Source organism: Vibrio gangliei, from assembly GCF_026001925.1.
GTDB lineage: Bacteria > Pseudomonadota > Gammaproteobacteria > Enterobacterales > Vibrionaceae > Vibrio > Vibrio gangliei.
The window spans coordinates 460990-517601 of the sequence record NZ_AP021870.1 but is presented as its reverse complement, the minus strand read 5'-3'; the positions used below and the strand labels follow the sequence as shown (position 1 = coordinate 517601).

Annotated in this window: 60 protein-coding genes, 2 tRNA genes, 2 pseudogenes and 1 riboswitch (1 of these 65 running past the window's edge); of the genes and pseudogenes, 38 read left to right on the top strand and 26 right to left on the bottom strand. The window is 40.6% G+C overall.

All coding sequences use genetic code 11. The annotated features are described in order from the left end of the window. Positions 1–189 precede the first annotated feature (189 nt). Positions 190–519, top strand: a complete 330-nt coding sequence (locus Vgang_RS14390) for a hypothetical protein (protein ID WP_105901535.1) — start codon at positions 190–192, stop codon at positions 517–519. A gap of 234 nt (positions 520–753) precedes the next feature. Here Vgang_RS14390 and Vgang_RS14385 read toward each other — a convergent pair whose 3' ends face one another. Next, entirely contained in the window at positions 754–1167 is a 414-nt protein-coding gene (locus tag Vgang_RS14385; RefSeq protein WP_105901534.1) for a hypothetical protein, read from the bottom strand. A gap of 233 nt (positions 1168–1400) precedes the next feature. Between Vgang_RS14385 and ccoN the strand changes: the two genes are divergently transcribed. From ccoN to uspE, 10 genes are all read left to right on the top strand, one after another. Continuing rightward, the gene (gene ccoN, locus Vgang_RS14380) at positions 1401–2831 is read left to right on the top strand and encodes a cytochrome-c oxidase, cbb3-type subunit I (RefSeq protein ID WP_105901533.1); all 1431 of its coding nucleotides are present in this window, start codon (positions 1401–1403) and stop codon (positions 2829–2831) included. Positions 2832–2842: 11 nt separating this feature from the next. Further along, positions 2843–3460: a cytochrome-c oxidase, cbb3-type subunit II gene (gene ccoO / locus Vgang_RS14375; RefSeq protein WP_105901532.1), complete on the top strand. Its 618-nt coding sequence runs from the start codon at positions 2843–2845 to the stop codon at positions 3458–3460. Positions 3461–3470: 10 nt separating this feature from the next. After that, on the top strand, positions 3471–3647 hold the full coding sequence (locus Vgang_RS14370) for a cbb3-type cytochrome oxidase subunit 3 (RefSeq protein ID WP_105901531.1): 177 nt from the start codon (positions 3471–3473) through the stop codon (positions 3645–3647). Continuing rightward, positions 3647–4645: a cytochrome-c oxidase, cbb3-type subunit III gene (gene ccoP, locus Vgang_RS14365; RefSeq protein WP_105901530.1), complete on the top strand. Its 999-nt coding sequence runs from the start codon at positions 3647–3649 to the stop codon at positions 4643–4645. Before Vgang_RS14370 ends, ccoP begins: the two co-directional genes overlap by 1 nt. Before the next feature lie 76 nt (positions 4646–4721). After that, positions 4722–5201 carry a FixH family protein gene (locus Vgang_RS14360; protein ID WP_105901529.1) on the top strand — a complete coding sequence of 160 codons (480 nt, stop codon included), beginning with the start codon at positions 4722–4724 and terminating at the stop codon, positions 5199–5201. A gap of 9 nt (positions 5202–5210) precedes the next feature. Next, positions 5211–7595, top strand: coding sequence for a heavy metal translocating P-type ATPase (locus Vgang_RS14355; RefSeq protein WP_105901528.1), 2385 nt, complete (start codon positions 5211–5213; stop codon positions 7593–7595). A gap of 13 nt (positions 7596–7608) precedes the next feature. Then, positions 7609–7824 carry a cbb3-type cytochrome oxidase assembly protein CcoS gene (ccoS, locus tag Vgang_RS14350; RefSeq protein WP_105901527.1) on the top strand — a complete coding sequence of 72 codons (216 nt, stop codon included), beginning with the start codon at positions 7609–7611 and terminating at the stop codon, positions 7822–7824. Then, positions 7814–8485 carry a sulfite exporter TauE/SafE family protein gene (locus tag Vgang_RS14345; protein WP_105901526.1) on the top strand — a complete coding sequence of 224 codons (672 nt, stop codon included), beginning with the start codon at positions 7814–7816 and terminating at the stop codon, positions 8483–8485. Before ccoS ends, Vgang_RS14345 begins: the two co-directional genes overlap by 11 nt. Positions 8486–8578: 93 nt before the next feature. Then, positions 8579–9325 carry an FNR family transcription factor gene (locus Vgang_RS14340; protein WP_105901525.1) on the top strand — a complete coding sequence of 249 codons (747 nt, stop codon included), beginning with the start codon at positions 8579–8581 and terminating at the stop codon, positions 9323–9325. Positions 9326–9548: 223 nt separating this feature from the next. After that, complete coding sequence (gene uspE / locus Vgang_RS14335) at positions 9549–10487, top strand: universal stress protein UspE (protein WP_105901524.1); 939 nt, start codon at positions 9549–9551, stop codon at positions 10485–10487. Positions 10488–10588: 101 nt separating this feature from the next. On the opposite strand, the gene ttcA is transcribed toward uspE, so the two are convergent. The 4 genes from ttcA to Vgang_RS14315 form a co-directional block, all read right to left on the bottom strand. After that, positions 10589–11482, bottom strand: a complete 894-nt coding sequence (gene ttcA / locus Vgang_RS14330) for a tRNA 2-thiocytidine(32) synthetase TtcA (protein ID WP_105901523.1) — start codon at positions 11480–11482, stop codon at positions 10589–10591. 98 nt (positions 11483–11580) lie between these two features. Next, positions 11581–12249, bottom strand: coding sequence for a DUF2987 domain-containing protein (locus tag Vgang_RS14325; protein WP_105901522.1), 669 nt, complete (start codon positions 12247–12249; stop codon positions 11581–11583). After that, a complete protein-coding gene (locus Vgang_RS14320; RefSeq protein ID WP_105901521.1) occupies positions 12249–13040 on the bottom strand; it encodes a glucosaminidase domain-containing protein in 792 nt (263 codons plus the stop codon). The genes Vgang_RS14325 and Vgang_RS14320 overlap by 1 nt, the downstream gene beginning before the upstream one ends. Beyond that, the gene (locus tag Vgang_RS14315) at positions 13037–13867 is read right to left on the bottom strand and encodes a hypothetical protein (protein ID WP_105901804.1); all 831 of its coding nucleotides are present in this window, start codon (positions 13865–13867) and stop codon (positions 13037–13039) included. The genes Vgang_RS14320 and Vgang_RS14315 overlap by 4 nt, the downstream gene beginning before the upstream one ends. Positions 13868–14124: 257 nt before the next feature. Between Vgang_RS14315 and potA the strand changes: the two genes are divergently transcribed. From potA to Vgang_RS14295, 4 genes are all read left to right on the top strand, one after another. Further along, a complete protein-coding gene (gene potA, locus Vgang_RS14310) occupies positions 14125–15282 on the top strand; it encodes a spermidine/putrescine ABC transporter ATP-binding protein PotA (RefSeq protein ID WP_406708313.1) in 1158 nt (385 codons plus the stop codon). A 6-nt stretch (positions 15283–15288) separates the two neighbouring features. After that, the gene (potB, locus tag Vgang_RS14305; protein WP_105901519.1) at positions 15289–16143 is read left to right on the top strand and encodes a spermidine/putrescine ABC transporter permease PotB; all 855 of its coding nucleotides are present in this window, start codon (positions 15289–15291) and stop codon (positions 16141–16143) included. Next, on the top strand, positions 16143–16928 hold the full coding sequence (potC, locus tag Vgang_RS14300) for a spermidine/putrescine ABC transporter permease PotC (protein WP_105901518.1): 786 nt from the start codon (positions 16143–16145) through the stop codon (positions 16926–16928). Before potB ends, potC begins: the two co-directional genes overlap by 1 nt. Positions 16929–17298: 370 nt before the next feature. Then, a complete protein-coding gene (locus Vgang_RS14295; protein WP_105901517.1) occupies positions 17299–18345 on the top strand; it encodes an extracellular solute-binding protein in 1047 nt (348 codons plus the stop codon). 84 nt (positions 18346–18429) lie between these two features. Here Vgang_RS14295 and cobB read toward each other — a convergent pair whose 3' ends face one another. Continuing rightward, positions 18430–19140: a Sir2 family NAD+-dependent deacetylase gene (gene cobB / locus Vgang_RS14290; protein ID WP_105901516.1), complete on the bottom strand. Its 711-nt coding sequence runs from the start codon at positions 19138–19140 to the stop codon at positions 18430–18432. A gap of 306 nt (positions 19141–19446) precedes the next feature. Between cobB and Vgang_RS14285 the strand changes: the two genes are divergently transcribed. Genes Vgang_RS14285 through Vgang_RS14275 form a run of 3 tightly spaced genes read left to right on the top strand, consistent with a single transcriptional unit; the run spans position 19447 to position 22971 of the window. Then, positions 19447–21795 (top strand): ATP-binding protein, encoded by a 2349-nt coding sequence (locus Vgang_RS14285; protein WP_105901515.1) that lies wholly within the window; start codon positions 19447–19449, stop codon positions 21793–21795. A gap of 1 nt (position 21796) precedes the next feature. Next, the gene (locus Vgang_RS14280) at positions 21797–22684 is read left to right on the top strand and encodes a mechanosensitive ion channel family protein (RefSeq protein ID WP_105901514.1); all 888 of its coding nucleotides are present in this window, start codon (positions 21797–21799) and stop codon (positions 22682–22684) included. A 14-nt stretch (positions 22685–22698) separates the two neighbouring features. After that, the gene (locus Vgang_RS14275) at positions 22699–22971 is read left to right on the top strand and encodes a DUF2960 family protein (RefSeq protein WP_105901513.1); all 273 of its coding nucleotides are present in this window, start codon (positions 22699–22701) and stop codon (positions 22969–22971) included. 179 nt (positions 22972–23150) lie between these two features. Here the strand turns inward: Vgang_RS14275 and nagK are convergent, their stop codons facing one another. Further along, the gene (nagK, locus tag Vgang_RS14270) at positions 23151–24074 is read right to left on the bottom strand and encodes an N-acetylglucosamine kinase (protein ID WP_105901512.1); all 924 of its coding nucleotides are present in this window, start codon (positions 24072–24074) and stop codon (positions 23151–23153) included. Between the two features lie 239 nt (positions 24075–24313). Here nagK and Vgang_RS14265 point away from each other — a divergent pair, with 239 nt between their 5' ends. The 4 genes from Vgang_RS14265 (at position 24314) to Vgang_RS14250 (ending at position 27827) form a co-directional block, all read left to right on the top strand. Continuing rightward, positions 24314–24781 (top strand): NlpC/P60 family protein, encoded by a 468-nt coding sequence (locus Vgang_RS14265; RefSeq protein ID WP_105901511.1) that lies wholly within the window; start codon positions 24314–24316, stop codon positions 24779–24781. A 122-nt stretch (positions 24782–24903) separates the two neighbouring features. Beyond that, the gene (locus tag Vgang_RS14260) at positions 24904–25779 is read left to right on the top strand and encodes a fructosamine kinase family protein (protein WP_105901510.1); all 876 of its coding nucleotides are present in this window, start codon (positions 24904–24906) and stop codon (positions 25777–25779) included. Positions 25780–26099: 320 nt separating this feature from the next. Then, positions 26100–26297 (top strand): CPXCG motif-containing cysteine-rich protein, encoded by a 198-nt coding sequence (locus Vgang_RS14255; RefSeq protein ID WP_105901509.1) that lies wholly within the window; start codon positions 26100–26102, stop codon positions 26295–26297. A 156-nt stretch (positions 26298–26453) separates the two neighbouring features. Then, on the top strand, positions 26454–27827 hold the full coding sequence (locus Vgang_RS14250; RefSeq protein ID WP_157946002.1) for an MATE family efflux transporter: 1374 nt from the start codon (positions 26454–26456) through the stop codon (positions 27825–27827). A gap of 88 nt (positions 27828–27915) precedes the next feature. Here the strand turns inward: Vgang_RS14250 and Vgang_RS14245 are convergent, their stop codons facing one another. Next, positions 27916–28773: a DNA ligase gene (locus Vgang_RS14245; RefSeq protein ID WP_105901507.1), complete on the bottom strand. Its 858-nt coding sequence runs from the start codon at positions 28771–28773 to the stop codon at positions 27916–27918. 188 nt (positions 28774–28961) lie between these two features. Between Vgang_RS14245 and hxpB the strand changes: the two genes are divergently transcribed. Further along, positions 28962–29615, top strand: coding sequence for a hexitol phosphatase HxpB (hxpB, locus tag Vgang_RS14240; protein ID WP_105901506.1), 654 nt, complete (start codon positions 28962–28964; stop codon positions 29613–29615). Between the two features lie 64 nt (positions 29616–29679). On the opposite strand, the gene Vgang_RS14235 is transcribed toward hxpB, so the two are convergent. Further along, the gene (locus Vgang_RS14235) at positions 29680–29820 is read right to left on the bottom strand and encodes an MAPEG family protein (RefSeq protein WP_264923640.1); all 141 of its coding nucleotides are present in this window, start codon (positions 29818–29820) and stop codon (positions 29680–29682) included. A gap of 188 nt (positions 29821–30008) precedes the next feature. Between Vgang_RS14235 and mobA the strand changes: the two genes are divergently transcribed. The 4 genes and pseudogenes from mobA to Vgang_RS14215 all read left to right on the top strand — a co-directional run bounded on the left by mobA (position 30009) and on the right by Vgang_RS14215 (position 31669). Next, entirely contained in the window at positions 30009–30602 is a 594-nt protein-coding gene (gene mobA, locus Vgang_RS14230; RefSeq protein WP_105901505.1) for a molybdenum cofactor guanylyltransferase MobA, read from the top strand. 6 nt (positions 30603–30608) lie between these two features. Next, positions 30609–31142 (top strand): annotated as a pseudogene (mobB, locus tag Vgang_RS14225) (molybdopterin-guanine dinucleotide biosynthesis protein B); the annotation flags it as partial. A gap of 132 nt (positions 31143–31274) precedes the next feature. After that, a tRNA-Val gene (locus tag Vgang_RS14220) sits at positions 31275–31351 on the top strand. Positions 31352–31592: 241 nt separating this feature from the next. Beyond that, positions 31593–31669, top strand: a tRNA-Val gene (locus Vgang_RS14215). 145 nt (positions 31670–31814) lie between these two features. On the opposite strand, the gene Vgang_RS14210 is transcribed toward Vgang_RS14215, so the two are convergent. Further along, complete coding sequence (locus Vgang_RS14210; protein ID WP_105901503.1) at positions 31815–33464, bottom strand: BCCT family transporter; 1650 nt, start codon at positions 33462–33464, stop codon at positions 31815–31817. Positions 33465–33956: 492 nt separating this feature from the next. On the opposite strand from Vgang_RS14210, the gene Vgang_RS14205 reads away from it, so the two are divergent. Further along, positions 33957–35261 carry a dicarboxylate/amino acid:cation symporter gene (locus Vgang_RS14205; RefSeq protein WP_105901502.1) on the top strand — a complete coding sequence of 435 codons (1305 nt, stop codon included), beginning with the start codon at positions 33957–33959 and terminating at the stop codon, positions 35259–35261. A gap of 182 nt (positions 35262–35443) precedes the next feature. Further along, positions 35444–36331, top strand: a complete 888-nt coding sequence (locus Vgang_RS14200) for a DMT family transporter (RefSeq protein WP_105901501.1) — start codon at positions 35444–35446, stop codon at positions 36329–36331. Positions 36332–36349: 18 nt separating this feature from the next. On the opposite strand, the gene thiE is transcribed toward Vgang_RS14200, so the two are convergent. From thiE to thiD, 6 genes are all read right to left on the bottom strand, one after another. Continuing rightward, positions 36350–37021, bottom strand: a complete 672-nt coding sequence (gene thiE, locus Vgang_RS14195; protein WP_105901500.1) for a thiamine phosphate synthase — start codon at positions 37019–37021, stop codon at positions 36350–36352. Next, positions 37008–37811, bottom strand: a complete 804-nt coding sequence (gene thiM / locus Vgang_RS14190) for a hydroxyethylthiazole kinase (protein WP_105901499.1) — start codon at positions 37809–37811, stop codon at positions 37008–37010. Before thiM ends, thiE begins: the two co-directional genes overlap by 14 nt. Positions 37812–38161: 350 nt before the next feature. Continuing rightward, a complete protein-coding gene (locus tag Vgang_RS14185) occupies positions 38162–39073 on the bottom strand; it encodes an ABC transporter substrate-binding protein (protein ID WP_105901802.1) in 912 nt (303 codons plus the stop codon). A gap of 87 nt (positions 39074–39160) precedes the next feature. Then, a complete protein-coding gene (locus tag Vgang_RS14180; protein ID WP_245879895.1) occupies positions 39161–39940 on the bottom strand; it encodes an ABC transporter permease in 780 nt (259 codons plus the stop codon). 14 nt (positions 39941–39954) lie between these two features. Then, on the bottom strand, positions 39955–40791 hold the full coding sequence (locus Vgang_RS14175) for an ABC transporter ATP-binding protein (RefSeq protein ID WP_245879876.1): 837 nt from the start codon (positions 40789–40791) through the stop codon (positions 39955–39957). Between the two features lies 1 nt (position 40792). After that, positions 40793–41692: a bifunctional hydroxymethylpyrimidine kinase/phosphomethylpyrimidine kinase gene (thiD, locus tag Vgang_RS14170; RefSeq protein WP_105901496.1), complete on the bottom strand. Its 900-nt coding sequence runs from the start codon at positions 41690–41692 to the stop codon at positions 40793–40795. Between the two features lie 56 nt (positions 41693–41748). Next, positions 41749–41846, bottom strand: a riboswitch (TPP riboswitch). 142 nt (positions 41847–41988) lie between these two features. Here thiD and Vgang_RS14165 point away from each other — a divergent pair. Beyond that, entirely contained in the window at positions 41989–42777 is a 789-nt protein-coding gene (locus Vgang_RS14165) for a sterol desaturase family protein (RefSeq protein ID WP_105901495.1), read from the top strand. 36 nt (positions 42778–42813) lie between these two features. Here the strand turns inward: Vgang_RS14165 and Vgang_RS14160 are convergent, their stop codons facing one another. Beyond that, positions 42814–43755, bottom strand: coding sequence for a zinc transporter ZntB (locus Vgang_RS14160; protein WP_105901494.1), 942 nt, complete (start codon positions 43753–43755; stop codon positions 42814–42816). 141 nt (positions 43756–43896) lie between these two features. Here Vgang_RS14160 and Vgang_RS14155 point away from each other — a divergent pair, with 141 nt between their 5' ends. Continuing rightward, on the top strand, positions 43897–44682 hold the full coding sequence (locus Vgang_RS14155; protein WP_105901493.1) for a DUF502 domain-containing protein: 786 nt from the start codon (positions 43897–43899) through the stop codon (positions 44680–44682). A gap of 116 nt (positions 44683–44798) precedes the next feature. Here Vgang_RS14155 and Vgang_RS14150 read toward each other — a convergent pair whose 3' ends face one another. Then, positions 44799–45410 (bottom strand): glutathione S-transferase family protein, encoded by a 612-nt coding sequence (locus Vgang_RS14150; RefSeq protein WP_105901492.1) that lies wholly within the window; start codon positions 45408–45410, stop codon positions 44799–44801. A gap of 150 nt (positions 45411–45560) precedes the next feature. Here Vgang_RS14150 and Vgang_RS14145 point away from each other — a divergent pair, with 150 nt between their 5' ends. Further along, on the top strand, positions 45561–46163 hold the full coding sequence (locus tag Vgang_RS14145) for a TetR/AcrR family transcriptional regulator (protein WP_105901491.1): 603 nt from the start codon (positions 45561–45563) through the stop codon (positions 46161–46163). Between the two features lie 79 nt (positions 46164–46242). Here Vgang_RS14145 and Vgang_RS14140 read toward each other — a convergent pair whose 3' ends face one another. After that, a complete protein-coding gene (locus tag Vgang_RS14140; protein WP_105901490.1) occupies positions 46243–46764 on the bottom strand; it encodes a DUF2058 domain-containing protein in 522 nt (173 codons plus the stop codon). A 109-nt stretch (positions 46765–46873) separates the two neighbouring features. Between Vgang_RS14140 and Vgang_RS14135 the strand changes: the two genes are divergently transcribed. From Vgang_RS14135 to dbpA, 3 genes are read left to right on the top strand one after another with little or no spacing between them, the layout of a single operon-like run. Further along, a complete protein-coding gene (locus tag Vgang_RS14135; RefSeq protein WP_105901489.1) occupies positions 46874–47443 on the top strand; it encodes a DUF1415 domain-containing protein in 570 nt (189 codons plus the stop codon). Positions 47444–47486: 43 nt separating this feature from the next. Then, positions 47487–47714 (top strand): glutaredoxin family protein, encoded by a 228-nt coding sequence (locus Vgang_RS14130; protein WP_105901488.1) that lies wholly within the window; start codon positions 47487–47489, stop codon positions 47712–47714. A gap of 18 nt (positions 47715–47732) precedes the next feature. Further along, positions 47733–49133 carry an ATP-dependent RNA helicase DbpA gene (gene dbpA, locus Vgang_RS14125; protein ID WP_105901487.1) on the top strand — a complete coding sequence of 467 codons (1401 nt, stop codon included), beginning with the start codon at positions 47733–47735 and terminating at the stop codon, positions 49131–49133. 115 nt (positions 49134–49248) lie between these two features. Here the strand turns inward: dbpA and Vgang_RS14120 are convergent, their stop codons facing one another. Continuing rightward, on the bottom strand, positions 49249–49518 hold the full coding sequence (locus tag Vgang_RS14120; protein ID WP_105901486.1) for a Txe/YoeB family addiction module toxin: 270 nt from the start codon (positions 49516–49518) through the stop codon (positions 49249–49251). Next, positions 49511–49765, bottom strand: a complete 255-nt coding sequence (locus Vgang_RS14115) for a type II toxin-antitoxin system Phd/YefM family antitoxin (protein ID WP_105901485.1) — start codon at positions 49763–49765, stop codon at positions 49511–49513. Before Vgang_RS14115 ends, Vgang_RS14120 begins: the two co-directional genes overlap by 8 nt. 136 nt (positions 49766–49901) lie before the next feature. On the opposite strand from Vgang_RS14115, the pseudogene Vgang_RS14110 reads away from it, so the two are divergent. Beyond that, positions 49902–50012, top strand: a pseudogene (locus tag Vgang_RS14110) (GNAT family N-acetyltransferase); the annotation flags it as partial. A gap of 28 nt (positions 50013–50040) precedes the next feature. On the opposite strand, the gene Vgang_RS14105 reads toward Vgang_RS14110, so the two are convergent. The 4 genes from Vgang_RS14105 to Vgang_RS14090 form a co-directional block, all read right to left on the bottom strand. After that, a complete protein-coding gene (locus Vgang_RS14105) occupies positions 50041–50817 on the bottom strand; it encodes an aminoglycoside phosphotransferase family protein (protein WP_105901484.1) in 777 nt (258 codons plus the stop codon). A gap of 123 nt (positions 50818–50940) precedes the next feature. Then, positions 50941–51315 carry a MazG nucleotide pyrophosphohydrolase domain-containing protein gene (locus Vgang_RS14100; RefSeq protein WP_105901483.1) on the bottom strand — a complete coding sequence of 125 codons (375 nt, stop codon included), beginning with the start codon at positions 51313–51315 and terminating at the stop codon, positions 50941–50943. Positions 51316–51522: 207 nt separating this feature from the next. Further along, positions 51523–52068, bottom strand: coding sequence for a lipocalin family protein (locus tag Vgang_RS14095; RefSeq protein ID WP_105901801.1), 546 nt, complete (start codon positions 52066–52068; stop codon positions 51523–51525). A gap of 150 nt (positions 52069–52218) precedes the next feature. Then, complete coding sequence (locus Vgang_RS14090) at positions 52219–54324, bottom strand: phytase (RefSeq protein WP_105901482.1); 2106 nt, start codon at positions 54322–54324, stop codon at positions 52219–52221. A 273-nt stretch (positions 54325–54597) separates the two neighbouring features. Between Vgang_RS14090 and Vgang_RS14085 the strand changes: the two genes are divergently transcribed. Both Vgang_RS14085 and Vgang_RS14080 read left to right on the top strand, forming a co-directional pair. Beyond that, positions 54598–55530, top strand: coding sequence for a hypothetical protein (locus tag Vgang_RS14085; RefSeq protein ID WP_105901481.1), 933 nt, complete (start codon positions 54598–54600; stop codon positions 55528–55530). 10 nt (positions 55531–55540) lie between these two features. Next, on the top strand, positions 55541–56554 hold the full coding sequence (locus Vgang_RS14080; RefSeq protein WP_157946001.1) for an AraC family transcriptional regulator ligand-binding domain-containing protein: 1014 nt from the start codon (positions 55541–55543) through the stop codon (positions 56552–56554). Between the two features lie 44 nt (positions 56555–56598). Here Vgang_RS14080 and Vgang_RS14075 read toward each other — a convergent pair whose 3' ends face one another. Beyond that, positions 56599–56612: the end of a DMT family transporter gene (locus tag Vgang_RS14075; RefSeq protein ID WP_105901479.1), read on the bottom strand. It continues 319 nt past the right edge of the window; only the last 14 of its 333 coding nucleotides appear in the window; its start codon lies off the right edge, out of view; its stop codon occupies positions 56599–56601.

The following is a 56612-nucleotide window of genomic DNA, read 5'->3' as shown; positions in this document are numbered from 1 at the left end:
AAATAGAAGTTCCATCAAATTATCTCTGTAACAGATCCGTAGAACCGAGTGATTTTCGTCGAAACCCCAAAGCAAGGATGAAATACGGTTCTTAATTCAGAGGTTAACACTGCTTTTGAATTGATGTTGCTCGCCCAATCATAAAAAGCCCTTAATAGTGCACATTTACTGATTAGGAGGTTCTATTTAATGAATAAGCGGCTGGTTTTATTTGTCTTGGTTTTTGTCGTGAGTTTCACAAGTGCGGCTGATGATAGCCAAAGGTATGCTGTAGCTAAGTATTATAAAAAGAAAATTTATAAAGAACTTAGCCGCGTAGATATCAAGACTGGTGAATGCCGTGTGATGTTAACAATGATTCATCTTAATGCCACGGATGCAAAGTTAAAGCGTTACCGTACAACGGGTGATAACAAAATTTGTCGTCTTACTCGTAGTGCACTGAGTCAATATAAAAATAAGATTATTAAGTATGATGTCCCAGAAAAGATGCTGAGACTGACCGTAACAGTTCGATAGTAAAGATCATCAAACTCAATCTGATTATCATAGACAAATACTGATTTAAGGTTGTAGTTTAAAGTTTTTTAAATCAGACTTTCATACATTGGGCTTACAATAATAATGCGCATTATGTGTGTTATGTTAAATTATGTGGTTCGTTTTATCAATTCCACATACCTACCTCATCCATTAAATAGTCATAATGGTATTCAGTTTTTACATTTAGCAACAAATAAACTTATTGCTCATCTAGTCTAAATGATTAAGTTCAAATTTGTAGATCTCTTTACCGTTTGAGATAACTGACCAGTTAGATTTCGGTTGATTTGGACTTAGAGTTACCTGCCACTTATTAGTATCAACTGGGAGAATTTTATTCTCGTCAGATAAGGATTTTAAGCTCAAGGTTGATTCTGATGATTTCTCTTCAAGATCAATCGGTTGTAATTGAATAGTGAGGTTATCTTTACTCACTTTTTCTACCACCAACTTTGCATACAAAGGTGCAATATTTAGTTCACAATGCTGATTAATCTGACATGAATTATCACTATTACTTGGCTGTTTATGCTCGATTGTTCGCCATGTAAATGCTGTTACTAACACGCTGAAAATGATGATAATTTGTACAAGCCTTGCTTTGGTGAGTTTCTCTGCCGCCATTGTGCTTTTGTCCTATGCAACTTACTTCAAAGTTTTACGATCTGACCTGTATAACCGTTTGGCTTGTCAGGTATAGTAAGCAACGAAAATGTTACTTTTACTTAAAACCATTGTTACTACGAAAACCATTGTACTACTGAGTCTTTGGAAGATAACGTGTGTTTGGGTGACATTACAACACTAATCCAGTGTTGATGCTATGTAGTTAATTATAAAGATTGGAAGCATTCAAGATGAGCCAAGAACATCAGCTTGAGCATAATTATAACTACACGGTAGTCCGTCAATTTGCCTTGGTGACAATTTTATGGGGCATTGTTGGGATGAGCGTGGGAGTTTTAATCGCAGCTCAATTAGTTTGGCCACAGCTAAACTTTGATACGCCGTGGTTGACGTATAGTCGTTTACGTCCTTTGCATACTAATGCCGTTATTTTTGCGTTTGGTACAAGTGCCCTATTTGCATCTTCGTACTACGTGGTCCAAAGAACGTGTAAGACGCGTTTATTTGGTGGTTTATTAGTACCGTTCACTTTTTGGGGTTGGCAGGCGATCATTTTGTCCGCAGTAATCTCACTACCTTTGGGCTATACCACCAGTAAAGAATACGCCGAACTAGAGTGGCCTATTGATGTGGCTATCGCTATCGTTTGGGTTGCGTATGCGATCGTTTTCTTTGGCACTTTAATTAAACGAAAAACCTCACATATTTATGTGGCAAACTGGTTCTTCGGTGGATTTATTTTAACCGTTGCAGTGCTACACATCGTGAATAGTATGGCAATCCCTGTGTCATTTGGTAAGTCATACTCGATTTATTCAGGTGCGGTCGATGCCATGATTCAGTGGTGGTATGGACATAATGCGGTTGGTTTCTTACTTACAGCTGGCTTCTTAGGGATGATGTACTATTTCGTACCAAAGCAAGCTGAGCGTCCAGTTTATTCTTACCGTCTTTCAATTGTGCATTTCTGGGGTTTAATTTCACTGTATATTTGGGCAGGTCCTCACCACTTGCACTATACCGCACTACCAGACTGGACCCAGTCATTAGGTATGGTGATGTCAGTGATCTTATTCGTACCTTCTTGGGGCGGTATGATTAACGGTATCATGACCCTATCTGGTGCTTGGCATAAACTTCGTTATGACCCTATCCTACGTTTCTTAATTGTTTCTTTGTCTTTCTACGGTATGTCTACATTTGAAGGCCCGATGATGGCAATTAAAACGGTAAATGCCCTTTCTCACTATACCGATTGGACCATTGGTCACGTACATTCAGGCGCATTAGGTTGGGTTGCAATGGTAACTATCGGCTCGATGTACCATTTGATCCCTAAACTATTTGGTCAAGAGCGCATGTACTCAGTTAAGTTGATCAATGTGCATTTCTGGTTAGCCACAATTGGTACGGTTTTATACATCGTTGCGATGTGGATTTCAGGTGTAATGCAAGGTTTGATGTGGCGTGCAGTTAATGCAGACGGCACCTTAACTTATAGCTTCGTTGAAAGTGTTGAGGCGTCTCATCCATTCTATTTAGTTCGCTTTATTGGTGGCGTAATCATTGTGTCAGGCATGTTACTAATGGCCTACAACGTTTATAAAACCGTTACTTCACCAAAGGATAGCTTAAAAGCGATTCCTCAACCGGCAATTTAGGAGGCTATGAAATGAGTTCAGGAAAGAATCGCCATTCAATAGTCGAGAAAAACGTCGGTCTATTGGCAATTTTAATGGTGTTCGGTATTAGCTTAGGTGCATTAGTGGAAATCACCCCACTTATCTTCCAAAAGCAGACAACGGAACCTGTTGAAGATTTAAAACCCTACACTGCTTTAGAGATGGAAGGTCGTGATATATACATTCGCGAAGGTTGTAGTGTTTGTCACAGTCAGATGATTCGTCCATTCCGTTCTGAAACTGAGCGTTATGGTCACTATTCTGTTGCGGGTGAATCTGTTTGGGAGCACCCGTTCTTATGGGGTTCTAAGCGTACGGGTCCCGATCTTGCCCGTGTAGGCGGTCGTTATTCAGATGAATGGCACCGTGTTCACCTTATCGACCCTCGTGAAGTTGTGCCGGAATCAATTATGCCAGGTTATCCGTGGTTAGCTGAAAATAAACTTACAGGCGAATACACAGAGCAGAAATTACGTTTGTTCCGCGATGATTTTGGCGTTCCTTATACCGATGACGACATTGCAAATGCTAAGAAAAGTGTCGAAGGAAAAACAGAGCTTGATGCGATTGTTGCCTACCTTCAATCTCTTGGCCAATCGATGAAGTAAGGAGAAAGATATGGATATCGTCACTATTCACAGTATCTGGACACTTGGCTTATTCATCAGTTTTTGTGGTGTGGTTTGGTGGGCTTACGGTAGTAAAAAGCGTAAAGCTCGTTTTGATGAAGCTGCGAACCTTATCTTTGATGATGAGCCAGTAGAATCAAATAAAGATAAGGGAGGAATGCAGTAATGACTACATTCTGGAGTATTTGGATTACCGTTATCACGCTCGGTACTATTTTTGGTATTGCCGCGATTTTGATTTGGTGTCTAAAAGATAAAATGGGCGTTGAAGAAGGCGCGGATATGGGCCATGAATACGATGGTATTCGTGAACTCAATAACCCACTGCCAAAATGGTGGACTTACCTTTTCTTCTCAACGTTTGTCTTTGCAGCTATATACTTAGCGTTATTTCCAGGCTTAGGTAATTACCCAGGCTTACTTGGCTGGACGAGTTCTGATCAGCAAGTTAAATCTGTTGCACAAATGGAAGCCTCGATTAAAGACGCTCAAGCAAACAAGCAACTTGATCAATATGCAAAAGAGCTTGATGATGCTGAGCAATTTTACGGTCAATCTTTCAAGCGTTTAGCGAATAATGCTGATGGTTCTGGCTACAAATCAATTCCTGATATTGCTTCAGATCCCGATGCACTACGTGTTGGACAGAACTTGTTTTTACAAAACTGTTCACAATGCCATGGTTCTGATGCTCGTGGTCAAAAAGGCTTTCCAAACTTAACTGATCAAGCATGGCTTTACGGTGGTGAACCAGAAGCTATTTTGACCACAATTCGCCATGGCCGAATTGGCGCGATGCCAGCTTGGGGAGAAACCTTTGGCGAAGATGGTGTTGAAGAAGTGGTTAGCTATGTTTTGAGCTTATCAGGTCGTAAAGTCAACACCCGTGATGCTGCGGCCGGTAAAGTTCGATTTGCCGCTTGCGCAGCCTGCCATGGTACAGATGGTAAGGGTAACCCTGCATTTGGTGCGCCTGATCTTACTGATAACGACTGGTTATTTGGCGATTCACGTGCTGATGTAACAGAAACGGTTAAATACGGCCGCCAAGGTGTTATGCCTGCTTGGGATAACATTTTGGGTGAAGATAAAATTCATCTTGTTGGCGCTTATGTTTGGAGCTTGAGTAATCAACCCTCTAAGCAAGCAGCGCAATCCAACTAACCGCTAAGTGGTTAACAGCCCCACACTCTGGGGCTGTTTTTTCTTGTAACTACTACGTTTTATTTGTGAGAAGACTATGCAAACTCCATGGTATAAGCAGTTTTGGCCTTGGTTCTTAATTTTTCTACCAATGTGCGCCGTTGTTGGCAGCTTCGTTACGTTAGGTATTTTCACTAAAAACAGTGTTGATTTAGTTTCAGAGGATTATTACAAAGAAGGCAAAGGCATCAATGTAGATTTAACCAAAATCCACGTGGCAAAAGGCTTTCAACTAAAAGCCAGTGTTATTTCTACAACGCAAGGCATCAGTTTTAGTTTTGATAAAGGTAAGTTACCAATCTACCCAGCTTTGAAAGCAACATTTACACATAGAACTTTGCCAGATAGGGATTTTGAACGTACCATCACCTCTGATGCAAATGGCCAATACCGGTTAAATCTGGATACGCCACTGCAAGGCCCTTGGTTTATTAAGTTAGAACCTCACAACAAAGAATGGTTAATCCAAGGGAAAGTGACATTTCCAACACAAACTGCAACTGTTTTACTCGATTAAGGCGTAATTATGTCGGGATCTTCAACGCAACAAATGTGTTATCACTGCGGTGATGCTGTACCAGTAAACGCAATTTTCAGCGTTGAAATTCTTGGCAAGCCTCGCCCTATGTGCTGCCCAGGCTGTGAATCTGTTGCCCAGACAATTGTTGATAGCGGCCTCGTCTCTTATTATCAATATCGTACTGCTCCGGCAGACAAGGTTGACCTCGTTCCTGAACAACTACAGAAACTGATTCATTACGATAATGTTGATGTGCAACAAGAATTTGTTCGACATAATAACGAACTCAGTGAGGTGACACTGTCACTTGAGGGGGTTTCTTGTGCTGCATGTGCTTGGTTAATTGAAAAACAATTATCTGCATGCACTGGTGTAAAACAAATTCGCGTTAATATTACCACGCAAAGAGCTAACCTTGTTTGGGACAACAAGCAAACTCGTCTGAGTGAGCTTATTAAGCAAATTCATATTATTGGTTATAAAGCCGCCCCTTTTGAACCCAACCAACAAGAAGAAAGCTACCATCAAATGATGAAGCAGTACTTGTATCGCCTAGGTGTGGCTGGCTTGGCGACAATGCAAGTCATGATGCTCGCTGTCGCTCTCTATTTTGAAGTTTTTTCTGATCTCGACCCTGAATTTAAACAATTTTTACGCGTCGTGAGTTTAATCTTCGCAACTCCGGTTTTACTCTATTCTGCTCAGCCTTTTTATATTAATGCCTGGCGCAGCTTAAAAGCTCGCACTTTGGTTATGGACGTCCCTGTCTCTATCGCGCTTATCTTTGCTTATGTGTCCAGTTTGTGGGCAACGATTGCGGGGACAGGAGAAGTTTTCTTTGAATCCATTTCTATGTTTACGTTCTTCCTGTTAATTGGACGATTTCTTGAAATGCGAGCGCGACGAAAAGCTGCTGCAGCCAGTGCCAACCTACTAAAATTGGTTCCGGCAATGGCGACGAAGTTAAGTGGCAAGCAAGTTCCTGTTCGTAGCCTAGAAATCGGAGATAAAGTCCGCGTTCTTCCAGGGGAGCATATCCCTGCTGATGGTAAAGTTCTTTCCGAGTTAACCCTGGTTGATGAATCTATGTTGACCGGTGAATCACTACCAGTCGAAAAACATACTCATGATTTTGTGTATGCAGGCACAACGAATGTTGGTGATCATTTTGAATTGGAAGTCACTAGCCATAAAGCGGATTCTGTTATTGCAAACATTGTCCGCCTACAAGATGAAGCTCAATTTTCAAAGCCTAAAATCGCAGAGGTTGCTGATTACATCTCAAAATATTTCGTCGCGATTATTCTTGTTATTGCGGCAGCAACTTGGATCTTTTGGCATCAACATGAACCAGATTCGGCCTTTTGGATTATGCTTTCGGTGTTGGTTGCCACTTGTCCATGCGCCCTTTCACTTGCCACTCCTACTGCGGTGACGTGCTCGACGTCAAAGCTAGGCAGTCTTGGTATCTTACTTCGTAAAGGTCATGCTTTTGAGACACTGTGTAAAGTAAACCACATTGTTTTGGATAAAACTGGGACGCTAACAGAAGGCAACATCATGATCAGCGAGGTTGACTCCTTTTCAAATGAATATTCCCAAGAAGATGTTTTATCTATTGCTGCTAGTCTTGAAAAGCACGCAAATCATCCGATTGCGGCCGCATTTGAAATCTATCAGAATAACGATGTTACTGTGACTGACGTTCGTAATCTGGTTGGCTCTGGCATTGAAGGTTATTATCAGAATAAACATTGGCGCATTGGCACATGGCGATTTGTGACCCAATCTGACAATGATCAGCAAGCACAATTCTCTTCCATTTATTTATCCTGTGAACAACAGATTGTGGCGAGATTTGGTTACTCTGATCCGATACGAAAAGAGTCGGCTAGATTTATTGAAGCTCTCAAATCACAACATATTGATATTACAGTTTTAACTGGGGACTCGGAACAAAATACACGTAACGTATTGAATCAACTTAATATTGACCATTTTCAAGCGAGTATGAAACCACAGGATAAGTTGGATTACTTGCAACAGTTAAACCGTGACAATGTCACGCTTATGATTGGTGATGGCATCAACGATGCCCCTACACTTGCCGGCGCTCACCTCTCTGTTGCTATGGGTGGTGGCTCAGATGTAGCAAAATCATCTGCGGATATGGTGTTATTGGGGGATAAATTAGATAAAGTACTTGAAGCACGTTGTTTGGCACTACAAACCCGAAAAATCATTCATCAAAACTTAGCTTGGTCACTCGGCTATAATGCTTTGATTTTGCCTTTGGCAGTCATGGGCTTTGTTGCTCCTTACTTTGCTGTAATTGGCATGTCCGCGAGCTCGATTATCGTAGTAACCAATTCTCTGCGATTACTCAAATAAGGTTAATTTATCTATGGCTAGCTTATATTTGCTCATACCCATTGCCATCATGTTTGTCTGTATTGCCGTCGCTGTTTTTGTGTGGGCGGTAAAAACGGATCAATTTGATGATCTAGACCGACAAGGTAGTAGCATTCTATTTGATGATAGCGATGAAATAAGCCAATCAAAAACCCTCAATACTAACGATACCCCTTTAAATAATAATAGGGACAATGATGAATCCTGATTGGCTTGCTGCCTTTTTGGTTGGCTTTTTAGGTGCAGGCCATTGCATGGGCATGTGCGGTGGTATTGCTTCTTTGATGAATATAGGCCAAGTTAAACCTAGCCATACTTGGTTAAATCCGCTTTGTTATAACATTGGCCGGATGCTTAGCTACAGTTTAACTGGCGCGATTATAGGTGCCTCGGTATCTTCAATAACAAGTTTTTCAGGTTTGAATGCTTCTCTGTTGTGGCTACGAATCTTGTCCGCTTTATTTATGTTAGCTTTGGCTCTTTACATAGGACAATGGTGGCAGGGATTACTGGTTATTGAAAAAGTGGGACAAAAAATCTGGCAATATATCTCACCAATTGGTCAAAAACTTTTACCAATAACACACCCTATTCAAGCCATCCCATTTGGTTTTATTTGGGGCTGGCTACCTTGTGGTATGGTTTATTCTATGCTGACTTGGTCAGCCGCCGCAGGTGATAGTTTAAATGGTGCTATGTTGATGTTTGCTTTCGGCCTAGGTACATTGCCGGCTATGCTCTTTATTGCAATCGGTGCATCATCTTTTAATCAGTGGGTTAAAAGCCTTATGTTTCGTCGTATCGGAGCGAGTTTGTTAGCCGCTTACGGCATATTCCAGTTATATCAGGCAGTTCTCCGCTTGCTGTAATATAACGGTGATATACGGCAATTTTGTGCTGTCCTTTAGTGGTATGAGATGCTAAAATTTTGATGTATATCAATTTAAACTGCTCGGTATTTTATGATTTCTGATAACGCAAAAACAAAACGTGTTCAATCTGGTGGCTGTGCAATTCATTGTCAAGACTGCAGTATTAGCCAATTATGTATCCCGTTTACTCTGAATGATTCAGAGCTGGATCAGCTAGATGAAATCATTGAACGTAAAAAGCCAGTTCAGAAAGGACAAGAAATTTTCAAAGCTGGCGATGAGCTAAAATCTCTATATGCGATTCGTTCTGGTACGATTAAAAGTTACACCATTACGGAGCAAGGTGATGAGCAGATCACAGCTTTCCACCTTGCGGGCGATCTCATTGGTTTTGATGCCATTAATAACAACGCTCACCCTAGTTTCGCTCAGGCATTAGAAACGTCAATGGTGTGTGAGATTCCTTATGAAACATTAGATGACCTGTCTGGCAAAATGCCTAAATTACGTCAGCAAATCATGCGATTAATGAGTAATGAGATCAAAGGTGACCAAGATATGATTCTTTTGCTTTCCAAAAAGAACGCAGAAGAACGTTTAGCAGCATTTTTGTATAGTTTATCGACTCGCTTCTCTCAACGCGGTTTTTCTCCACGTGAGTTCCGATTAACAATGACGCGTGGTGATATTGGTAATTATCTTGGTCTTACAGTTGAAACCATTAGTCGTTTGTTGGGTCGGTTCCAAAAAAGTGAAATTCTCAGCGTGAAAGGCAAATACATTACAATTACGGATCATGATGCGCTGCAAAAACTAGCCGGATTCGTAGAAGACTAAAAACATCATAAACTTACCGTTATGAGAAGCCGCTACCCTATAGCGGCTTTTTTATTTTTAAAATCCAGCTCATGTCACTAATAATTCTGATAAATTTCAGCTAAAGTTAACCTATACCGATGGGATTTTATGTGTTGTAGGCCCTAGCATAAGTTAAGCATGTTGACCCCTTTGGTATGTAAGCCATTGAAATGGTGAATTTGTTAGGAAGGGAGAGCATATTATGGATTTATACAAAAGTATTTTAGTCATTGCTGATGTTAATAACGTAGAACAGTCGGCGTTAGCTCGTGCCTTTCAAATCGTACGTGATTTGCCGAACCCTGCCCCAATAACGTTCTTCTTATCTATTTATGATTTTTCATACGATATGACATCTATGTTGTCATCCGAAGAAAGAGATGCGATGCGCCGCGGCGTTATACAGCAGCGTGAAGGATGGATGCGTGAAGTTGCTGCGCCATACCTAAAAGACGGCGTTCAATTTGAAGTGAAAGTGGTTTGGCATCATCGCCCTTACGAAGCCATCATTGCAGAAATCTTTGAAACCGGCCACGACCTTCTATTAAAGGGTACTCGCAAGCATGATGTACTAGAGTCTGTATTCTTTACGCCAACTGATTGGCATTTATTACGTAAATGTCCTTGCCCTGTTCTGTTAGTCAAAAATCATGATTGGCCTATTAATGGCAATATTATTGCTTCCGTCCATGTGGGTTCTGAAAATACCACGCATACAGCACTCAATGATTCTATGGTTGAGCAAGGTTTAAAATTCGCGAAACAACTGAATGCTGAATTGTACCTAGTGAACTCTTACCCTGTGACACCTGCGAATGTCACGGTTGAACTTCCAGAATTTGACCCTACTTCTTATACCGATGCAGTACGCGGCTTTCATCTCACCGCAATGAAGGCTTTACGCCAGAAATATGGTATTGATGAAGAACATACTTATGTTAAAGAAGGTCTTCCAGAAGATGTTGTGCCCAAAGCGGCTCAAGAGCTTGATGCGGGGCTTGTGATACTCGGTACAACAGGACGAACTGGCTTGTCAGCTGTCTTTATCGGCAATACTGCTGAAAACGTGATCGATAAAATCAATTGTGACGTATTGGCACTGAAACCAGAAGGCTATATCAGTCCTTTGGCCCCAGAGTAAACATCTTACTATTTGAAGCTAGCTCAATATAAATAATAAGCCCTCATGATAGTCGTTCATGAGGGCTTTGATATTTAGAATACTTGGTTTTTAGTGACAGGTTAGATATTGGTCACATCGATGAAGAGTGACTCGTCAATATTGGTCGACGAAATGGTCGCTTCACTGAATTCATACTCATCACGTTCACCTGCTCGTTCAAGTGGCAAGTTCACGAAATCAAAGAGTTCTCTATCCGCAAGTTGGCTCGGACTGACGTTTTGAATAGATTTAAATGCTTTTTCTACACGTCCAGGCGTTTTTTTATCCCACTCAACCAGCATCGCTTTAATAGCCTGTCGTTCTAATTTTTCTTGTGAACCACACAAGTTACAAGGAATGATCGGAAACGCCTTATGTTCTGCGTACTTAATCAGATCTTTTTCACGACAATACGTCAGTGGACGAATAACCACATTACGACCATCATCTGAGCGCAATTTTGGTGGCATGGCTTTTAAGCGCGCACCGTGGAACATATTCAAGAATAAAGTTTCAACGATATCATCCATGTGGTGACCAAGTGCGATCTTAGTTGCGCCGATTTTCTCCGCAAACGAATATAAAGTCCCACGACGTAAACGAGAACAAAGGCCACAAGTCGTTTTACCTTCAGGTACTTTTTCTTTTACAACGGAGTAAGTATCTTTATCCACGATGTAATAAGGAATATCTAAAGTTTCAAAATACTCTGGCAAGATATGCTCAGGAAAGCCTGGTTGTTTTTGATCCAAGTTTACGGCAACCACTTTAAAGTCAATTGGGGCTGACTTTTGCAACTGAAGTAGAATATCAAGCATAGCAAAAGAGTCTTTTCCCCCGCTGATGCAAGCCATAACCACATCACCTTCTTCAACCATGTTGTAATCGATAATCGCGTTACCAACATTACGTCTTAAGCGTTTTTGAAGTTTGTTAAATTCCAGTGTTTCTTTTCTTGGATCGACTTGACTCATTACTTACTCACAAATAGTTTATCGAAACTATGCAAACAGGTTACATCGTTGGGGCGCCGATTATACGGATTTTTCTGGTTAGGTAAAAGCACTACCAATTAGCTCTTGGATGACTTATTGAGTAATGGCAGTACACGGAAAGTTTCTTTAGGTAATATCAGAGAATCTTGCGACGATAGATCTTCTAGCTTTATCTGCGCTTTACCTTGCTTAATGGGGAAAACTGAGCCTGCCGCAGACAGAATTTCACCGTCCTGAAGGTCAGAGAATTCTAGAGTTAATCCAATCACTTCTGGTGAAAACCAACTCGAAAACATGCCGCCTAAATCATCAAGCATTTTATCCATTTGAGGTAATAATGCGGCGATTTTTTGGTAGCTCACATGACCCGATAATGGGTGTTTAGTCATCACGACCATTGAGAAATCACAGGTTTTACCTTTTTCGGTATCGACATACACGATGGGTCCGACTTGACGTAAATTATTATCAAGCGGAACGATCAATTCTTGAGAAGATGGAATAACAAACTCTTCATAATGCTTGTCTTTTTCCATCCATGCTTTGTCAATTTTACAGATTGAACCATTGCTTTGATCTTGAAAGAAGAATGCCACTTTGACTTCTGGGTGCCCTTCTTTCACATTGTTTTTCATCTGGCTATACAGTTTCGAATAATTAAATTGATACTGCTGAGCCATGGTTGGTAATGAAAATAAAGCAACACCGCTCAATAAGGCGGGTAAAGTGAACTGACTAAACCGCATTATTTAACCGTCCAATAATCAGAGTTATGTTTGATCATTGATTGCAAATCATCGACATAGTCTTGTCCACGCTCAGAATAACTCAATAAGCCATCCGTCAATGCAAGTGCCGCTTCTTGTGATTTTAAATCCTCACCTTTCTTAGCAAGTTGAGCACGAATATCACGCAGCGCTTTATAGGCATCATTACGGTTCACGTTCATAAAATAAGCATGAATCGATTGCTGTGGTGAATCAAATTTAGCCACTTCATGGGTTGCACCTTCGACTCGTTTTAGAGGTACCAAACCGCACCCTTCGACATAGCACCACTGTCCAAAAAAGTTATTACCTTGCTTAGCAAAGCGTGATGAACCCCAAGCTGATTCATTGGCAGCTTGAGTAAGTACTAAAGCTTGAGGTAATACATTGACTCTATTTAGCATGGTGTCGAGCCAAGCCTGATCTATACCTGTTTCAGGAATTGCGACATCGTAATCTTGAGCAAGCTGTTGTATTTCAGAAGACGGTTTTGGTATGGACTCACCGCCTTTCATTTCCTTTTGTAATTCAAGCAAGATCTTGCGCTCTGCCAAGACACGAGCATTCTCTTTTTGCATTCCAGGTCGTAGCGTATCAAAAAAGTGCTGTTTTTTTTCATTGATATCGACTGGCGCAGATTGCTTAACCACTTTAGTGGCTTGCTCTTTTGGCGATTTATCTGCTTCTGGCGTTTTGTCATAATGATTTTGAAAATAATATACCGCCCAGAAAGCAAGAATGATTAAAGGGATTCTGACTTTTTTACTCATGCATCAAATACCTGTGATTTTTTATCGTTATTACCAGAAGAATTGTTATTGTTCGGCGGTGTGTTACTGCCACCGGATTGAATAACGCGCATTCGAATACCGAACATATCTCGGTAGATGATTCCTTTTACATGGAAAAAGAAAGGTAGAACAAATATGAATCCGATGCCATAAAATAAAGCGGCAGCAAAAAACATCAATAAGATCAAAATATAAACTGGGGTTACGGCCAGTATTTTTTTATTAATCGCACGTAGCGATAGGAATAAAGAACGCATTGGTGTGACACGTTTCTCACACACTAGAAAAACTGCATTGCTGAATGCCATCGATAAATATAGTGATAAGAATGGTAGAAGTAAGCCAGATAGCCCCTGTAGCACTAAGCTCATTATCGTGACAAGCATGACAGGGATAGTAAATTGTAACCCTTTAAAAATATGGTTGGTTTGTGTTTTAAAGCCGGTTGCGTGACTCATGGCCATTAAACAAACACCAGCATACAGTGGCGCGCTGATAATTTCGTAGCTAAAGTTGGCCACCATAACAGATTGAATAATACTTTGAATTTGGACTTCATCAGCACTCCCATCGAGCAAACTAAAGAGAACACTGGGATCACCTAACTGCATTTTTAGAGCAATAATAAAAATGGCTAACTGAAGAATGATTAAAACGATGATCGTAGGTGAAAATGACCAAAAATTCTTGAGTGTGAGCTGCCAAGCCTCTTTGATGATATTGTTGGCTTTCAATTCATACTGTCCAGACAAAGCGGTATCTACTCTGCCACCAACATTGAATTCTTTTTCTTCATTATTACTCATAAAACGGTTATCCAGCATGATTACTCTACAAATTTCCGCTCATTATACTCATGCAAATTGATTATGCGAGTTTGTGACTTTTAATAACCATTTCATTATGTAAATCAATCTCTGTTACGCTGTGAGCAATCTTTTTTGAATTGCGCTTCTTATTAGATGATAATTGAAGCGTTTTAGGGCAAAAAAAGCTAGGAATTCTAGTTAATGGCGACTATGATCCGCCGTCAAATTTTTGTGTCTTACATTGCGGTTCTTACTTGGGAGAAATACAGAAATTGAAAGTTGAACCTAATCACAACGCCACGGTTATTCAGCTGACAGGCATCAGCAAAAGTTTTGATGGTAAATCAATCATTGAAAACTTAGATTTAACTGTGAATCACGGCGAATTCCTCACTATTCTTGGACCTTCTGGCTGTGGCAAAACAACAGTATTAAGAATGATCGCTGGTTTTGAATCGGTAGATTCAGGCACGATTCTTCTTGCTGATGAAAATGTGACCTCCCAACCGCCTGAAAAAAGGCATGTCAACACGGTATTCCAAAGCTACGCCCTTTTTCCACACATGACCGTGTTTGAAAATGTTGCTTTCGGATTAAGAATGCAAAAAGTCTCAGAAGCAGACATTACTTCTCGAGTTGAAGAAGCGTTAAAAATGGTTCGTCTTGAATCTATGGCGCAACGTAAACCTAATCAACTTTCTGGTGGCCAACAACAGCGTATTGCCATTGCTCGTGCCGTTGTGAATAAACCTAAAGTTCTTCTTCTTGATGAATCTTTATCTGCTCTTGATTATAAATTGCGAAAACAAATGCAATTAGAATTAAAGCAGCTTCAACGTCAGCTAGGTATTACCTTCATCTTCGTAACTCACGATCAAGAAGAAGCGCTATCAATGTCAGACCGTATTATCGTCATGCGTGATGGTGTGATTGAACAAGACGGCTCACCGCGAGAAATTTACGAAGAGCCGAAGAATCTGTTTGTCGCCAGCTTCATCGGTGAAATCAATACATTTGAAGCAACCGTAGTTAAACGTAATGATGAAAAGACCATTACCGCATTAATTGATGACGTGGAGTGCTCTGTTCACTACAAACGTCCTGTTGAGCCTGGCCAACATCTTAATGTTCTTCTTCGCCCGGAAGATATCCGAATTGAAGAAATTAAAGAATCTGAAGATATTGGCATTATGGGCCACGTGACGGAGCGTACTTACAAAGGTATGACGCTCGATTCGGTTGTTGAACTAGAATCGGGTATGCGTGTGATGGTGAGTGAGTTCTTCAACGAAGATGATCCCGATGTGGATCACTCTATTGGACAAAAAGTCTCTATTACCTGGGTTGAAAGTTGGGAAGTTGTGTTACCTGTCGATGCACATACGAGCCAATTTCAAAAAGAAGCCGAGTAAACGCAAATGAAGAAATTGAATCTTCAAAATAGCATTGTGCTGCTTATTGTTTCTTGGCTCATGCTGTTTGTATTTATCCCCAACTTGATGATCATCATTACGAGCTTTTTAACTCGTGATGAAGCCAATCTGATCGACATAACATTTACGCTCAGCAACTATACACGCTTGCTTGATCCACTTTATGCAAAAGTGATGATGCACTCATTGTATATGGCGATTGTGGCGACTGGTTTGTGTTTGATTATAGGTTATCCTTTTGCCTACATTGTGGCCAAAATGCCTGAAAAGTATCGCCCTTTCATGTTGTTTATGGTGATAGTGCCGTTTTGGACGAACTCTTTAATTCGTACATATGGCTTAAAGATCGTGTTAGGTACACAAGGTATTGTGAATAAAAGTTTGATGGCCATTGGTGTTATTGAACATCCGATGCGAATTATGTACACCGAAACTGCAGTCATGATTGGTTTGGTCTACATATTGTTGCCTTTCATGATCTTGCCTTTGTATTCAGCCATTGAGAAATTGGACCGTACTTATATTGAGGCTGCACGAGATTTGGGTGCCAATAAAATTCAAACCCTAATGCGTGTGATTTTACCTTTAACGATGCCTGGTATTATTGGTGGCTGTTTATTGGTTCTATTGCCTGCACTTGGTATGTTCTATGTGTCGGACCTATTAGGTGGCGCGAAAAATCTATCGATCGGTAATGTGATTAAGAGCCAGGTGCTAAATGCTCGTGATTGGCCATTTGGTGCGGCGACGAGTATTGCCCTGACTATCGTGATGGCTTTGATGCTTTATGCCTACTACAGAGCTGGTAAGTTGTTGAATAAAAAGGTGGAGTTAGACTAATGAAAAAGTCTGTTGGTGGAAACATTGCCAAGTCTAGCTTTTTAAGCCTGGTATATTTGTTCTTATATTTACCGATTATTGTCCTGATTGTGAACTCATTTAATGCCAGTAAGTTTGGCATTAAATGGGGTGGTTTTACAACCAAATGGTATGGCGAATTAATTAATAATGACAGCTTAATTCAAGCCGCCGGACACTCAATCACAGTAGCCGTTTTTTCTGCAACTGCCGCGACTATCATTGGTAGCTTAACTGCAGTCGCTCTGTTCCGATATCAATTTAAAGGCAAAGCTGCGGTCAATGGCCTGCTCTTTGTGGTCATGATGTCGCCAGATATCGTGATGGCGATTTCATTACTGGCTTTATTTCTTGTGATTGGTTTTGAACTTGGCTTACTCACTCTACTTATTTCTCATATCACCTTCTGCCTGCCCTTCGTGGTAGTGACGGTTTATAGCCGTTTAAAAGGGTTCGATGTGAAAATGTTAGAAGCGGCGAAAGATTTAGGCGCAAGTGAATGGATCATTTTAAAGCGCATCATTTTACCATTAGCGAAACCGGCCGTTGCTGCAGGTTGGCTATTGAGCTTTACCCTTTCTTTAGATGATGTGATTATCAGTTCGTTTGTTACTGGTCCAAGCTATGAAATTTTACCTTTGAAAATTTATTCCATGGTAAAAGTTGGCATTTCACCGGAAGTTAATGCGCTGGCCACGGTCATGTTAGTGGTGTCTTTAATTCTGGTTATGCTTTCACAGGCACTTGCACGAGATAAAGTGAAGTAAAAATCAATTGTTCACCCTATTCAAAGCCTGCATTATTCTGTTTGATTAATGCAGGCTTTTTGCTTTTTGATAACTTTCTATTAGCCTGTGCGTTTTCTATAGTTTGCTCATTTTGAACCTATAAGCGATATCCGGTTAACTGAAAGGTGAATTCCATAAATATTTCATGATTAAAACTCCGACTGCAGCGCTGAGTTCTGCACCTTGCGTTCACTTGAGTATATTGTCATTAAAATGGATGAATTGTGTTTAAATGCTTTAAAAATCAATTTATATGGCTATACTCTCACTGTTTTTTTACAATACTTATCGTCGTTTTTTGACATATTGCAAATATCAACAAACCACCATTCTACATAGGGAGAAATCAATGAAGACATGGTCTAAGCTTCTTGTCGGTGCTGCATTGGCCGCAACATTTACGACAGGTCTTGCTCACGCGGAAGATAAAGAGCTTTATTTTTATAACTGGTCTGAATATATCCCTAACGATGTTCTGCAAGACTTCACTAAAGAGACAGGTATCAAGGTCATTTACTCTACTTATGAGTCGAATGAATCCATGTACGCTAAATTAAAAACACAAGGTAAAGGATACGATCTCGTCGTGCCTTCAACTTACTTTGTTTCAAAAATGCGTAAAGAAGGCATGTTAATGAAGCTAGATAAATCTAAGCTTTCTCATTTCGCAGACCTAGATCCTAACTATCTCAATAAACCTTTTGACCCTGGTAATGATTATTCAATCCCATACATTTGGGGTGCTACCGGTATTGGTATTAATACCGATATGCTTGATAAATCATCTATCAAAAAATGGGATGATTTATGGGATCCAAAATGGGTTGGTCAATTGATGATGATGGACGACCCTCGTGAATTGTTCCATATTGCCCTAACTAAACTTGGCTACTCAGGTAACACCACGGATCCTGACCAAATTAAAGAAGCCTATGAAGAATTGAAGAAGTTGATGCCGAACGTTTTGGTATTCAACTCAGACTTCCCAGCTAACCCTTATCTCGCGGGTGAAACATCACTAGGTATGTTGTGGAATGGTTCAGCATACATGGCTCGTAAAGAAGGCGCACCGGTTCATATCATTTGGCCAGAAAAAGGCGCTATCTTCTGGATGGATAGCCTAGCGATTCCATCAGGTGCGAAAAACACTGAAGCGGCGTATAAGATGATTGATTTCTTATTACGTCCTGAAAACGCAGCAAAAATTGCGATGACCATTGGTTACCCAACACCTGTGAAGACAGCATATCCATTGCTGCCTAAGGATTTTGCTCACGATCAAGACGTTTTCCCACCTCAAAAAGTATTAGATTCAGGTGAGTGGCAAGACGATGTAGGTGATGCGAACGTATTATACGAAGAGTACTTCCAAAAACTGAAAGTTGATATGAACTGATCATATAACTGCCCGTTTAAGTCTAATGAGAAAGCCGCTAAATTTAGCGGCTTTCTTTTGGTCTATCACCAATATATTTACGCTTTACCCTAAGAGCTCTTTGACTAATTTGGGGACTTCTATACTGGCTTTTCCATACCGCTTTTCGGCGAATTCGCTTTCCACTGCACTAGGCTCCAAATTGATTTCAATCGTATGTGCGCCGTGCATTTTTGCATCATGTACGAAGCCAGCAGCAGGATAAACTACCCCTGAAGTGCCAATAGAAACAAATAAGTCAGCATCTTCTATTACTTCATATATTTCAGCCATTTGTAGCGGCATTTCGCCGAACCAAACAACATGCGGTCGTAAAGGGCTTGGAATTTGACAACAATGGCATAAATCATGAACGCCAACATCTTCTTGGCATTCAAACACTTGATTTGATTCAGGACAGCGAATTTTTAATAGCTCACCATGCATGTGAATAATATGCTCACTACCAGCGCGCTCATGTAAATTATCAATATTTTGCGTGATGATGGTAACCTTGCCTTCCAGTTTGCGCTCTAATTCCGCAAGGGCTTGATGGGCTGCGTTCGGTTTTACCTGCGGGTTCTTTAAACTTTGTCGACGTCGATTATAGAAATCTTGAACTAATTCAGGATCATACGCGTAACCTTCAGGTGTCGCTACATCCTCAATTCGATGGTTTTCCCATAATCCATCTTGAGCGCGAAAGGTTTGAATACCCGACTCTGCAGATATCCCTGCGCCAGTTAATACAACAATATTTTGATATGGAAAAAACATGGCAGTTCCTTTGTCTTTTTTCTGACCGACACAACGGTTGTAAACCATCAAGTGGCAAGTCGTTCTATCTCTTAAATTTACTTGGTTTTAAATGGAATAAAAAATCGAATTTTCAAAGATCAGTGATAGATCGACTTTCCAAGTTTAGCTATTGATTTAAGCTATGATTTCGAAAATATAAATGTTGAAAACAATCAATTCCAGAATTGATCTGATGGTTTAATGACAATCTATTAGGTAATGAGCTATGATTCAGTTTGCTGATTAGCAAAGTTTAGACCTATCAACTATTTATAAGTGAAGTCCATGGGTAAGATTTACCAAACCTTAATAACCTTACTACTCTTTTTTTCTTTAGGTGCACATGCCGAATGGGAACCTACTCACCAAACCAAAGTGCCCCAAATATCGAGCAGTGCTGAAAAAATTGCACAGCAAGTAGAGGAACTACCTGACCCATTATTCATGACTGCGGCAGATCATGCCAAGATTGACGAACTTCTTTCTACCACACTTTATCAAATTGGCGTCAATACCAAAGGCTTTGAATCGGCGCTAAAAACCTATCGAAAAGTAGATGGTGAAGACGCATGGATCACAACGCAAGAATATTATTTAACTCTACACAGCTTCAATCGCTCAAAGCAGAATTTGTTGAAACTGGTTGATAGCCGAGTGTATAACAAATTGACTGGCTTTGGTCCATTCGGTGTCACTCAGTTTAAGAATGAAATACATATTACACAGCTAAACGCTCAGTTTTTGCTGTATTTTCAAATCCAAAGTTTTAAGCAATTTATCGAAGATTTAGCGATTTCCCCGGTTCCGGTTATTGCTATGGTCATCAAACTATTCTTAGTTTATTTAATCTTAAATTGGTGGCTACGTAATAGCCCGGATATGATTCGTCATTTCCGGAAATCTAAGCTAGAAACCACGAATGCTCCCCCGCTTTGGATTCGTCTTATTTGGTATATCAGTAAAGCGAATAAGCCCATTGCATGGTTAATAGCCATCACGGTTTCCCTCGACATTCTTTCAGGTCTACAAAGCCTTCAACATGTCAAATTCCTAGATATTTTCACATGGTGGGTATTAGGTGGATCTATTGCGGTTAAATTCATTTTAGAATTTGTTTATCGCAATAGTCGCAGTACATCGAAAGACATCATTGCGCTCCGCCTCTCCACTATTCGTTATTATGTGTGGAGCGTGATTGGCGCAGGTGTGTTGCTACAAATCACGAAAACGACGGTCGGTGAAGGTACGATTTACCATTGGGTATCGAGCCTTATGTTCCTCTGGTTTATTTTTATTACTGTTTTAGTTCTGAAAAAATGGAAACCATACGTCTTTAGAGAAACAAATGAGAACCACGATCAGCCAATTTGGGCACAATGGGCCGTTAATCATAAAAATAGCTTTGGATTATCGACGATTTCCACAGCCATCATGACGTTTTGGATTTTTTCACGAAATGTGAAGCAATTTATTATCTCTAATTTGTCAAACTATGCCTTCTTCAGCCAAGCCCTAGCTTACCTATTCCGTATTGAAGTCGCTAAACAAAGTGATAATGGTGGTAGCAATACTAATTTGGTGAAACTGAAAGGTGACGACATTTATCAGTACGTCTTACCAGGCAGTGAAGACAGTGAATTGATTGGTTATGCGACCGAAGAGATTAAGCAGTTATCCCGTTATATCCTTTCTGACAGCCCTGCTATGTGTGTGGTGTCTGGTGAACGTGGAATCGGCACGACGACCTTGTTGAAACAAATTTTGTACCGTGTGAATAATGCACAAGCTATTTACTTGAATTGCCCTAATTCTGGTTATGCCGAATTGATTGCTGACCTAGCGGAACAATTAGGTTTAAGTGCGGAATCGACAGATATTCAAGTGCTGGCGCACCTTCGCAAAAGTGAAACCAACTATTTGATTACAGTTGATAATGCTCAACGCTTGGTTAAGCCAATGGTTGGTGGTTTATCTGGTTTGATGAAATTTGCCAATTTGATGCGCCGTTCTAAGAAAAACCACCGAGTGCTATTAGCCATTGAGAAATCCAGCTGGCGATTTGTCGACCGTGCTCGAGGTGAACGCTTATTGTTTGACTTGGTGACGTTTATGCCACGTTGGACGGAGTCTCAAATATCAGAACTCTTGGATTCTCGTTTAAATCAAAATGTCGACAACCCAGTATCATTTGACGATTTAAACTTACCTAAGCAATGGGATCAAGATGACGTTTCTGAGGAAGAACGTGCTCGTCATGGCTTCTATCGCATCTTATGGCATTATGCCGACGGTAACCCTACCGTCGCATTGCGTTTCTTCCGCCTATCACTGCGTAAAGACCAACAAACCGATAAAGTGGTGGTCCGCTTATTCCAAGCTCCGCAATCGGATGAGTTAGAAAAAATGCCAAAACCTATGTTGGCCATTCTGCGATCGATTGTACAACTTGAGGTTTCAACACCGGAAGAATTATCGGAATGTACCCAATTAACCATTCCTGAAGTTATTGGCACCCTGCGCTACTTTGAAAGCCGTGACTATATTGAATGGTCAGGTGATAAAGCTCGTATTTCCGATCACTGGTATCGATTCATTACCAATGCCTTACACCGTCAACACTTATTGGTGAAGTAGAATGAAAAAAATATTCGCATTTCTTTTTCTAATTGTTTTATCCACATCGGTATTTGCTGCTGATGAAACTGCTAACCACCTAGAAAATATCACTCAATTTACTAGCCTTATCCGCTGGGGTGGCGTCTTCTTTTCATTTGTGGTGATTTTTGCATCCTGGGTTTTATTACGCTTTACCAATAAGTTAGTTGAAACCTTTAGCTCACAGTTCGTTCAATATCGAATGGTGCTGCAAAAACTACAGTCATTTTTCCAGTTCTTGGTGTATATGACCGCAGGTATCGTCGTTTTCATGATGAGCTTTAGAATCAACGATCAAATCTTAACCTTGATTGGTGGTACGCTTGCGGTATCGATCGGTTTTGCCTTAAAAGACCTAGCGGCCTCCTTCATTGCAGGTTTGACGGTTATGATAGACCGCCCCTTCCAAGTTGGTGACCGCGTAACATTTGAGGGTAATTACGGAGATATCATTACCATAGGTTTACGCTCAGTGCGTATGAGAACTCTGACCGATGACATCATCACTATCCCAAATAACAAATTCTTGAGTGAAGTGACCATGAGCGGTAACTATGGTGCATTGGATATGCAGTGCGTGATTCCGTTCTATATCGGTATGGATCAAGACATCAATTTGGCGCGTGATTTAATTCAAGAAGCCGCCTCTTCTAGTCGTTATATCCACTTGCCTAAACCTGTTGTCGTGCTAGTCAGCCAAGAAATTGCCGATAACTACCTAGCGATTAAACTCACATGTAAAGCATATGTGGTTGATACTGTTTATGAAAAGTTGTTTGAAACCGATATTACGCTTCGAGTGATGAAAGAGTTTCGTCGTCACAATATTAACCCGCCGATGATTGCGGTTCGTTCTACTATGCAATAAGCCATAAGGTCGTTATGTCTCGTACTATTTTATACACCTACAAAAATGAAGAAAAAACGCTCGCATTTAGTTATCGCGACTATCATTCTATCCATGAGGCCGTTGCTGCCCACGAAGGAATCGATTTACGTGAATATTTAAAGATGGAACAAGCAATTGAAGCGGTATCCGACACAAAAACGGTTCGTGATTACCGAGATGCTCACTTCCGTAAACTTGGATTTGGCAAAATCACATTAATGCCAAAAGAAAACATTGGTATTGGTCAGAAAAAGAAAAACCAATAGTCAAATTACCCTCGTTGCACTATTACTCTGTTTCGCTATTACACAATTGCATATTCAAAGTAATAAATGTCAAACGCATCAAAAAAGGCTTTAAGTTCATCACTTAAAGCCTTTTTGTTATTTTCTTAAACTCTGATATTAGTCAGTTAGAAGTCTATTGTGAGTCATAGCAGTTGAGACTAACTGATATTCAAGAATGCCGCACCGCGAACACCGCCTGAGTCACCATGTTTTGCTTTGATGATTTTTGGCACCTTTCCAACTGACAATAAATGCGGTGGTATACGTTTTGGCATCTCTTCATAAATAGCTTCGAAATTTGATAGACCACCACCAAGAACCACAACATCAGGATCAAACGCAGTAAAAATATTACCTAAACAAATCGCAAGAAAATCCATAAAACGATTCACATGCTCGACCGCTTTCGGCTCATTCTGTTGATAATTTTGAATAATATTAATCGCTTTGAGTTTTTCATCATAGTAATGGTGATAAAGCTGTTCGAAGCCACGGCCTGACAAGTAGTTATCAATGCAGCCTTTTTTATCACAGCCACAGCTAAATAAAGGCGCTTCTTTCCCTTCCATGCTATTACTTAAATAAAACCAAGCGTCTAGTGGCATACGAGTATGACCTAATTCACCCGCAACGTGGCTGCCACCTGAAACAACATGACCATTAACGACAATACCACCGCCAAAACCAGTACCTAAGATCAAGCCAAGAACACTCTCTTTACCTTGGTGTTCCTCATCCCAAGCTTCAGACAGTGCAAAACAGTTAGCGTCATTGGCAATTTTCAAAGGGCGATCAATCAAAGCTTCAAGATCTTTACGTAAGAACTTCCCTTTAGCTGCAGGTACGTTTGACGTCATTAATGAATTGTCTTCAACACTTTCCATTCCAGGGATACCAAGGCCGACTAACCCCTTTACTCCAAATTGCTCATCGTATTTGGCAACCAATCCAGCAAGCGTGGTAAGTAGCGCTTGGTAATCTTCACCTGGAGTTGGGACGCGCTCTGTAGCAACTCTTTCTAATTTTTCGTTAAAAGCACCAAACTCAATCTTGGTACCACCGACATCAAATCCATAATACATCGACACTCTCCATAAAACATAAAGTCAAAAATTTTCAAATTAGGGTTATTATCCATAAACTTATTGCACAATCTGTGATTCAAGATCAAGTTAGCATGACACTCCGTTTATCTGCCGTTTTTTCATTCATATTTCGTTCATTTTGACACCGCTAACAATTCTAGAATTTGAAATATTTACTCCATCAATATTATAAGCTAGCATCCATGTTTATTTGGTTAAACTTTTCTTAGGTAGACATGAAAAAAGCGCTGATCTTGCCATTATTAACGCTGTCTTTAGTCGCGGGTTGTGCTTCAACACCTCCGCCAGAACCTCTACCTTCGACTCCGACAGAAAAACAAGAATTCACTCAACTGTATCATTCTTGGTCTGGCGTACCGTATCGATTTGGTGGAACCAGCAAGAAAGGCATTGATTGCTCAGCATTTATGCAAGTTACCATGTCGACCATTTATCAACTTCACCTACCTCGCTCGACGGAACTTCAAAGTAAACAAGGTCGTTATATTCCTGAAGACCAAGCAGCATTTGGGGATCTCGTCTTTTTCAAAACCAGTTGGAATCAACGCCATGTAGGTATGTATATAGGCGAAAACCAATTCATGCATGCTTCTACTTCAAAAGGTGTCATCATCTCTCGTTTAGATAACCCCTATTGGGCAAGTAAATTCTGGCAATTCAGGCGTATCAATCCACCTAGCTGAAAATAATCTGCTTTGCCAATTGGGTGAAAATTATTCGTTATTTTTGCGGTACAGCTCTCTAACTCAAAACTTCAACTAAGATAATGTCATAGGTAGATATTCTTTGAGCTTAGGGGGTCACTATGTGGCAAGGTATCTCGCAGCAACTTTCAGATATATTGGCTTTCGAATTTAACATTGAAGAAAGAGAAAAGTTATCTGGCGGCGATAGCAACCAATGCTATATGATCTCTGATGGCCAGCAACGTTACTTTGTTAAAGTAAACGATAGAGAATATCTACAAAAGTTTGAATCTGAAATCGAAAACCTTTCTAATCTACTTCATACTAGCACCCTCTCCGTTCCTCAACCGGTGATAGCAGGCGTAACGAAAGAAAACGCTTTTTTGATTTTAAACTTTCTTCCGACTAAGCCCCTCGAACTACCAAAAGATAAATATGCCTTTGGTCAACAATTAGCCAAACTTCATCAATGGGGTGAACAAAGAGAATACGGTTATGACGCCGATACTTATGTTGGGCTTAATATTCAACCTAATGCTTGGCATAAAAAGTGGGGCTTGTTCTTTTCAGAATATAGGATTGGTTGGCAACTTCAGTTACTAAAAGAAAAAGGCATTGATCTAGGTGATATTGCTGAAATCGTAGCAAAAGTAAAACACATCATAGGTGCTCATTCCCCTAAACCATCATTACTGCATGGCAACCTAAGTCGCAATAATTATGCTCTATCGGTAAATGGTGTCATTTGTTACGACCCATCAAGTTACTGGGGAGATCCTGAGTGCGATCTTGCTATCGCTGAAGCATTTAGTGACCTTGGTCCTGACTTTTTCTCTGGTTACGAAAGTATACAATTGATTGATTCTGGCTATGAAAAGCGTAAGTCAGTCTATCAACTCTACTATCTACTGTGTCACTGCAACCAATATGGCGGTGACTATCTCGAACAGTCTTATTCCCTGATTCAGTCACTCTTTGCTAAAGATATTATTTAGCGCTGTTAATTCAATGACTTAATTAACAATTCATAAATATGAGAGCTGAGTCGAATATAAATGTAATTAATGGACTAGAATTACAGATAAGCATAAAAAATTGATTCAGTAAGGATACTGAACGCAATAAGTAACCCAATAATTTTGGCGACAAATAACAAAACGCAGCGTTTTTTGAGCATTTGTTTGCAGTGATTCAACCTTTTCGCTTATTTTCAATCATAAAGAAACTTTGCGCGTTAGTATGAATTCGGTCAAATTGAACCGCCTATTTTGTTGTTCATTGAGCTTGATACAGGGAAGTCGTAGTGAGGAAAGCAATGATAAAATACACTGAAAAAAGAGTAACGTGTCCACATTGCGGACACCAGATTGGAATGACGATTGATTCATCTATTGGCAATCAAGAGTTTTATGACGATTGCCCATCTTGTAATCATGCCATTCATTTAGAACTCAAAGTTGATAATGCAAAAATTCAACTGACTGCGGGTGTTGAAGATCACCCCACTTTCTAATCAAGTCCGCTATATTTTATATGCTAAGCTCCCAAATTTGGGGGCTTTTTTATGTCTATCTTGTTAAATATTTATCGCTAATTGTATACAACTGGATATACTTATACCCAAGTATCCCTACCGTTATGCCACCTTTTCATGTTGTTAGGAGTTAGTGTGCACCGATATCGTAAAGAAACCCTCATACTTGTCAAACTCTCCACTCCTGTCTTACTGGCGTCAATAGCACAAACCGGCATGGGCTTTATTGATACGGTGATGGCTGGCGGTGTCAGTGCGACCGATATGGCAGCGGTTGCTGTCGCTTCAAGTATTTGGTTACCTTCGATTTTATTTGGTATTGGGCTATTGTTAGCTCTGGTTCCTGTGGTCGCTCAACTCAATGGTTCTGGTCGCCAGATTCGTATTGCTCACGAGATTCAGCAAGGTTTCTACTTATCTTTTTTAGTCGCGATTCCCATTATCTTGGTCTTATCTCAAACTCGACATATTCTTGAGATCATGCATATTGAGCCCACAATGGCAGCCAAAACAAACGGCTATATGTTTGCCATGATCTTTGCTGTGCCTGCATTTTTACTATTCCAAACATTGCGCAGCTTATCAGATGGTTTGTCTCTCACTAAGCCTGCAATGATATTAGGATTCTTAGGCTTAGCGCTAAATATCCCGCTTAACTGGATCTTCGTTTACGGTAAGTTTGGTATGCCTGAACTTGGCGCTGTCGGCTGTGGAGTGGCCACTGCAATTGTATACTGGGTGATGTTTTTGTGCATGCTATGCTATGTATTGATTGCACGCCGATTCAAAAACATTCACATTTTCAGTGAGTTTCATAAGCCTAACGCACATTCGCTTCGCCGCTTATTCCGCTTAGGCTTCCCTATTGCTGCAGCATTATTTTTTGAGGTGACACTCTTTGCCGTTGTCGCATTGCTCATTGCACCACTCGGTCCATTAGTGGTTGCTGCGCACCAAGTTGCCATTAACTTTTCATCATTGATCTTCATGCTACCAATGAGTATTGGTGCAGCGGTGAGTATTCGTGTTGGGCATCAATTGGGCGAGCAAAGCGTTGAAGGTGCAAAAATTTCCACGCACGTGGGATTGCTTGCAGCATTTGGTACCGCAGTGGTTACCGCATTGTTGACGGTAATTTTCCGTGATTCAATCATTGCACTTTACACCGATAACCAGGAAGTAACGATCATCGCCCTACACTTATTACTTATGGCTGCGATTTATCAATGTAGTGATGCATTGCAAGTTGTGGGTGCTGGTGCTTTACGTGGTTATAAAGACACCGGCTCAATCTTTAGCCGCACGTTTATCTCTTACTGGGTCATTGGAATGCCAGCGGGTTATATTCTCGGTATGACAACATGGTTCACCGATGAACCGATGGGTGTAACGGGGTTCTGGATTGGTATTATCTTAGGCTTAACCACCGCGGCATTCTTGCTGACTAAACGTCTACTTTGGTTACACAAACAAGATGACACCGTGCAGCTTAATTTCTCATTAAGATGACGCTAAGTGAGTATTACCAAGCCTAACCAGATTACAGTAACAAGACTTGTACCAATAAGGCCGCATGATATAGCGGCCTTTGTTTTTATTATTCTGCCCGAATATGGCTAAAACGAGCAAACCTAGGCAAACCACTTTGTGTTAAACCGTTATATTTAAAATTAACTTTTGATCCAATCGGTGGTGGGTTTTGCCGTTCTTCATCACTTAACCCTGAGCCTAGATAAAATGTTTTCCCATTCATCCATTTCACTAAAAGTGAACCTGTTAACCCATCATACTTACCATTTCCAGGTTTATAGCCCATAACTACGGCTTCAGAATCTTGATATGACTTTACTTTAATCAAATCATCCGTTCTGCCTGATTGATATTGACTAAATCGATGTCGAAGCATAATTCCCTCACCTGATTTGGCTTCAATACTGGATAGCAATGCTTGAAGTTGTTTATCACTGTTAAGCGGATGGTGATCAACAACAGCAAGATATGGACTATCTATGGGAGCAATTTTATCTTGTAGCCACTGATAACGTTGCTCAAAATCTTGTGAAGAATTAGGTCGGTCAAACACCATAAATACGATGTGTTGCCAATCAGCACTTGGCTTGCTATCCATGACCGTTCGTTGAACAAATTGAAATTGATTTCTTCCTGCCCACAACTCACCATCTAAGGCTTCGTTTGGTAATGATTCAGTAAACCATGCTGGTGCGTGGATGGTATTTCCAGTACGAGTTTGTAATTCAGAGCCAGTCCAAACGGCGCGAATTCCATCAAGCTTTTCGCTATACCAATACTCATCTAAACGTAGATCATCATGATATTCATTGGCGAAAGCCAGCTTAATTGAAACGGGTGTTAGCTCTGACGAAGCCAAGGCTATATCGGCATTAATGAGGGCTGTGGCAGAACATGTATATAGAAGAAGATCCGACTTTTTCATAGAAATCACCTTGAATGAAAAGGTTTCAATCTAAATGCTTTATCCCATACAACTTGATTCAATAAAGAGACTTGCGAGTCATGAACTGATAATTTTCAGTGATAAACAAATCAATTACATATTCGATTGCACTGTTTAACTGCCATGTTAGACTCAGTCCTGTTCACTAAAAATAAGAGATGTTAAGAATGATTAAAGCTGCTGTATTCGACATGGATGGTTTGATGATTGACTCTGAACCATTCTGGCAACAAGCTCAACTAGAAGTATTCCCTACCGTGGGCGTTAAAATCACATTACAAGATACCATTGATACAACCGGTATTCGCATTGACCAGATCGTGGAACAATATTACCGTACACAGCCTTGGGAATCGTACAGCTGCGAACAAGTATGCGATATGGTTTTAGCTAGAGTGATTGAATTGGTCAAAGAACATAAACCGATGATGCCAGGACTTTTTCATGCTTTAGAAACTTGCCAACAAGCGGGTTTGAAAATCGCTTTAGCTTCTTCATCTCCAATGGTATTGATTCAAGCCACTCTTGGTGCATTAGAACTCGATGGTGTTTTTGAAGCCGTCTTATCAGCAGAAGGTTTACCTTATGGCAAGCCGCACCCAGAAGTCTATCTCAATGCTGCCAAGGCATTAGACGTATCATCATTAGATTGCGTGGCACTTGAGGACTCATTCACCGGTTTATTAGCGGCCAAATCCGCACAAATGAAAACCATCGTGATTCCAGAAGAAAGCCAACGTGAACAAGCACGCTTTGTGATTGCCGATCATAAGCTTACTTCACTTGAGCAAATCACACCTGAGTTGCTTAAAGCGTTATAAGACTCATTTTGATATCAACACATCACCGAATAAAACGAGTATTCGGTGATGTTTATATTCGTCATTAAAATGGAATACATTGCCACATAATAGCGAATGAACAGCCCATCGCGATTGCCCACGATAGCGTGCGTAACAAGCCGATATTCAACAAATAAAGTATGTTATAAATCACTCTTGATCCGGTATGGACCATAGCTAGCAAGAGTAGTAAGTGGAAAGCTAGAGCAAATGACAAGTGAGGTAAATCCTAAGAGTCTATTTTTCATAGCCATATCCTTATGAAACTTTATTTACCCTAGCGCATAATTTATGAGCAAATAAAATTCGTGTTCTATTTTGTTGATCTTAAACTTGTATAATCGATGCAAATAGAATGAATTGGACACTGACGTGATTGATAAATCGAGCATAAATTGGGTTATTTTGGCTGGTGGGCAAGCAAGTCGCATGGGCGGAAGTGACAAGGGATTGATTGTGCTTCATGGCAAGCCTCTTGTGGAACATATTATTGAGAAGCTGCGCCCACAAACGCAGCATATTATGATCAATGCCAACCGTAATTTGGAAGACTATCAAGCCTATGCGCCAACCTTCTCAGATCTTAAATTAGGCTTTCTCGGGCCCTTGGCCGGAATTCATTCCGCATTAGCCCATTCTGAAAACTTCGACTGGGTTGGCGTGGTGCCTTGTGACAGCCCTAATCTACCCCACGATTATATTGAACGATTTATCCGCCAAGCGAATTCTGCTACTGAAATATTGGTCGCATTTGATGGAGTACATATTCAACCGGTTTTCGCTCTATACAAAAAAACGGTTCAAGAAAAGCTAACACAGTTTTTAGAAAACGGAGATAGAAAGGTGCAACTCTTCTTTGCTAATTGCCAAGTTGAAACCGTTGATTTCAGTGATTGTGCGTCTATGTTTATCAATCTCAATACACCCGATGACTTATTGCAACTGTCATCTCAAATTGATCAATAAAAGAATATGATGAATGCATTGAACGATTTTCCTATCCCAGTACTCGGCTTTGCTGCCTACAGCGGTACAGGCAAAACAACATTACTTGAAGCATTGTTGCCGCGACTCAAGCAACGCGGAATTCGTGTTGGCATGCTCAAACATGCACACCATGATTTTGATATCGACATACCTGGAAAAGACAGCTACCGCTTACGTAAAGCTGGTGCCGACCAAATGCTTGTTACCTCTCATCAACGTTTTGCAATGGTGACAGAAACGCCAGAACAAGAGCCAAGCTTTGAATACCTTTTAAGTCGATTTAACACTCAAGAACTCGACCTCATCTTAGTGGAAGGTTGCAAGAATATCATTTTCCCTAAAATGGAATTACATCGACAAGCCTTAAATAAACCTTGGCTTTTTCCACAAGACGCTAGCGTCATTGGCATCGTAGCGGATTCTACACCTGAGACCACATTACCTTGTTTAGATATTAATGATTTAGACGCCGTAGCTGACTTTGTACAAGCTTTTATCCAACAATCGAAAATCAACAAATAGAATAAAAAAACGCCACTCAGCGCATAAAGTCGACAAACACTCTCAAACTGTTCATTTTGTGCTTGCAACCTTGAGATCGCGTGGTTAATATCTTGTCCGTTCTCAAGAACATAAGTCATTTTGCAAATTGGGTCCGTAGCTCAGTTGGTTAGAGTACTACCTTGACATGGTAGGGGTCGGCGATTCGAGTTCGCCCGGACCCACCATTTTCAAAATGATTTAGTGGATAATGTATTCGCTTGAAACAAATTATGCGCCCGTAGCTCAGTTGGTTAATCTACTACCTTGACATGGTCGCAGTTGGTAAAGCTCGGTGATTCATCACCTTTCTACCATACAAATAAAATTATGCGCCCGTAGCTCAGTTGGTTAATCTACTACCTTGACATGGTCGCAGTTGGTAAAGCTCGGTGATTCATCACCTTTCTACCATACAAATAAAATTATGCGCCCGTAGCTCAGTTGGTTAGAGTACTACCTTGACATGGTAGGGGTCGGTGATTCGAGTTCACTCGGGCGCACCATATAAGAAAGCCAGACTAATTCAATTAGTCTGGCTTTTTTGGTTTTGTACTAAGAGTACCCTATCCTTACGTTCTCAATCTCAAAAACAACAAAACCCCAACATAAGTTCAGCATGTTGGGGTTTTGATCTTTAAGTATTCTACGTTATTTTGCGTTTTTCACCGGTCTAGGTTCGCTCATCAAACCCAAAATCAGTGAGAATGTCGCGAACAACAATACGATGGTAAATGGGAACCCGGTTGTTACTGCCATGGCTTGTGCAGCAGCCAAACCTCCACCAAGTAGTAATGCAATCGCTACTAAGCCTTCAAATGTGCACCAGAAAACACGTTGTGGTGTTGGTGCATCCACTTTACCACCGGCTGAAATAGTATCGATAACCAATGAACCTGAATCTGATGATGTTATGAAAAACACAACCACCAAGATAATTCCGACAATGGAGGTAATACTCGATAATGGCATGGCACCTAACATTGCAAATAATTTCAATGGTAGATCTGCATCTTTTACCGCTTCATAGCCAGCATTCACAAACTGATCAATCGCGGTACCACCAAAAGCAGACATCCAGAATACACAAACGGTTGATGGCACAATCAATACGCAGAAGATAAATTCACGCACGGTACGTCCACGAGAAACACGCGCAATAAACATACCTACGAATGGTGACCATGAAATCCACCATGCCCAGTAAAATGCAGTCCAACCTTGAGAGTAATTTACATCTTCACGTTCAAACGGCATTGATAAAGCTGGTATCTCTTTAATATATGACCAGATATTTTCAAAGAAGCCAGTAACGATCGCTAAAGTCGGCCCTACTACAACGATGAAAAACAATAGCAGTGCAGCTAAACCCATATTAATTTCTGATAATCGCTTAACCCCGCTATCAAGACCCGCAACAACAGAGATTAACGCAAATGCCGTTATGACCACGATCAGAACGATTTGAGTGGTGTTATTAAATGGAATATCGAATAAGAAATTAAGTCCCGTTGCCGCTTGTGATGCACCATAGCCCAGCGAGGTAGCTAGACCAAATACGGTCGCAATAACGGCGAGAATATCAATGATATGCCCAGGCCAACCCCAAACTCTTTCACCTAAAATAGGATAAAAGACAGAGCGCATAGTCAACGGAAGTCCCTTATTAAAAGAAAAGATCGCCAAGCCTAATGCTAACAGAGCGTAGATTGCCCATGGGTGTAAAGCCCAGTGATATATTGTTGCAGCCATACCTAATTGACGCGCCGCTTCGGTATCACCCATCGCTCCACCAAGTGGTGCCCAGTCGGTACGCACTCCATTTTCAAATACAGGTCCTCCTAGCGCGGTACTAAAGTGAGACATAGGCTCTGATACACCAAAGAAAACCAAACCAATTCCCATGCCCGCGGCAAATAGCATTGCTAACCAGCCGCTATAAGAGTAATCAGGCTTAGCATCAGTACCGCCGATTCGTACGCGACCCAGTGGAGAAATGGCTAAACCCAAACAGACGACAACAAAAATGTTACCAGATAAAAGGAAAAACCAGTCTAGATAGGAAGTTAACCAGTCACGCATGTGAACAAAAATGGGTTCAACCTGCTGTTGGAAAAGTAACGTTACTATCACGAAAAGGACAATAGCGAGACCTGAAACCGCAAAAACTCGGTTGTGAATATCTAAACCAAAGGGTCCGACAGATAAAACAACATTGTCCTGTCCGACCTGATAGTCCGTGTCGATGGGGTTAGCCTCCCCACTATGCAGCGGAATACCGCCATTGTCTTTTTTATCCATATTATTTCCTTTGTGCCCTAATTGATGATACTGTTATAATTAACCATAATAATTGTAATGCTTTTATTAATGATACCCTTATGGTTTCTCTATTCAATAACTAATTGAGAGGTCAAGTTTATATGTTCAATTAGCAATCAAATACAGCTCAATAACAAAGCAGTAACATTTGAGTTTATTGTTATAGTAGCGAATTTGATTGGCTTGCGTATCCAATACACTTGATTTTCATCTTACTGCAAATGATATATCTATTAGTTTTTATCTCTAACCAGGCTACAATATGTAAGATAAACCGCCAGATAAATAACCATATTGAGATAACATTCCTTAAACACACAAATAACAAACTGTCAAAATACAGTATTAATCGTGACTAAGATCACATTGGTGGGTCATAATTTCTTACAAACGAGCCGAGATCTTGGTGAGATCTGATACTCTCCATGTCACTTTGAAAGTTGTACAAAGTATTCATATGGAGATCAGTTCATGACGAACGACAACAACAAAAAGAAACGCTCACTGACGAGTAAAATCATTTTCGGTATGGTTGCCGGTATCATTTGTGGTTTACTCATCCAAAACTTCTTTTCACACAACCAGTTTATAGATACTTACCTAGTAAATGGACTGTTTGATGTTGGTGGTAAAATTTTTATTGCCAGCTTAAAAATGCTTGTTATCCCACTTGTTTTTGTCTCTTTAGTTTGCGGAACTAGCTCGCTAAAAGACATCAGCACACTGGGCCGTTTAGGTGGTAAAACACTGGCCTTCTACATTACAACAACCGCGATTGCTATCACACTTGCACTATTTATGGGGATCTTCCTACAACCTGGTGCGGGTGCGGATCTGACTTCTGCCGCTTCTTTTAGTGCTCAGAGTGCACCATCATTAGGTGAAGTCATCGTTGGTATGTTCCCAAGTAACCCTATGGCAGCAATGACACAAGGTAACACTTTGCAAGTTATCGTTTTTGCAGTGTTATTCGGTATTGCAATTAGCCTTGCAGGCAAACCTGGTGAACGTGTGGCTAACTTCTTCAGTGATGTTAATGAAGTCATCATGAAGTTAGTGACTATTTTAATGGAAGTGGCACCTTACGGTATCTTCTTCCTAATGGCGAAACTGTTTACGGGTCTTGGTCTAGAAGCTATCGCAAATCTTGCTGCCTACTTCCTAGTATTGGTTGCCGCTTTGCTAATTCATGCTTTTGTGACATACAGCGTATTGCTTAAAGTTCTTTCAGGTCTGAATCCGATCGCGTTCTGGAAGAAAATGAAAGATGCCATTATGTTTGCATTCTCAACGGCTTCTTCAAACGCAACGCTACCTATCACAATGGAAACGGCTACCCACCGCTTAGGTGTGAGCAACAAAATTGCTTCGTTCACGATTCCACTTGGTGCAACCATCAACATGGATGGTACGGCAATCATGCAAGGTGTCGCGACAGCATTCATTGCACAAGCATTCAATGTTGATTTAGGTATCGGCGACTACATGACAGTGATCTTAACGGCTACCCTCGCCTCTGTAGGTACAGCAGGTGTTCCAGGTGTCGGTCTGATCATGCTAGCAATGGTATTAAACCAAGTTGGTCTACCTCTTGAAGGTATTGCGTTAATCATGGGTGTTGACCGCTTACTGGATATGATCCGTACAGCCGTGAACATTACTGGTGACAGCGTAGTCACTTGTATCGTTGCAAAATCAGAAAATGAAATGGATGTTGATGCTTTCAACGATCCTAACGCTGGTGAAATTGAGCTAGCAATGAAAAAATCTGCTTAATTCGATATCGAGCAATCGTTATAGTAAATAACCGCTAATGTTAAAGCCCTAGGTCATGATTGGCCTAGGGCTTTTGTATTTCTCAGTGTTCACGTTATTCCTAAAAACTCTAAACAATTTCACGACAAGTTCTGCGCCTGCGTGTTACTCTAATTTTTCTTTATATTTAGATGTCTTACCGTATGACCCAAGAGTTCAAAGCCACTGTTATACTTATTTTTACTACGATTTTTGCCGGTCTTGGTTGGATATTCTCTAAGCAGGCAATAGCGGAACTGCCCCCTTTTGCTTTTATTGGAACTCGGTTTGTTATTGCCTCTCTGCTCCTCGTTCCTTTTTGCTATAAGAGTTTGAGTGCGCTTAGCCGTCAACAAGTGATTAATGCAGCCAGCGTTGGTGTCATTATGTCTGGTGCCTTATTAACTTGGGTCACCGCAATTTCAGTCACCGATACATTGGCAGAAGGTGCTTTTATTTCTAGCCTTGCGATGCTATTCGCGCCATTTGTCGGCTGGCTGCTATTCAAACAAAGACCGATTCGTATGTTTTGGGTTTCACTGCCCTTTGCCGTACTTGGTTTAGGCTTCTTATCATTATCAAATGGATACCATCACTCACCTAGCCAAATTTGGTTTTTGATCTCGGCGATCTTGTTAGCTTTCCATTTCAACTTTAATGCGAAATATGCGCAAACCATTCCCAGTTTAGCGCTAGCTTGTATTCAATTAATGGTTGTTGGTGTCGTCGCATCAATTGCATCACTATTACTAGAACAATGGCCAGAAACCATTTCAAGTACAACATGGATGTGGTTAGGTTTGAGCACGATTGTTGCCACGAGTCTTCGTTATGTGATGCAAACGGTAGGACAAAAGCTGACTACTTCTGGCAATGCAGCCATCATTATGATCCTAGAACCAGTATGGGCGAGTTCACTCAGCGTTGTATTTTATGGGGATGATATGCCGATAGGTAAAGTCATCGGTTGTGGGCTGATCTTGTGGTCATTATTCGTTTATCGAGGTGGCGCTAAACTATTAGAGCGACGCTTGCAGAAATCATCGCTCTAATACACGGTCCACCATCAATCATGAGTTGGAACTTAGGATCATCAATTCTCTTAGATGTTTTGCCGCCGCCTGAGGGTCAGGGTTTGCACAAATTGCTGACACCAATGCCATGCTATCCACCCCAGTTTTGGCTATTTTTTCAATGTTATTAACGGTAATCCCCCCTATTGCGACTAGCGGCTTTTCGCTCTGTTGTACCGCTTTCATCAAACCTTCTATTTTCCACTCATATTTCGTGTTGGTTTTTGTCGCAGTATTAAAAATGGTACTGATCCCAAGGTAATCAACCTCAAAGTGTTGTGCGTTGTTAAGCTGTTCTGGGCTTTCAACCGTTAGACCAAGGATCTTATCTTTCCCAATCAGGCGACGGGCGATATCCACCGGCATATCTGACTGGCCTAAATGCACACCATCCGCATTGACCGCCAAAGCCACATCCACTCGATCATTAATTATCAAAGGTACAAACGACTTATCTTGGTAGTGTTCAGCATTAAATCGGTCAATCACTTGCTTTGCTGTTTGAGCCCTTTCTATAAACTCGCGAACATCATGGTTTTTATGTCGAATTTGTATAATCGACACACCACCAAGTAAGGCTTGTTCAATCAATACTTTCAGTTCATCTCCACACGTGTGCTCATCGCTGACTAAATATAATGGGTAATTAAAAGCCCTATTCTGGATCATATTTTCCACACTCCAAAGTATATTCGATAGCTTGCGCATCGACCCCGTGTAACTTATCTAAAATATGCATCTGTAATGAACCTGGCCCTTGTGCTTGTTTACCTGCTAATTCTCCTGCGATACCAAGAACAGCGGTTGCGCAAAGCCCTGCGGACGCAAAATCAATGGATGCAAAAGCTCCAGTTAAGGCAGTATGCGTGCATCCCATGCCAGTAATTTTAGGCATTAGATCATGACCGTTATCGAGACGATAAATGGTGTTATCAGAAACAACAAAATCTTGCTCACCAGATATCACCACCTGCTCTACACCATATTGTTTAATCACTTTTTGTGCCGCAATAATGGCAGAATCACTGGTATCCAGCGCATCCACACCCTTTACGTGGCTTTGAAGGTCAGCTAATGCCATGACTTCCGATGCATTAGCCCGGATAATCAATTTATCGGCTAACTGGCAAAATTCTTGCGATACAGCGGTACGCATCTTACTTGCACCACAGCCAACAGGATCAAGGATGACGGGTTTACCAAAGATATTCGCTTGTTTAATCGCAAAACGCATACGTTCTACCCAGATACGATCGAGCGTCCCAATATTGATGACAAGGCAATGGGCAATCTTCACCATGTCTTCCATTTCTTCGCGGCTATGGGCCATGATTGGTGAAGCACCCACTGCTAAAAGCGCATTCGCGGTATTGTTCATAACAACATAATTTGTGATATTTAAAACAAGCGGACTTCTCTCTCTTAGTTGTTGTAACTTTTCAGAGATCAACTGATGCATGACGCACTCCATTTTGTATTTCAATTTCTATCATCAAAAGCAACGCACTAAAAACGAAGCCTAGGGCCTGTTGATCTTTCGTGGTTAAATTTTGTTCGAGATAAAAGCATTTTAGGCAAGGCAAGTCGATTGTAGCCTAGTTATTCTAAGTAAATGAGACTTAACCTATCTTATTACAAAGTACGGCATAAAATGCTTTTAGCCGAACCCTTAGGGCAGCGTTTGTTGGTCATTTGCACTGCGTTATCGGCTCCTCGTGTAGGCTAGCTACACCACGGAGCCTCTGCCTTGTTCAAATGTCCAACAATTCGCTGCAAAAATCATCACGAAAGATCAACAGGACCTAGTAATTAAAGATAAGGGGTTGGATCAACCGGCGTTTTAATTACGTTATTTTTGTACATAAAGTCTGCAAAGGCTTTGTATCCTTGCTTGTCGGTGGCTGTAGGACGTAAAGAAAAACGAGTCAAAGTGTCTTGCCATGCACGTTGGTTTAGTTCGGTATCGAGTGTTTTTGGGTTATAACTAATGAAACTTTGCCAAGCATTCTCTGGGTGGTTAACAATATACTGTGTGGCTTTGGTGAGCGCCTGATTAAACTTATCAATTGCCACATTTTTCTTAGTATTTTGATTAACCACAAACACAAGTTCTTCATAACTTGGCACGCCATGTTCTTCAGGATAAAACGCTCTAACTTTAATTCCTTCTAATGCCATTTGGTTGGGTTCAAAATTGCGTAATCCACCCCATACTGCATCAACTTTTTTGGATGCCAGTGATGAAGATAAATTCCAACCTACATTAACCATTTTGATATCAGAAAGGTTTAATCCTGAATCACGCAGCATGGTTCCAACCATTGCATCTTCTGTCCCTGCAACAGCAATACCGACCGTTTTTCCTTTCAGATCGGACACCTTTTTAATATCACTGCCATCCAGTACTAAAATGGTATTCAATGGTGTTGCAATCAACGTGGCTGAGCGCTTTAACGGTAAGCCCGCTTCTAAATCCATCACAAAGTTAGGCTCATAAGAGACGGCCATGTCAACTTTACCTGCAGCAACTAACTTAGGTGGCATGGTTGGATCTGCCGGCTCTTGAATCTCTACCTCTAAGCCTGCATCTTTGAAATAACCTTGCTGCTGAGCCACAATAATCGGACCATGATTTGGATTAACAAACCAATCAAGCATCAAACTGAGCTTATCATTCGCTTCTACGGGTAGCGTACATATCAGCGCAGCTAGAATAAACATTTTGTTAATCAAACCATTAGCACGTCTATTTCTGCGATTTATAAAAAGATTATTACGCTTTAAAAACACTTTCATCATACATCCCTTTTAGTCACTCAGATCCCAATCGATCCAGCGAGTTAAACAATAATTTACTGAAAAATATAAACAAATAGAGAGCATCGACAGCACCACTAAACCGGAGAACATATCGGCAGTTTGCATCCGAGCATTGCTTTGCAACATAAAATAACCAATCCCTTCACTGGCACCGACCCATTCACCAATCACTGCGCCTATCGGAGCGATCACAACCGACACTCTGAATCCAGATGCTAAGGCCGGCATCGCCGCTGGAAATCGTACTCGCCATAACATCTGCCATCTCGATAAATGAAATGTCTTGCCTAATTCAATAAAGCCATTAGGTGTGTTATTTAGTCCGTCATAGCAACAAACCGTGATAGGAAAGAAAATGATAATTGCAGACATCACTACTTTTGAGGCCATACCATAACCAAACCACAGCATTAAAACTGGAGCTAATGCAAAAACAGGAATGGCCTGACTGACTATTAAAATTGGCATCATCCAACGATTTAAACGGTGACTCAGTAACATGAGTAAAGCGCTCACCACACCAAATACGCTCCCAAGCACTAAACCGGCTACAATCTCTTGTAGCGTTACCCAGGTGTGCCTCAATATGACGCTAGGCTGATGAATGAATGCTTCCCAAACATCAACAGGCGTAGGAACAATATATTTTGGTAAAGCAAAACCCCACACAACTAACTGCCAGAGCAATATGATCAGTAAACACGTCGTCACTGGTTGAAAACTTTTTGAGAAAGCGAACGAAGACGACTTACCTAGACGGGTATTCATTGAAGGCTGCTTTTTCATCGATTCACCGCTTTTATAATCGATTGAGATTGCAGCTGAGACATCAATCTCTGCTGAAAATGAGCAAATTCAGCATTCATGACTCGTGGCTTTTGTTCACAATATGGGAGATGAACATCATTCAATGAAGCTGGTTTTCCTTTCATCACTAAGACATGGTCACTGACTCTCAAGGCTTCTTGAATATCGTGAGTAATGAAAATAACCGTTTTATCATCAAGCAGTTGGCATGCAAGATCTTGTAGTTCATAGCGAGTTAATGAATCCAGTGCTGAGAATGGTTCATCCATTAAAACCACAGGTTTGTTTTGAATTAACGTTCTAGCAAGCGCGACACGTTGTCTCATTCCCCCAGATAATTGCTTGGGTTTGTAGCGAATAACATCACCTAGCCCAACCTGAGCAAGTAAAGCTTCCGCTTGTTTGATTTCATCAAGCGTTAACCTACCCGTTTGCAAATATCGCTCTAAACATGTGTTGTGCAGTACATCGAGCCAAGGAAACAAGAAATCTTTTTGTCCCATATAAGCTATGGGCTTGTAGGTAATAGGTTTATGAGTAATAGGCTTATGTGCGATAGGTTTATAGGAATTAGGCTGCGATAAAGTAACTTTAGATTCATTTGAAGAACGAAATTGAATATTGCCTTGCATTGTTGATTGCGTAACTAAACCTGCGATGAGCTTTAGTAATGTTGTTTTGCCACAACCACTCGCACCGAGAATGCTTGTCCAAGTTCCCGCCTTAAAGCAATGGCTTAAACCCTTAAATAAGCAATCATCGCTATCAGAAAAGCGGAAGGTCAGATCATTGATGTCAATATCGACAGGCATATCAATCATCCGACTTGTCTGAGTATGAATGCCTGTTCAAAGCATAAAAATGATGAACAGGACCAGCACCTTCGCCAACATTCAATCTATCGGCATGAAGCAAGGCTTCTGAAAGATAAACTTTGGCTTTATCGACCGCTTCAGATAATGCGAAGCCTTGTCCGAGATAAGAAGCAATAGCAGAAGATAATGTGCATCCTGTTCCATGAGTGTTTTTTGTATTCACTCTAGGGTGCCTATAACTAGAAACGTTATTTTTGTTGATCAACCAATCAGTGCTGTACTCTCCCTGTAAATGACCGCCTTTTAGTAAAACGTCACACGAAGAAAGCAATGAGTCATGTTGAATACGTTCAATTAGCTCACCGACTTGCGACTCATTTTGAATATTACTTTGTCCAAGTAATAAAGCGGCTTCTGGCAAGTTTGGAGTAATGACATCAACTATTGGAATTAAACATTCTTTCAGCGTTTCAATTGCTTGGGGTTGTATTAATGGATCACCGCTAGTGGCTACCATAACTGGATCCAACACTACATTCATTAAGTTATAGTGCTTTAGCTTCTGTGCAATGACTTCTATGACTTGGCTATCATTAAGCATTCCAATCTTAACTGCCGCAATATCAATATCGGACAATACCGTATCGAGTTGATCGGCAATGAACGATGCTGAAACCGAATAAATGGAATGCACACCTTGTGTATTTTGCGCCGTTAAAGCGGTAATAGCCGAACAAGCAAAGCCACCCGTGGCAGAAATCGCTTTAATATCGGCTTGAATGCCTGCACCACCACCAGAATCTGAACCTGCAATTGTCAATATATTAGGCGTCAATGAATGATGGCTTGATTTGCTTGCAGTAACGGAAGAATCGGTAGTTGTTGAATTTTGATTCATATTACTTCCTCAAAGCGCGTGGAAGTAATAGACGTGTGGCGATCGAGCGATCTTAGAAGACACGTTCATTAGTTCCCTACGCCAATGTTAATTGGATCAGGTTCAACGGGTCTCACTTAGTGATCTCAGCCTACTGGCCCCCCGACTAATGGTGGTTAATCTAATCGTCAACAATAGGAATGTAAAGCATTAGTGAATGAACTTTTGACGTTGTATTCAGATAATTCTATTCATCCTAAAGTCATAGCCGGAATTACGGGTTAGAATATGTATCTACACTTTACATTGGAGCATTCATGGAAAATCAAGCAATAATCAGAATGAGCGCATTTTTGCTGATCTTCCTTTTTATGGCGATGTGGGAATCATTTAGCCTGAAGAAGGTGCTTGGCCAGCCTAAATGGTATCGATGGCTCAACAATGTAGGTTTGGTGGTGCTAAATAGTCTTTTGCTGCCTTGGACGCTACCTATTCTCGCGATTGGCGCAGCTCAAGTCGTAGAATCTCAGCAATTAGGGCTATTCAATCAATGGAATATGCCTCCCATCGCAAGCCTCATTTTATCCGTGATCATTCTTGATATGTGCATCTATTGGCAACACAGAATCTTTCACAAAGTGCCCGTATTATGGCGTTTACATCGCGTTCATCATGCAGATCAAGACATCGATGTGACCACAGGTTTCCGTTTCCATTTCATCGAAATTTGGCTTTCTATGCTGCTCAAAATAGCCATTATTTTCGTGTTAGGCATTCCTGTTATGGCGGTTTTCATTTTTGAAATACTACTTAACGGCTGCGCCATGTTTAACCACAGTAACGTCAATATCTCTAACAGCATTGATGTGAAACTAAGAAAGTGGATTGTTACACCCGACATGCATCGAGTTCATCACTCCATTCATCGAGAGGAAACCGACAGCAACTATGGCTTTTGCTTATCGGTTTGGGACCGACTCTTTGGGAGTTATGTTGCACAGCCCAAAGAGGGTCACCAAAATTTGCAGATTGGGATTTCGCTCTTTCGTCAGCCGAAAGAACAGAGCTTGTGGCGGATGTTGAGTCAGCCTTTTCGAAAAAACTGATAAAACATTACACTGTAACTTATTATCCTATAGGAATCAGAAAAACCTCAGCCAACGTAACAGCATGAATTCAAATACAAAAGTAACGCCAAGCCCTACACAAAACAACCAAAATGCCATTGGATTATCGACACCGGGCATACCACCAATGTTGATACCCAATAAACCCGTTAAGAAACCCACCGGTAAGAAAATGGCGGCGATAACCGTAAAGAGATAAGTGTTACGGTTCATCTTTTCAGCTTGTTCTTGTTCGATATCTGCTTTGATTAATTGTATTTGTTCTAAGTAAAAATCAATCGATTCGTTAATTCGTATCACGGTATCTAGCGAGTTACGCATTTTGAGTTCAACCTCCTCCATTTCTGGGTGTTGAACTTCTAAGAAGTCATCATGTGCATAACGTTGCGGTTTCATAAAACGACGCAGTTTTAACAGTCGCTTATGTATTACATGCAAGTCATGGTTACTGCCATTACCTTCTTCAATCTCAAACAGCTGTTCTTCAACCCCATCCAGAAATTGAGCAATATTTTGGTTTAATCCATCAATAATCGCTAACAACAAACGTGCTGTTGTTTTAGGACCACGCTGTTCGTCCAGCGCTTGACGGATGTCAGTAATGGCTTTGGAGGAAATTTTACGAGTAGAAATGAGAATGCCTTTATGCCACAAAATACGCACACTGAGCATATCATCCGGTGTTGCACCTTCATTTAGGTTCACACCTCGCATAATCAACAAGAAAGACTGATCATCAAATAACTCAAAGCGAGGACGTGTGTCATCAGCCAATAAACTGTCCACAACACCACTTTCAAAGTCGTTAACTAGCAGCCAATGGCGAAGTTCTTTTGCCTCACGCTGACAGTGATACCAGTGATTTTCTTGCAATAATCCCAACGGTTCTTTTGGCTCAACACGTTTGGCTGGAAACGTCGAAAAATCCCATTGTTCAATCAAAAAGCTGTGTGACATAGTTTGTGCTCTACTTTCAATCAATTAAAACTATTAACGCAGAGGTTACATAAAGGTTCAAGAAATAGTTAAGGTGAATTATCAATAACGTTACAATAGTTCAAAACTCATCGTTTAATCTTGGCAAGGATAACGACTCATATGAAAAAGTTTCTGATCCGTAAAATTAAAATCGGCATGTTATTTATCATTCCCTTGGTGTTTGCCGGTTGGGTGGTAAACGCGGTTGTGTCATTTATGGATAAAAGCGCCGGCTACTTCTTACCGGAAGAGTTACATAAAACACTGAGCGGGATTTGGGGATTTGGCCTTATCATGGCCCTACTTTTGATGTTTATTGTCGGACTCATTTTTGACGGTAAACTACAACAGCGTTTCTACACTTGGCTTTCAGATAAAACCATCAACCGAATTCCAGGCTTTGGCATCATTCATAGTTCCACCAAACAAATAATGGAAGCATTGACCTCTGAAGAATCTCCGTTCAAGAAGCCCGCTTTTGCTCGTTCTTGGTCGGGGCCTAATTCAAAAGAAATCGTCTTCGATCTTGGTCCTACTTGGATGATCCCAAATCAAAACGGAGAAATGTTTTTAGGGCCAGATGGTGAGTTCTACCCTGTGCCGGAAGACGGTTATCATGTGGTATTTGTGCCGCAGGCTATCAACTTATCTAATGGTTACGTACGTTTTGAAAAGAAAGAAGATCTGCAATATGTGCCTCATTTAGGCGTTGAACAACTCACGGCGACGTTAATATCATGCGGATTGACGTTACCTAAAAAGCCTGACGATGCACTCGGTAAGGTATTGAAAAACGAGGAACAGATGCAACAAGCGCTGAAAGATTGGCGAGCTAATGCACCATCAGCAGAAAAACCTCAGCATAAGCGTAAACATGCAAAGCATGAAAAAATCGCAGAACAATAGCCGTTTAAGCTTGATACAACCTGAATACTTAATACAAACTGAATAAATGAAGCCAAGTGTCATTCCACTTGGCTTCGTTGTTTCTTATTCTACGTAACCTTAACTGACGTTAACTATTACTGAAACGCAGGACGATCAGCCAATTTTTGGTACCAAGCTTGAATGTGCGGGTAAGTTTCTAGCACATCAATCTCTAGCGCTCTTTCACACACGAATCCTACAAATAAGAATGCCGTGATATCTGCAACACTTAGCTTATCCCCTACTACAAAATCATTGCGGCTCAATTGCTTATCGAGTTTTGGTAGAAATTCTTGCACTCGAAGTTTAGATTCTTCACCCCAGGCAGGTACACAACGCTCTCGGTCACTGTACACACCAGATAAGTTACGAAAAGCCTGAAAACCAGCATACAAGCCATCAAATTCAACAATGCGTTGCCACATTTCCACCTTGCCTTTCTCTACGGGTGTTTCACCAAATAGCTCAGTTTTACCTGAATGCTCAGCAAAGAATCGACAAATCGCGATCGTTTCACTGATGGTGGTTCCGTCATCCAACTCAAGCATTGGCACTTTGCCATTCACGCTTTTTTCTTGATACTCAGGCGTCAAATTATCCCCTTCGCGGACATTCAGCTGTACGCGATCAACTTCAACGCCAATTTCCTTTAAAAAGATACCAACACGACGTGAGCTTGGGTTGGTGGCAAATTCATATATTTTCATTAGTCATTCCTTTTCTAAACGATCGTTTAGTAATACGTTACCTAATAACTAAACGATCAGTCAACAATTTGTTTATCCCGTTTAAAATCTTTGATACATTGCAATCGTTATATACAAAATAGACAAGAATCGTTTTGAAGTGGTCGAAAAATGGCGAGAAAAAGCAATTTTGATAAAGATGAAAAACTGGTCGAAGCCATGCAGCTTTTTTGGCAAAAGGGTTACGCTAATACATCCATCTCTGACTTAGTCGATCATTTATCGATCAACCGGTTCAGCATCTACAACACGTTTGGCGACAAATACGCCCTCTACCAAAGTGCTTTAAACTATTATTTTGAACACAGTACCAAACCTGCAAGCCAAGTATTATTTGAACCGGATGCGAATCTCACAACTCTGAAGCAATTTTTAGAGCAATTTGCCCAACGTCAAAAGGAACAGAAGTTTGGCTGTTTTATACAGAATGCCCTGCTAGAACACGGCATCAGTGATGAGAATGTGCATAGTATCGGTGAGAAGCTAATGAATCATTTAAGTGACGGCGTCACCAACTGTTTAAATAATGAGGTGAAAGGTCGAAATCTAAATCAACAGATTGATATTCAAGGATTAGTCGATTTAACCTTAGTGCAAATTCAAGGAATGCGTGTTCTTGGTAAAGCCAAACAATACCAACGTTTAGATACCGCCACACAGCAATTTATTGAGCTCATTCAAGCAACATTTGCTATGCATCAAACTCACCATTAATTACTCACCAATAAAAAAGGCTGATAACCACTTATCAGCCTTGAAGTTTTTTAGAATAGTCCGTCACCGGTTGATAGACTTACCACATCAAATCATCTGGCACGACAAAATCAGCGTACGGATCATCTTCATCCTCTGCTTCTTGCGTTAACACGTTATTCAATACAATAGTGCCTTCATCGCGTTGAGCAATTTTGTCTGCCACACTTGCCGGAATGATGACATACCCTTCCGCAAATCTCGCAATCGCTAAACGCCCTTTGGTTAGTTGATCTTGCGTCGGCTTATCCACGTACAGTTTTTTAACTAGATTACCGTCAGTAAAGTTATAACCGATTTCGCCATCAGTAATATCAATGCGGTTCATTTCAATCAGTTGCTTCACTTGGGCTTTCAGCTCTTTACTTAATGCCTGCTGTTTTTGCTCTGCGCTCAGGGCTTTATCACGCTCTTGCTGTGCTTTCTTGTTCGCTTCTACCGCTTCTTTCGCTTCACGAGCTTGAACACGAGATTTTTTCGATGATTTCTTCGCTTTCGCCAGCTTTTTACTGCTCACTAGGCCAGCTTTCAACATTTGTTCTTGTAGGGTCAGTTTTGCCATGAGGATCTCTTTACTGCTTTAACTTTAGGTCGATTATAACGTCAATAACACAAGATATGCGAGCATCATCTATGCTAGAATCGCTGTCCAAATTTTTATGAGAAATCACATGTCGTCACTTCCTATTCAAGAAATCGAATCACAAGTCGAGCAATGGCTGCTTGATGTGGTGATTGGACTCAATTTGTGTCCTTTTGCAGCCAAACCGCAACGAAATAAGCAAATTAAAATTTTCGTTTCACAGGCCTCTGTGGAAGAAGCCTTACTTGAAGATGTGTTTCAGCAATTCACGACTTTAGTTGAAACGCCAGCATCAGAACTGGAAACCACTTTGGTTGTTATTCCTAACATGCTGCACGATTTTGATGACTATAATTTCTTTCTTGATTGGATTGATGCCTTAATCAAACAAGAACAGTGGGAAGGTATTTTTCAAGTGGCCACGTTTCACCCGAATTATTGTTTTGCAGGTGCGCAACCTGAAGATGCAGAGAATCTAACCAATCGCGCCCCTTACCCTGTGCTTCATTTAATTCGTGAAGAAAGCATGGAACGTGCCATAAAACATTACCAGAATCCAGAAATGATCCCTGATACCAACATTGCACGGGTCGAGAGTTTAACGGCGGAGGAAAAACAGCAGTTATTTCCTTACCTTTTTCAGACGAACTCAAATTAGCACAACCCAATTTAACACTAGCTTAAAGAAATAACAGATTATTATGAAACGCATTGTCCTCTATGTGGCAGATAAATGCCCTCACTGCAAAGCAGCAAAAATGTATCTAGACTCAAAAGGCATTAAATATCGACTCTGTAATGCCAAAATGCAGCGTGGCCGCAAAGAACTCGAAGCCATTGGTGCTCGTGGCGTGCCCGTATTAAAAATCGGTGACCGCATGATGGCCGGTTGGAATGCTGCCAACTTCGATAAAATTTATAACAGTTAATCCTGTAAGGAATTCATTTTGACTCAAACTCAAAGTTCAAACACCGCATTTTCAAGCCTCAATCTTGATCCGGCATTATTAGAAAATCTAACTTCCCTTGGCTATGAAAGCATGACGGCAATTCAAGCCAACAGCTTACCGTTAATGTTGGCTGGCAAAGATGTGATTGGCCAAGGCAAAACCGGTTCAGGTAAAACGGCAGCGTTTGGTTTGGGCTTATTAGCAAATCTCGATGTGAAGCGATTCCGAGTACAATCTTTAGTGCTTTGCCCGACACGCGAACTGGCAGACCAAGTGGCTAAAGAAATCCGCAAACTGGCTCGCAGCATTCATAACATCAAAGTTCTGACTCTGTGCGGCGGAATGCCATTTGGGCCGCAAATAGGCTCACTGGAACATGGCGCACACATTTTAGTGGGTACGCCAGGTCGTATTCTCGATCACTTACAAAAAGGCCGTATCGATTTATCTGAGTTGAACACCTTAGTGCTTGATGAAGCGGATCGTATGTTAGACATGGGTTTCCAAGACGCTTTAGACGCCATCATTGAGCAAGCGCCGACGGATCGTCAAACCTTGTTATTTAGTGCCACCTTCCCCGCTGAAATCAAATCGATTGCCGATCGTATTATGCGTAACCCGCAGATGGTGAAGGTTGAAAGCCAGCACACTAACTCAAGTATTTCTCAATGCTTTTATAAAACCGATTCATTTGAAGAACGCGTAAAAGCCACTGAAATCATTTTGAAAACGCACGAACCAGAATCTTGCGTTATTTTCTGTAACACCAAGCGTGAAACTCAAGAAATTGCTGACGAGTTGCATTACAAAGGTTTTGATGTCGTCGCATTAAATGGCGATATGGAACAACGCGAACGCGATCAAGCATTGGTTCTGTTTGCCAATAAAAGTGTCTCTATCTTAGTCGCAACCGATGTAGCAGCCCGTGGCTTGGATGTTGAAAACCTCGATGCAGTGATCAACTTCCAACTCGCACGTGATCCTGAAGTCCATGTTCACCGCATTGGCCGTACTGGTCGCGCAGGAAGTAAAGGCATGGCATTTAGCTTATTTGCTGAAAAAGAAATGTTCCGTGTCGCGCAAATTGATGAATACATGGATATTGCGATTACACCTGCAACATTACCAAGTGACGCCATTCTAAAAGAACCTGCGTTTGATGCCCGTATGGCAACCATTCAAATTGATGGCGGTAAAAAGCAGAAAGTACGAGCTGGCGATATTTTAGGTGCTCTAACCGGTGGCGATAACGGTGTCGACGGTAAGAAAGTTGGCAAGATACATTTATACGATATGCGTGCTTATGTCGCTGTTGATAGAAGCATTGCCAAGCAAGCCTTGAAGAAGATCTCTAACGGTAAAATGAAAGGCAAAAACTTCCGCGCTCGTATTATTTAAGTAATAGATCGTATTTAGGCACTAGATTTGTCGAATTAAAATAACTTAAAAGCCTTGTTCAAGATGATTTGGGCAAGGTTTTTTGTTTGCTAGATGGCATTTCTCTAAGCCGAATTCAGTAGTGGTAACGACATGAGATTATTGTTATCGCTTGTTCATCTACTGCGTAAACAAGCCTATTTGTGTCATCAATACGACGAGACCAAAAACCAGATAAGTTCTCTTTTAACGGCTCTGGTTTACCGATGCCTTCAAATGGAGAGCGCTTAACATCATTGATGAGTTTGTTGATACGCTTGAGTGTTTTCTTATCTTGAGTTTGCCAATATAGGTAGTCATCCCAAGCGTCATCAGTCCAAGACAATAACCGCTTGCTATTACTCATCGATTAATTCTCGTGCTGTCGTTTTACCTGCACGATACTGCGATATTGAACGATTTAGGTGCTCTGCATTTTGAGGAGAACGAAGTAAGTGAACTGTCTCCATTAAGCTATTGTAATAATCTAAAGACATTACAACAACATCTTCCGAATCACGACGAGTAATTACCGTTGTGTCTGCATCATTCACAACACCATCTAAAACCGCTTTTAAACTATTCCGTGCTTCAGTAAAAGATACGATTCTCATAAGAACCTCCACATGTACATTTAATGGAACAAGTATAACTTTGCAACGTTAACTTGTACAGTAAGTTGAACACTTTGCCCATGTAATACAAGCTATAAATTGATTGTAAAATTCATGGTCGATGGTCACCCTGCGTGCCAGCGACAATGCAAAACATTTCTATGAGAGTTATGGATTTCAAGCTTTCCAAGACGCAGAAAATAAACTTTTCATCACCATTGCAGCTTTGAGAGCGAGCTTAAGTTAGTTAAATGCTGGCGATAGAGAATTAAAGCCTAGGTATTGCATAATGCGTACCGAATTTTTTGTTTATTTTCAGTGATGTATTTTATGTCATTCAGATAAGCCTGAAGATGACCTTTCTCTATATTTTCAGCAAAGGATTCATTGCCCTTTCCGGCTTCACTACGCATAAAGGACACTAAAGCCTGTAATCGCTGAATCATAGCATCGGCTAATTGTTCTCTTTCTAATTCTGTAGCGCCGTAACTGTCGCAAAACAACTTGGCTCTAACCTCCTGCTCTGAGATTGTGCCTAGCTTATCATTGCTATCAGTCTTAAAAGGAGCCCAGCTATAAATGGAATAAGCCAAGTCCCATATTCTAGGTGCTGGGTGAGCTGTATCGAAATCAAACACACCAACAACTGTATCTTCTAATAGAGCAACATTGTATGGAGTAAAGTCACCATGACAGATAACCTCGAATGGTTCTCTTGGATCTAACATCCACCGGTGCGCATTAACATCGAGTCGTGCCAAAAGTGACGCAGTTGAGTCATGTATTTTTCGTAGTAATTTGGCCGCTGACATGAGTGCCGTATTGGTAGCGATTGCTCCAATTAACGGATAATTATAGGTATTACCTTCAACAAAACTTAGTATTTCCTGGTCTTGATTTACACCAAGAAATTTAGGGCTTTCATCAACGTTTGCTTGTTCCAGGTGCTTCAAAACAAGATGAATTGTAGAACTCCACGGTTGTAGTGGCCGATAAACAACTTCACCATCTCGATATATGGCAGATTCTCTTCCACCGGATAATTCTTCCATAATACCTCCCTGTCTAATTCGCACTGCATCAAGTCAAATAGTGAGTTGCAGAATCGCTATGCACAGCACAACCCAATAAACATCAAATTCAAAGCTAGCCTAGAATGTAGGTCTGTCTTGACCTCATTTGTTGGTACGTTCGTTTTGCTCCTGTGCCAAAGCTATTTTCTGTCGTTCCTTTATGCTTGCCCAAGACTCCCCAACTTCAATACCAGACACCCTTTCTTCATATTTTTTGATAGCTCGAGTTAATACTGCTTTGGGGCATATACCTTGCTCTTTTTTTATAGCAGTAAGTACATTCAAGTAATCCCACAGCACGTCGCCTAATTCTTCTTCTAGATAACATTGACGATTTTTGGGGATTTCTTCTGAGACTTCGTCAATTTCTTTTTTCATTTCTGCGAGGTAAGTTTCCGAACCATTAGACCAAAGGTTGGTTTGATCAAATTTCGCCTTACGCTCTGCGACTCTCAATAGCACATCAAATTCTTTCATATTCTCTCTTAGCACCTAAGATCTTTATAGATAAAATGATAGCCTGTATAACCTATCAGGCTATCATTCCACTGCTTGCTAACATCAACAAATCAATTACCTAAATAAATGTATAAAATTGATCGTGCGTCATAATTACTCAGCGGAAACAATCCGTCTAGTTTTCCTAAAATAACTCATGGCACTCAGCAGCTTATTTAGTCAGTGTTATATTTTCGGTGGACTTTGCTGATCAACAAAAATCAGTTTACTGGTATCAAAACCTTTCTGTTGGCTCATGTCGATAAACTTTTGCTTAACAGATTCATCAACAGTCGGTGTACGAGATAAAAGCCACAGATAATCATGGTCTGGGCCTGAGATGAAAGCGTATTGGCCTGTTGGATCAAGGTAGAAAATGACATACGAACTATAGAAAGGTCCGAAAAATGACACTTTGAGGTAACCTTTGTTAGTCTCATCAACGAAGTAGGCTTTGCCTTCTGCTTGTTCCCAATGCTGTTTTTGTTTGGAATAACCGCGGTTGATGACTTTCACCCCTCCATCGTCTTTAAGGGAATACTCTGCCGTAACATGAGTTAATCCACGTTCAAAAGAATGATCCAGCCGAGCGATTTCATACCAGGTTCCGAGGTAGTTGTTCACATCAAATGGTTGAATGGGCGTAACCGACTTTGGCATACCCAAGCAGCCGGTTAGAAATAAGATAATGAAAATAAACAGGTTTTTAGAATTAAATAGCGCTATTTTCATACGATACCCTGCAAATATTGAATCACTATCAGTACGATAAAAATCACCTTCTAGATCAAAAAACTTATGTGATAAAACAAGCACCGAAATGCAGTTAACGTAAATATATAAAAAGTGCTAGCCAAGAGGACTAGCACCGTTGTTGGAATACTATTTTTGAAGTGAGCTTTGAATATCCGTCCAAGAAATTATCTTGAAATTCTGATTTTCATACTCATAGTTTTCATTCACATTAAATCCATCTTGTGCAATAAATAAGCCGTCTGGGAAAGCGTCACCAACAGCGGTAGACACCGCATGGATACCATCTGTTTCACTGACCCCATCAAGCTTATTTGCATCATCTGCAACGAGTGCAAAACTACCTATGTATTGATGAGCATCATCAAGATCATACACGGCATAAGTATGATTACCTTGGCTTGATACGATTAAATAGTTGACGATGCCATTATTATAAATAGAGATTCCTTCAGCATCGGCTACCAAGGTTTCACCATCCACTGCAATGATCATCTCCCCTGTTGTTGTGGCTCCTTCATTGGCAGAAAATTTCCATATACCGACATCTTCCTCACCTACATATAAGGTTCCTGTTTGCTCATCAACCACACAGCCTTCTGGTTGGCTAGCTACTTTTAAGCGACGCACAATGCTTCCTTCAATACTAGAATCGTTGATGGTTAATCGCCATTGTTCAATATCACCACTCTTACCATTAACGAAGACATAAGGAGTGCCATCGTTTGCTTGATAAGTGCACAGTCCATATACTTCATTAAGTTCAGACTGTAATTCTGCACTTTCAGTATGCGCATTAGCCCCGACAGCCTTTAACTTCTTAATTGGATCTTGATCCTCAGATGCGGCCTGAATCTGATACAAGGCAATAGTGTTGAATTCTCTGTTACTTGCTGCAGCTAACGCAAAATTTTGACCATTTTGGTCTCTAACAGACTGGATAATATCTACATTATTCGGCTCACCTTCATTGAGATATTGAAGTTCATTACCCAATAAATCATAAGCCATTAGACCACCCTGCTTGTTAGTCGCAATAATCAGACTATCACCTGGTGAGTTTTCATTTAACCAAAACGCCGGATCATCTGCTGCATCTCCATCATCCTCGACAGGAACGGTTTCTCGAGTCACTTTGACTAATCGAATACCTGATGAACTTAAGTCTTCTGGACTCAGAGCTTGCGATATTGGGCTTTGCGCCATTGAGTTGGCAGTATTGAGTGCTTGAAATGTCAACTTCTCATAAATTGGCTCATCCTTTTCTGAATTAGCCACCCATATACCATCGTCAGCAACACTAAATGATTTAATCTCAGCGACACCATCTAACTGTATATGTGAGTTTAACTGCCAATCATCTCGGCGGTATAGAACCATACCTTTACCTTCATCACCAACTACAAGATATCCTTTTCCTTCAGGCATATAGATAAGGTCGAGCGCTTCAATTTCTTGTAAGTAACCTAGAGGCTCAATACTATCAACCATTCGTCTTGAATTAATGTCTTCAGGATCAGCACCATAAGCCCAAATACCCACATCTTGTTCTGCAATGTATAGTGTCGAAGTTTCATCATCGACAACACATGCACTGAGCTCCCCCCCAACCGCCAACTCACGGACTGCGATAGGTATTCCTGAGTCATCAACTAAAATACTTTGGATCTGCCCGTTTTCATATTTCAATTTATACTGTAATGCGACACCATCCTCTGTCACGCCAGTCACCAGTAACTCGCCATTAGTAGTGTTTTTATGAAGACAAACACCTTCTACAGCATAGTCAGTAACTACTGTGCCAAGATCACTCAAAATTACCCCATCTGCATAATCAATAGAATAAAAGCCAAAGCTATTTTGATCAGGTAATGCAATCGCGAGTATATCGGCAGTCTCACTACTTTCTGATTTTATGTCGTATCGAATATCCGCCCCTGTTACCCCAATGCCTTCAAGCTTATCGATTTCTTTCCCTGCAGCGCTATAAACTGCAACTCCATCGCCTTCCAGCGAGACAAATAACAAACTTTCAGCCTTGTTGTCGCTGTTGATCCAGTAGCTTGAATCACCAATATCACCATAACTAGTATTTGTTGTAATGGATGTGCTTAAAAGTTCAGGTTCGATATCACTTGCTTGCTGTGCTTCTAAATACACTGTTTCAGTCGTTTCTGAATTACAGCCACTCAATAGAGCGACTGCGATAAGCGAACTTATGATTTTGCGGGACATTTTTCTCTCCTTGTTTTTTTGATCCGAGAGAAACTTAAGGCTTATAAATTAAAAATTTATGACAAAAATAAAATTAAACTTTAATATCAATAAGTTAAGAAAGAAAGATCATCAAGATGAGCTTTTTGGACTAGAAATAAATTCAGGCTTTTATTACTGGTGTTTTAAACAGTTTGTAATATTGGTGTGCAATTATAAATTAGTTTGAGCCATTTGGACTTTAGCTAGGAACACAATCAATTCTTACTGACTTATAAATTACGAAAAAATACTATGACAAGATTCACCTACCTACTTTCTGAAATGATTTATGGTCTTCGTAACCATAAACTTTGGCTTTACGTTCTTTTTTTCTCCTTTTTTTCACTGCTCACATTCAACTACTTGAATGGTTACGTAAAAGAAAGTAATAACATAGATTGGCTTGATGTTTTTGCGGAAGGCATATCTGCGTTTATGGTGCTAATTTGGTTATTAGTTATTCTTTCTACCCGCACGGTAGGTAGAATTACGAATTATTTTGCTTTAGGCTTTATTTTTATTCTTTTATCTTTATCTCAAGATTTTATTGATGAATTTATTAAGCTTGATACCTATACTTTTTTTGGTGATATATTTGAGTGTATGTTGATTGGTTTGAGTCTAGTAACCTATGCATTTTGGCAATGGCGTAAAGAATTACTAACAATTAGTAGTTATATTACCCAACGACAAAAACTCTCCCCCCACACACCAGTACAAACAGAGCATTACAAGCTGCCGAACATTCAGCAAGTTTTACAAGCCCTCACAACTCCGAAAGACAAGCTTAATAACAATAGGTATTCCTTTTTATTAGCGATTACATTAAGTAATGAAAACCAAATTGTTCATGAAATACCAACAAAAGAAATCAGTAGGCTGAAGCTATCTATCTCTGAGTTGTTGTTTCTTGCTGCACGTACTACTGATTTGGTTTGTCACTATGCAGGACATCGGTACATCATCCTAATGGAAAACAGCAATAAACAAGAGGCTGCCAGATTTACTAAACACTTAATTCATTTGCTTGATGCATTTGTTTTTTACTTAGAAAGTGGTGAGTCTATCAAGCTAGACTGGCAACATAGCCTGAAAGAAAGTCATACGCGTTTTCATAGCAAGCAGTCGGCCAACGCTTTCGTGCAAGAGTCTTTTAAAACTTTCAAGCATCTAAAAAAAGCTTAACGTAATGACTATGTATACGCAGCGTAACATTTCGTCGCAATGGATTGAGAAGGATGAATCCATTCTGCCCGCTAGACATCATATTGCTTTATTGCTTGATTTACTCAGCGAGAAAGGTGTCAATATGAACTACATTTTAAGAAACACAGGCGTATTTTATGAGGATTTACTCACTCAAGATCTATTATTGAGCCCAGCCCAATTTTCACATCTGGTAAATAACATTGCTAAACTAGAGCAGTTTCCTGACATCAGTTTCGATTTTGGTAACCAGTTAATACCTGGAGGTTTTTTATCATCAAGCCATCTAGTTATCCATGCTCCAACAGTCGGTGAGATAATTGATAACTTGGTAAAATATTCCGAAATATATTTCCCACTAATAACATTAAAAAAACGATCTTATAACAGTGGTATTTATTTATTTGAAGAAGAACCTTTTGGTGAAAGCTACTCTTTAAGTAAGAGACATGCCATTCCATATCGCCGCTGGCTAATTGAGTATATTTTTACCGCCATTATCTCTACAACTAATTGGCGTGCCACCAGAGAATTACCTTGGAGAGTAAAAGTTGATTGGAACCAACCATCTTGGGAAGAACAGTATGATACTCATTGGGGAGATATTGAATTCGAACAACCAATGACCTATCTATACCTAGATCAAGCCTATCTAAACTTTGCTATCCCAACTAGGTCAAACACCCTTTATGAAGTGGCTAAAAAAACCATACCTGAAATTCCATGTGGATTGTTGAGCTTTATCAGAAATGAATTACGGCAACACCAAAATGAAACACCTTCACTGGCTCAACTTTCAGATAAAATGAACATGAGTCCAGCAAAGTTAAAAAGATTATTAAAAACCCATAACAGCAGTTATCGTACTTTATTAGGTGAAGTTAACCGTCAGCATGCAATTTACCTACAAGAAGTACAAAAAATGGATGATATTCAAATAGCAAAAAAAATGAAATTCTTTGATGTGAGTAATTATCGTCGAGCAGTTAGGCGATGGAGTTAGAGTCTGTCGACATCCATACCTAACTACTAGTCAATGATGGATTATTAATGCCCGCTGG

Bases quoted from the DNA above. Each gene is read 5' to 3' on its own strand.
- Vgang_RS14390 (WP_105901535.1), top strand. From the start codon at position 190: ATGAATAAGCGGCTGGTTTTATTTGTCTTGGTTTTTGTCGTGAGTTTC.
- Vgang_RS14385 (WP_105901534.1), bottom strand. From the start codon at position 1,167: ATGGCGGCAGAGAAACTCACCAAAGCAAGGCTTGTACAAATTATCATC.
- ccoN (WP_105901533.1), top strand. From the start codon at position 1,401: ATGAGCCAAGAACATCAGCTTGAGCATAATTATAACTACACGGTAGTC.
- ccoO (WP_105901532.1), top strand. From the start codon at position 2,843: ATGAGTTCAGGAAAGAATCGCCATTCAATAGTCGAGAAAAACGTCGGT.
- Vgang_RS14370 (WP_105901531.1), top strand. From the start codon at position 3,471: ATGGATATCGTCACTATTCACAGTATCTGGACACTTGGCTTATTCATC.
- ccoP (WP_105901530.1), top strand. From the start codon at position 3,647: ATGACTACATTCTGGAGTATTTGGATTACCGTTATCACGCTCGGTACT.
- Vgang_RS14360 (WP_105901529.1), top strand. From the start codon at position 4,722: ATGCAAACTCCATGGTATAAGCAGTTTTGGCCTTGGTTCTTAATTTTT.
- Vgang_RS14355 (WP_105901528.1), top strand. From the start codon at position 5,211: ATGTCGGGATCTTCAACGCAACAAATGTGTTATCACTGCGGTGATGCT.
- ccoS (WP_105901527.1), top strand. From the start codon at position 7,609: ATGGCTAGCTTATATTTGCTCATACCCATTGCCATCATGTTTGTCTGT.
- Vgang_RS14345 (WP_105901526.1), top strand. From the start codon at position 7,814: ATGAATCCTGATTGGCTTGCTGCCTTTTTGGTTGGCTTTTTAGGTGCA.
- Vgang_RS14340 (WP_105901525.1), top strand. From the start codon at position 8,579: ATGATTTCTGATAACGCAAAAACAAAACGTGTTCAATCTGGTGGCTGT.
- uspE (WP_105901524.1), top strand. From the start codon at position 9,549: ATGGATTTATACAAAAGTATTTTAGTCATTGCTGATGTTAATAACGTA.
- ttcA (WP_105901523.1), bottom strand. From the start codon at position 11,482: ATGAGTCAAGTCGATCCAAGAAAAGAAACACTGGAATTTAACAAACTT.
- Vgang_RS14325 (WP_105901522.1), bottom strand. From the start codon at position 12,249: ATGCGGTTTAGTCAGTTCACTTTACCCGCCTTATTGAGCGGTGTTGCT.
- Vgang_RS14320 (WP_105901521.1), bottom strand. From the start codon at position 13,040: ATGAGTAAAAAAGTCAGAATCCCTTTAATCATTCTTGCTTTCTGGGCG.
- Vgang_RS14315 (WP_105901804.1), bottom strand. From the start codon at position 13,867: ATGAGTAATAATGAAGAAAAAGAATTCAATGTTGGTGGCAGAGTAGAT.
- potB (WP_105901519.1), top strand. From the start codon at position 15,289: ATGAAGAAATTGAATCTTCAAAATAGCATTGTGCTGCTTATTGTTTCT.
- potC (WP_105901518.1), top strand. From the start codon at position 16,143: ATGAAAAAGTCTGTTGGTGGAAACATTGCCAAGTCTAGCTTTTTAAGC.
- Vgang_RS14295 (WP_105901517.1), top strand. From the start codon at position 17,299: ATGAAGACATGGTCTAAGCTTCTTGTCGGTGCTGCATTGGCCGCAACA.
- cobB (WP_105901516.1), bottom strand. From the start codon at position 19,140: ATGTTTTTTCCATATCAAAATATTGTTGTATTAACTGGCGCAGGGATA.
- Vgang_RS14285 (WP_105901515.1), top strand. From the start codon at position 19,447: ATGGGTAAGATTTACCAAACCTTAATAACCTTACTACTCTTTTTTTCT.
- Vgang_RS14280 (WP_105901514.1), top strand. From the start codon at position 21,797: ATGAAAAAAATATTCGCATTTCTTTTTCTAATTGTTTTATCCACATCG.
- Vgang_RS14275 (WP_105901513.1), top strand. From the start codon at position 22,699: ATGTCTCGTACTATTTTATACACCTACAAAAATGAAGAAAAAACGCTC.
- nagK (WP_105901512.1), bottom strand. From the start codon at position 24,074: ATGTATTATGGATTTGATGTCGGTGGTACCAAGATTGAGTTTGGTGCT.
- Vgang_RS14265 (WP_105901511.1), top strand. From the start codon at position 24,314: ATGAAAAAAGCGCTGATCTTGCCATTATTAACGCTGTCTTTAGTCGCG.
- Vgang_RS14260 (WP_105901510.1), top strand. From the start codon at position 24,904: ATGTGGCAAGGTATCTCGCAGCAACTTTCAGATATATTGGCTTTCGAA.
- Vgang_RS14255 (WP_105901509.1), top strand. From the start codon at position 26,100: ATGATAAAATACACTGAAAAAAGAGTAACGTGTCCACATTGCGGACAC.
- Vgang_RS14245 (WP_105901507.1), bottom strand. From the start codon at position 28,773: ATGAAAAAGTCGGATCTTCTTCTATATACATGTTCTGCCACAGCCCTC.
- hxpB (WP_105901506.1), top strand. From the start codon at position 28,962: ATGATTAAAGCTGCTGTATTCGACATGGATGGTTTGATGATTGACTCT.
- Vgang_RS14210 (WP_105901503.1), bottom strand. From the start codon at position 33,464: ATGGATAAAAAAGACAATGGCGGTATTCCGCTGCATAGTGGGGAGGCT.
- Vgang_RS14205 (WP_105901502.1), top strand. From the start codon at position 33,957: ATGACGAACGACAACAACAAAAAGAAACGCTCACTGACGAGTAAAATC.
- Vgang_RS14200 (WP_105901501.1), top strand. From the start codon at position 35,444: ATGACCCAAGAGTTCAAAGCCACTGTTATACTTATTTTTACTACGATT.
- thiE (WP_105901500.1), bottom strand. From the start codon at position 37,021: ATGATCCAGAATAGGGCTTTTAATTACCCATTATATTTAGTCAGCGAT.
- thiM (WP_105901499.1), bottom strand. From the start codon at position 37,811: ATGCATCAGTTGATCTCTGAAAAGTTACAACAACTAAGAGAGAGAAGT.
- Vgang_RS14185 (WP_105901802.1), bottom strand. From the start codon at position 39,073: ATGTTTATTCTAGCTGCGCTGATATGTACGCTACCCGTAGAAGCGAAT.
- Vgang_RS14180 (WP_245879895.1), bottom strand. From the start codon at position 39,940: ATGAATACCCGTCTAGGTAAGTCGTCTTCGTTCGCTTTCTCAAAAAGT.
- Vgang_RS14175 (WP_245879876.1), bottom strand. From the start codon at position 40,791: ATGCCTGTCGATATTGACATCAATGATCTGACCTTCCGCTTTTCTGAT.
- thiD (WP_105901496.1), bottom strand. From the start codon at position 41,692: ATGAATCAAAATTCAACAACTACCGATTCTTCCGTTACTGCAAGCAAA.
- Vgang_RS14165 (WP_105901495.1), top strand. From the start codon at position 41,989: ATGGAAAATCAAGCAATAATCAGAATGAGCGCATTTTTGCTGATCTTC.
- Vgang_RS14160 (WP_105901494.1), bottom strand. From the start codon at position 43,755: ATGTCACACAGCTTTTTGATTGAACAATGGGATTTTTCGACGTTTCCA.
- Vgang_RS14155 (WP_105901493.1), top strand. From the start codon at position 43,897: ATGAAAAAGTTTCTGATCCGTAAAATTAAAATCGGCATGTTATTTATC.
- Vgang_RS14150 (WP_105901492.1), bottom strand. From the start codon at position 45,410: ATGAAAATATATGAATTTGCCACCAACCCAAGCTCACGTCGTGTTGGT.
- Vgang_RS14145 (WP_105901491.1), top strand. From the start codon at position 45,561: ATGGCGAGAAAAAGCAATTTTGATAAAGATGAAAAACTGGTCGAAGCC.
- Vgang_RS14140 (WP_105901490.1), bottom strand. From the start codon at position 46,764: ATGGCAAAACTGACCCTACAAGAACAAATGTTGAAAGCTGGCCTAGTG.
- Vgang_RS14135 (WP_105901489.1), top strand. From the start codon at position 46,874: ATGTCGTCACTTCCTATTCAAGAAATCGAATCACAAGTCGAGCAATGG.
- Vgang_RS14130 (WP_105901488.1), top strand. From the start codon at position 47,487: ATGAAACGCATTGTCCTCTATGTGGCAGATAAATGCCCTCACTGCAAA.
- Vgang_RS14120 (WP_105901486.1), bottom strand. From the start codon at position 49,518: ATGAGTAATAGCAAGCGGTTATTGTCTTGGACTGATGACGCTTGGGAT.
- Vgang_RS14115 (WP_105901485.1), bottom strand. From the start codon at position 49,765: ATGAGAATCGTATCTTTTACTGAAGCACGGAATAGTTTAAAAGCGGTT.
- Vgang_RS14105 (WP_105901484.1), bottom strand. From the start codon at position 50,817: ATGGAAGAATTATCCGGTGGAAGAGAATCTGCCATATATCGAGATGGT.
- Vgang_RS14100 (WP_105901483.1), bottom strand. From the start codon at position 51,315: ATGAAAGAATTTGATGTGCTATTGAGAGTCGCAGAGCGTAAGGCGAAA.
- Vgang_RS14095 (WP_105901801.1), bottom strand. From the start codon at position 52,068: ATGAAAATAGCGCTATTTAATTCTAAAAACCTGTTTATTTTCATTATC.
- Vgang_RS14090 (WP_105901482.1), bottom strand. From the start codon at position 54,324: ATGTCCCGCAAAATCATAAGTTCGCTTATCGCAGTCGCTCTATTGAGT.
- Vgang_RS14085 (WP_105901481.1), top strand. From the start codon at position 54,598: ATGACAAGATTCACCTACCTACTTTCTGAAATGATTTATGGTCTTCGT.
- Vgang_RS14080 (WP_157946001.1), top strand. From the start codon at position 55,541: ATGTATACGCAGCGTAACATTTCGTCGCAATGGATTGAGAAGGATGAA.